The 57,671-nt window shown below is 64.6% G+C and carries 46 protein-coding genes (1 of these 46 running past the window's edge); 30 read left to right on the forward strand and 16 right to left on the reverse strand.

Going from position 1 to position 57,671, the window contains the following annotated elements:
• Nucleotides 1-215: 215 nt before the first annotated feature.
• A complete protein-coding gene (locus tag A3M7_RS0127880; RefSeq protein ID WP_027546873.1) occupies nt 216-473 on the reverse strand; it encodes a hypothetical protein in 258 nt (85 codons plus the stop codon).
• Nucleotides 474-737: 264 nt separating this feature from the next.
• Between A3M7_RS0127880 and pqqA the strand changes: the two genes are divergently transcribed.
• The 10 genes from pqqA (at nt 738) to A3M7_RS0127930 (ending at nt 10,779) form a co-directional block, all read left to right on the forward strand.
• Entirely contained in the window at nt 738-818 is an 81-nt protein-coding gene (gene pqqA, locus A3M7_RS45040; RefSeq protein ID WP_007595659.1) for a pyrroloquinoline quinone precursor peptide PqqA, read from the forward strand.
• Between the two features lie 162 nt (nt 819-980).
• On the forward strand, nt 981-1,910 hold the full coding sequence (pqqB, locus tag A3M7_RS0127890) for a pyrroloquinoline quinone biosynthesis protein PqqB (RefSeq protein ID WP_027546874.1): 930 nt from the start codon (nt 981-983) through the stop codon (nt 1,908-1,910).
• A 20-nt stretch (nt 1,911-1,930) separates the two neighbouring features.
• Nucleotides 1,931-2,686 (forward strand): pyrroloquinoline-quinone synthase PqqC, encoded by a 756-nt coding sequence (gene pqqC / locus A3M7_RS0127895; protein ID WP_371090218.1) that lies wholly within the window; start codon nt 1,931-1,933, stop codon nt 2,684-2,686.
• A gap of 12 nt (nt 2,687-2,698) precedes the next feature.
• Nucleotides 2,699-3,010, forward strand: coding sequence for a pyrroloquinoline quinone biosynthesis peptide chaperone PqqD (gene pqqD / locus A3M7_RS0127900; RefSeq protein WP_027546876.1), 312 nt, complete (start codon nt 2,699-2,701; stop codon nt 3,008-3,010).
• Nucleotides 3,007-4,206, forward strand: a complete 1,200-nt coding sequence (pqqE, locus tag A3M7_RS0127905; RefSeq protein WP_027546877.1) for a pyrroloquinoline quinone biosynthesis protein PqqE — start codon at nt 3,007-3,009, stop codon at nt 4,204-4,206. The genes pqqD and pqqE overlap by 4 nt, the downstream gene beginning before the upstream one ends.
• Nucleotides 4,196-5,182, forward strand: coding sequence for a prolyl aminopeptidase (gene pip / locus A3M7_RS0127910; protein WP_027546878.1), 987 nt, complete (start codon nt 4,196-4,198; stop codon nt 5,180-5,182). Before pqqE ends, pip begins: the two co-directional genes overlap by 11 nt.
• Before the next feature lie 13 nt (nt 5,183-5,195).
• Entirely contained in the window at nt 5,196-5,873 is a 678-nt protein-coding gene (locus tag A3M7_RS0127915; protein WP_027546879.1) for a DUF4286 family protein, read from the forward strand.
• Between the two features lie 237 nt (nt 5,874-6,110).
• Complete coding sequence (locus tag A3M7_RS0127920) at nt 6,111-7,910, forward strand: FAD-dependent oxidoreductase (protein WP_027546880.1); 1,800 nt, start codon at nt 6,111-6,113, stop codon at nt 7,908-7,910.
• The gene (locus A3M7_RS0127925; RefSeq protein ID WP_027546881.1) at nt 7,880-9,727 is read left to right on the forward strand and encodes a 2-oxoacid:acceptor oxidoreductase subunit alpha; all 1,848 of its coding nucleotides are present in this window, start codon (nt 7,880-7,882) and stop codon (nt 9,725-9,727) included. The genes A3M7_RS0127920 and A3M7_RS0127925 overlap by 31 nt, the downstream gene beginning before the upstream one ends.
• Nucleotides 9,724-10,779: a 2-oxoacid:ferredoxin oxidoreductase subunit beta gene (locus tag A3M7_RS0127930; RefSeq protein WP_027546882.1), complete on the forward strand. Its 1,056-nt coding sequence runs from the start codon at nt 9,724-9,726 to the stop codon at nt 10,777-10,779. Before A3M7_RS0127925 ends, A3M7_RS0127930 begins: the two co-directional genes overlap by 4 nt.
• On the opposite strand, the gene A3M7_RS0127935 is transcribed toward A3M7_RS0127930, so the two are convergent.
• From A3M7_RS0127935 to A3M7_RS0127945, 3 genes are all read right to left on the reverse strand, one after another.
• Complete coding sequence (locus A3M7_RS0127935) at nt 10,780-11,226, reverse strand: DUF4399 domain-containing protein (RefSeq protein ID WP_027546883.1); 447 nt, start codon at nt 11,224-11,226, stop codon at nt 10,780-10,782. It abuts the gene before it with no gap.
• 17 nt (nt 11,227-11,243) lie between these two features.
• Nucleotides 11,244-12,788, reverse strand: a complete 1,545-nt coding sequence (locus tag A3M7_RS0127940) for an SUMF1/EgtB/PvdO family nonheme iron enzyme (RefSeq protein ID WP_027546884.1) — start codon at nt 12,786-12,788, stop codon at nt 11,244-11,246.
• 225 nt (nt 12,789-13,013) lie between these two features.
• A complete protein-coding gene (locus tag A3M7_RS0127945) occupies nt 13,014-13,583 on the reverse strand; it encodes an STM3941 family protein (protein ID WP_027546885.1) in 570 nt (189 codons plus the stop codon).
• Between the two features lie 207 nt (nt 13,584-13,790).
• Between A3M7_RS0127945 and A3M7_RS0127950 the strand changes: the two genes are divergently transcribed.
• The 6 genes from A3M7_RS0127950 (at nt 13,791) to A3M7_RS0127975 (ending at nt 16,491) form a co-directional block, all read left to right on the forward strand.
• Nucleotides 13,791-14,414, forward strand: coding sequence for a hypothetical protein (locus A3M7_RS0127950; protein ID WP_027546886.1), 624 nt, complete (start codon nt 13,791-13,793; stop codon nt 14,412-14,414).
• 41 nt (nt 14,415-14,455) lie between these two features.
• Nucleotides 14,456-14,905 (forward strand): DsrE family protein, encoded by a 450-nt coding sequence (locus tag A3M7_RS0127955; RefSeq protein ID WP_027546887.1) that lies wholly within the window; start codon nt 14,456-14,458, stop codon nt 14,903-14,905.
• 131 nt (nt 14,906-15,036) lie between these two features.
• Nucleotides 15,037-15,360, forward strand: a complete 324-nt coding sequence (locus A3M7_RS0127960) for a helix-turn-helix transcriptional regulator (protein ID WP_027546888.1) — start codon at nt 15,037-15,039, stop codon at nt 15,358-15,360.
• Complete coding sequence (locus tag A3M7_RS0127965; RefSeq protein ID WP_027546889.1) at nt 15,357-15,788, forward strand: SRPBCC domain-containing protein; 432 nt, start codon at nt 15,357-15,359, stop codon at nt 15,786-15,788. The genes A3M7_RS0127960 and A3M7_RS0127965 overlap by 4 nt, the downstream gene beginning before the upstream one ends.
• A 50-nt stretch (nt 15,789-15,838) precedes the next feature.
• On the forward strand, nt 15,839-16,051 hold the full coding sequence (locus tag A3M7_RS0127970; RefSeq protein ID WP_049823728.1) for a hypothetical protein: 213 nt from the start codon (nt 15,839-15,841) through the stop codon (nt 16,049-16,051).
• Complete coding sequence (locus tag A3M7_RS0127975; RefSeq protein WP_027546891.1) at nt 16,048-16,491, forward strand: DUF1801 domain-containing protein; 444 nt, start codon at nt 16,048-16,050, stop codon at nt 16,489-16,491. The genes A3M7_RS0127970 and A3M7_RS0127975 overlap by 4 nt, the downstream gene beginning before the upstream one ends.
• 216 nt (nt 16,492-16,707) lie before the next feature.
• Here the strand turns inward: A3M7_RS0127975 and A3M7_RS0127980 are convergent, their stop codons facing one another.
• From A3M7_RS0127980 to A3M7_RS0127995, 4 genes are all read right to left on the reverse strand, one after another.
• A complete protein-coding gene (locus A3M7_RS0127980; protein ID WP_027546892.1) occupies nt 16,708-18,243 on the reverse strand; it encodes a SpoVR family protein in 1,536 nt (511 codons plus the stop codon).
• Nucleotides 18,240-19,517, reverse strand: a complete 1,278-nt coding sequence (locus tag A3M7_RS0127985; protein ID WP_027546893.1) for a YeaH/YhbH family protein — start codon at nt 19,515-19,517, stop codon at nt 18,240-18,242. Before A3M7_RS0127985 ends, A3M7_RS0127980 begins: the two co-directional genes overlap by 4 nt.
• A 19-nt stretch (nt 19,518-19,536) precedes the next feature.
• A complete protein-coding gene (locus A3M7_RS0127990) occupies nt 19,537-21,480 on the reverse strand; it encodes a PrkA family serine protein kinase (RefSeq protein ID WP_027546894.1) in 1,944 nt (647 codons plus the stop codon).
• Between the two features lie 298 nt (nt 21,481-21,778).
• Entirely contained in the window at nt 21,779-22,480 is a 702-nt protein-coding gene (locus A3M7_RS0127995) for an STM3941 family protein (RefSeq protein ID WP_084302577.1), read from the reverse strand.
• 268 nt (nt 22,481-22,748) lie between these two features.
• Here A3M7_RS0127995 and A3M7_RS0128000 point away from each other — a divergent pair, with 268 nt between their 5' ends.
• From A3M7_RS0128000 to A3M7_RS0128025, 6 genes are read left to right on the forward strand one after another with little or no spacing between them, the layout of a single operon-like run.
• Nucleotides 22,749-25,598, forward strand: a complete 2,850-nt coding sequence (locus tag A3M7_RS0128000) for a bifunctional transaldolase/phosoglucose isomerase (RefSeq protein ID WP_027546896.1) — start codon at nt 22,749-22,751, stop codon at nt 25,596-25,598.
• A 13-nt stretch (nt 25,599-25,611) separates the two neighbouring features.
• Complete coding sequence (gene gnd, locus A3M7_RS0128005; RefSeq protein WP_027546897.1) at nt 25,612-26,610, forward strand: phosphogluconate dehydrogenase (NAD(+)-dependent, decarboxylating); 999 nt, start codon at nt 25,612-25,614, stop codon at nt 26,608-26,610.
• Between the two features lie 40 nt (nt 26,611-26,650).
• The gene (gene zwf / locus A3M7_RS0128010; protein WP_027546898.1) at nt 26,651-28,162 is read left to right on the forward strand and encodes a glucose-6-phosphate dehydrogenase; all 1,512 of its coding nucleotides are present in this window, start codon (nt 26,651-26,653) and stop codon (nt 28,160-28,162) included.
• Complete coding sequence (pgl, locus tag A3M7_RS0128015; protein WP_027546899.1) at nt 28,162-28,911, forward strand: 6-phosphogluconolactonase; 750 nt, start codon at nt 28,162-28,164, stop codon at nt 28,909-28,911. The genes zwf and pgl overlap by 1 nt, the downstream gene beginning before the upstream one ends.
• A complete protein-coding gene (locus A3M7_RS0128020) occupies nt 28,898-29,440 on the forward strand; it encodes a gluconokinase (protein ID WP_027546900.1) in 543 nt (180 codons plus the stop codon). Before pgl ends, A3M7_RS0128020 begins: the two co-directional genes overlap by 14 nt.
• Nucleotides 29,437-30,249 (forward strand): HAD family hydrolase, encoded by an 813-nt coding sequence (locus A3M7_RS0128025; RefSeq protein ID WP_027546901.1) that lies wholly within the window; start codon nt 29,437-29,439, stop codon nt 30,247-30,249. Before A3M7_RS0128020 ends, A3M7_RS0128025 begins: the two co-directional genes overlap by 4 nt.
• 4 nt (nt 30,250-30,253) lie before the next feature.
• Here A3M7_RS0128025 and A3M7_RS0128030 read toward each other — a convergent pair whose 3' ends face one another.
• The gene (locus A3M7_RS0128030; RefSeq protein ID WP_027546902.1) at nt 30,254-32,056 is read right to left on the reverse strand and encodes a glycoside hydrolase family 15 protein; all 1,803 of its coding nucleotides are present in this window, start codon (nt 32,054-32,056) and stop codon (nt 30,254-30,256) included.
• A 30-nt stretch (nt 32,057-32,086) separates the two neighbouring features.
• Complete coding sequence (gene malQ, locus A3M7_RS0128035) at nt 32,087-34,048, reverse strand: 4-alpha-glucanotransferase (RefSeq protein ID WP_027546903.1); 1,962 nt, start codon at nt 34,046-34,048, stop codon at nt 32,087-32,089.
• 204 nt (nt 34,049-34,252) lie between these two features.
• Between malQ and A3M7_RS0128040 the strand changes: the two genes are divergently transcribed.
• From A3M7_RS0128040 to treY, 6 genes are read left to right on the forward strand one after another with little or no spacing between them, the layout of a single operon-like run.
• Nucleotides 34,253-36,241: a maltotransferase domain-containing protein gene (locus A3M7_RS0128040; protein WP_027546904.1), complete on the forward strand. Its 1,989-nt coding sequence runs from the start codon at nt 34,253-34,255 to the stop codon at nt 36,239-36,241.
• 12 nt (nt 36,242-36,253) lie between these two features.
• Nucleotides 36,254-39,547, forward strand: a complete 3,294-nt coding sequence (treS, locus tag A3M7_RS0128045) for a maltose alpha-D-glucosyltransferase (protein WP_027546905.1) — start codon at nt 36,254-36,256, stop codon at nt 39,545-39,547.
• Nucleotides 39,540-41,687 (forward strand): 1,4-alpha-glucan branching protein GlgB, encoded by a 2,148-nt coding sequence (gene glgB / locus A3M7_RS0128050; RefSeq protein ID WP_027546906.1) that lies wholly within the window; start codon nt 39,540-39,542, stop codon nt 41,685-41,687. Before treS ends, glgB begins: the two co-directional genes overlap by 8 nt.
• Before the next feature lie 3 nt (nt 41,688-41,690).
• A complete protein-coding gene (gene glgX / locus A3M7_RS0128055; RefSeq protein ID WP_027546907.1) occupies nt 41,691-43,769 on the forward strand; it encodes a glycogen debranching protein GlgX in 2,079 nt (692 codons plus the stop codon).
• Entirely contained in the window at nt 43,766-45,517 is a 1,752-nt protein-coding gene (gene treZ, locus A3M7_RS0128060) for a malto-oligosyltrehalose trehalohydrolase (RefSeq protein ID WP_027546908.1), read from the forward strand. The genes glgX and treZ overlap by 4 nt, the downstream gene beginning before the upstream one ends.
• A 1-nt stretch (nt 45,518) precedes the next feature.
• Nucleotides 45,519-48,305 carry a malto-oligosyltrehalose synthase gene (gene treY, locus A3M7_RS0128065; RefSeq protein ID WP_027546909.1) on the forward strand — a complete coding sequence of 929 codons (2,787 nt, stop codon included), beginning with the start codon at nt 45,519-45,521 and terminating at the stop codon, nt 48,303-48,305.
• 3 nt (nt 48,306-48,308) lie between these two features.
• Here treY and A3M7_RS0128070 read toward each other — a convergent pair whose 3' ends face one another.
• On the reverse strand, nt 48,309-48,626 hold the full coding sequence (locus A3M7_RS0128070; protein WP_027546910.1) for a polyhydroxyalkanoic acid system family protein: 318 nt from the start codon (nt 48,624-48,626) through the stop codon (nt 48,309-48,311).
• 179 nt (nt 48,627-48,805) lie between these two features.
• On the opposite strand from A3M7_RS0128070, the gene A3M7_RS47260 reads away from it, so the two are divergent.
• Nucleotides 48,806-48,970 carry a DUF3309 family protein gene (locus A3M7_RS47260; RefSeq protein WP_007595743.1) on the forward strand — a complete coding sequence of 55 codons (165 nt, stop codon included), beginning with the start codon at nt 48,806-48,808 and terminating at the stop codon, nt 48,968-48,970.
• A gap of 107 nt (nt 48,971-49,077) precedes the next feature.
• On the opposite strand, the gene ligD is transcribed toward A3M7_RS47260, so the two are convergent.
• A complete protein-coding gene (ligD, locus tag A3M7_RS0128080) occupies nt 49,078-51,753 on the reverse strand; it encodes a DNA ligase D (protein ID WP_027546911.1) in 2,676 nt (891 codons plus the stop codon).
• 116 nt (nt 51,754-51,869) lie between these two features.
• On the opposite strand from ligD, the gene A3M7_RS0128085 reads away from it, so the two are divergent.
• Nucleotides 51,870-52,754, forward strand: a complete 885-nt coding sequence (locus A3M7_RS0128085) for a Ku protein (protein ID WP_027546912.1) — start codon at nt 51,870-51,872, stop codon at nt 52,752-52,754.
• Between the two features lie 119 nt (nt 52,755-52,873).
• On the opposite strand, the gene A3M7_RS0128090 is transcribed toward A3M7_RS0128085, so the two are convergent.
• From A3M7_RS0128090 to kdpB, 4 genes are all read right to left on the reverse strand, one after another.
• Complete coding sequence (locus tag A3M7_RS0128090; RefSeq protein ID WP_027546913.1) at nt 52,874-53,563, reverse strand: response regulator; 690 nt, start codon at nt 53,561-53,563, stop codon at nt 52,874-52,876.
• Nucleotides 53,560-56,283, reverse strand: a complete 2,724-nt coding sequence (locus A3M7_RS0128095; protein WP_027546914.1) for a sensor histidine kinase KdpD — start codon at nt 56,281-56,283, stop codon at nt 53,560-53,562. The genes A3M7_RS0128090 and A3M7_RS0128095 overlap by 4 nt, the downstream gene beginning before the upstream one ends.
• Nucleotides 56,284-56,323: 40 nt before the next feature.
• Nucleotides 56,324-56,929 (reverse strand): K(+)-transporting ATPase subunit C, encoded by a 606-nt coding sequence (locus tag A3M7_RS0128100; RefSeq protein ID WP_027546915.1) that lies wholly within the window; start codon nt 56,927-56,929, stop codon nt 56,324-56,326.
• A gap of 201 nt (nt 56,930-57,130) precedes the next feature.
• A protein-coding gene (gene kdpB / locus A3M7_RS0128105; protein WP_027546916.1) for a potassium-transporting ATPase subunit KdpB crosses the window boundary here: on the reverse strand, nt 57,131-57,671 show its 3' end. 1,574 nt of this gene lie beyond the right edge of the window; the window shows 541 of its 2,115 coding nt (coding positions 1,575-2,115); the start codon falls outside the window, past its right edge — the gene reads right to left on this strand; it ends in the stop codon at nt 57,131-57,133.

The following is a 57,671-nucleotide window of genomic DNA, read 5'->3' on the forward strand; positions in this document are numbered from 1 at the left end:
AATCAGAAAACGCCACTTCTGCAGATAGTTGCGCTCAATCGTCCGGTCGTAGCTATTGTCGCGCATCGGATCCGTCCTCCAGCGGAGCGATCCAATCAGCGAATTAGTGAACATGCACAATTGCGAGCGTAGCGAAGCAATCCAGACTGTCTCCGCGGAGGGATTCTGGATTGCTTCGCTGCGCTCGCAATGACGGCGGAGGGAGCTGGGGAGCCTCAATGCCTGGTCGCGGACTGAACCGGCATGTCCAGCAGCGCCTCGGTGAAGGGGAACTCCAGCACGACCTCGCCGTCGACGTCGGTGACCTCGATGACCGCCTCCATCAACGCCGGCTGGGTCCCCTCCGATTTCAGGACCTCCAGGATCATCTGGCGGGCGACCTCCCAGGCGCGATCGGGGTTGCGCAGGTCCTCGCCGTCGGGATCCACGATCAGTTCGTCGCCAATACGGGTGTTGAAGAAATATCTGGGCATGCCTCGATCCAATGGGGTCGCCTGTGGCCGATTGGAAGCCGTTCTATCCTCACAACTGGTTTATCCGGGACAGGGATCACGACCTATCGGCTATTTTTCTTATGTCATTGGCTCATCTTTAAGGCCGCAATACGCTCTCTTTGCAATGCAACAATTCCGGCGGCCTACTACTTAGGTCGGGAAAATTTCACTGGCGAACTTTTCCCCCCGCAGTAGTTTAGCCCGTGGGCGGATACGTCCGAATTCATAAAAATGGAGAGCCAAATGGCCTGGAAAGCCCCGAAGATCGTCGAAGTGCCCTGCGGCATGGAAATCAACATGTATGTGAGCGCCACCCGCAAGTAAGCGGTTGGTGAGTTTGCGTTCTGCGCAGGTGGTTCTTTCGGTCGAGCACTCTCGGTTGCAATGTCTTCGTTGCAATGTCTTCCGGTCACGATGCGTTTCCGGAAGATAGATTTTGTGTCGACCTGAGATCCACCTCGCGACGTTGCCTCCAGGAGACGGATCATGCTTCGCGTCGTCGTCCTGGGCGCCGGGGCCGGCGGCGGAGTGCCGCAATGGAACTGCGGCTGCGAAGGTTGCCGCGCGGCCCGTGCCATCGGCGATGAGCTCTTGCGAACCCAGGCCTCGGTCGCCTTCAGCGGCGACGGCGAGCATTGGTTCCTGATCAACGCCTCTCCCGATCTTCGCCAGCAATTGAATGCCACGCCGCAACTGCACCCCAAGGCGGGCGCGCTGCGTCATACGCCGGTCGCGGGCGTGATCCTGACCAATGGCGAGGTGGATGCCGTGGCGGGGCTGCTGTCGATGCGCGAGGGCTCGCCCTTCACGGTCTATGCGCATGAGAAGGTGCTGGCGATCCTCAGCGCCAACAGCATCTTCAACGTGCTGAACGAGAAGAACGTGCGGCGGCAGCCGATCGCCATCGGCGAGCCGTTCGAGCCGCGGCTGCCTGACGGTGCGCGGTCCGGGATCGAGGTGCTGCCTTTCGCGGTGCCGGGCAAGTCGGCCTGGTATCTGGAAGGCAAGGCGCATCCGGGCGGCGAGACCGGCGACGGCGATACGCTGGGCCTGAAGATCACCGACAAGACGACCGGCAAGTGCTTCTACTTCATCGCCGCCTGCGCCGAAGTGACCGACGCGCTCAAGGCCGAGATCGACGGCGCCGCGCTGGTGTTCTTCGACGGCACGGTCTGGCAGGACGACGAGATGATCAGGGCCGGGCTCGGCCACAAGACCGGCAAGAGCATGGGACACGTCGCGATGTCCGGCGACGACGGCGCGATCGCGCGGCTGGCCGATCTCGATATCGACAGGAAGCTGTTTCTGCATATCAATAACTCGAATCCGGCGCTGCTGCCCGCTTCACCCGAGCGGAAAGCGGCCGAGCAGGCGGGCTGGCAGATACCCGCGGATGGAACGGAGATCGTGCTGTGAATGCCGCATCACTGACTGGAATGACCGCGCTCTCGATCGGCAAGGATATCAGGCTCAACTCGGCCGAGGAGCTGGAGGCGACGCTGCGCCATATCGGGGCGACGCGCTACCACAGCCTGCATCCGTTCCATAAGCTGCTGCACGGCGGCAAGCTGAACAAGGGCCAGGTGCAGGCCTGGGCGCTGAACCGCTACTATTACCAGAGCACGATCCCGATCAAGGACGCGGTGGTGATCTCGCGCTTCCGCGACCGCGCCACGCGGCTGGAATGGCGCCACCGCATCGAGGACCATGACGGCGATGTCGGCTCCGAAGGCGGCATCGAGCGCTGGCTGAAGCTGACCGAAGGCCTCGGGCTCGACACCGCCTATGTGGAATCGACGGAAGGCATTCTCCCCGCCACGCGCTTCGCGGTCGAGGCCTATGTGCACTACTGCCGCGAGAAGAGCCCGCTGGAGGCGATCGCCTCCTCGCTCACGGAACTGTTCGCGCCGAACCTGCACGAAGAGCGCATCGCCGGCATGCTGGAGCACTACGACTTCGTCAATCCCGACATCATGAGCTACTTCAAGCGTCGCCTGGCGCAGGCGCCGCGCGATGCCGGCTTCGCGCTCGACTATGTCAAGGCGCATGCCACGACGCCGGAACAGCGCGCGCAGGTGTGCAACGCACTGATCTTCAAGACCAACGTGCTGTGGGTGCAGCTGGATGCGCTCCAGCACGCCTATGTCGAGGGCCACATTCCGCCGGGCGCTTTCGTGCCCAAAGCGAGCTGAAGAGGAACCGTCATGGCCGGGCCGCGTCATATCAGTGTCAGCGAGGCCAGCCGCCCCGTGCTGCCGCGGCATGCCAAGCTGAAATACGACGAGACGCGCAAAGTCTGGGTGATCCTGGCGCCGGAACGCGTGCTGGCGCCGGACGAGATCGCGGTCGAGGTCTTGCAGCTCTGCAACGGCGAGCGTAGCGTCGGCGACGTCTCCGACCAGCTGGCGGCGAAATACGCCGCGCCGCGCGAGGCGATCCTGACCGACGTCATCGCCATGCTCCAGGATCTCGCCGACAAGGGCTTCCTCACCGAAGCCCGGGAGAAGACGTCATGAGCGATGTGCTCGGCAGTCCCACCGTTCCGCCCGACGCCAGCGACAGCCTCGCGGTGCTGGAGAAGCAGCGTTCGACGGCGGAGACCTTTGGCATTCCGCTCGCCGTGCTGCTCGAGATCACGCATCGCTGCCCACTGCAATGTCCCTATTGCTCCAACCCGGTCGAGCTCGACCGCTCCGGCAAGGAGCTGACCACCGAGGAATGGAAGAAGGTGCTGAGCGAGCTCGCCGAGATCGGCGTGCTCCAGGTGCATTTCTCCGGCGGCGAGCCGACGGCGCGGAAGGACCTCGTCGAGCTGGTCAAGCATGCCAGCGACGTCGGCCTCTACACCAACCTCATCACCTCGGCCGTGCTGCTGACGCGCGAGAGGCTGAGCGAGCTGGCGGATGCCGGCCTCTGTCACGTGCAGATCAGCTTCCAGGGCGTCGAAGAGGGCCCCGCCGATCGCGTCGCCGGGTACCGAGGCGGCCACCGCAAGAAGCTCGAAGTGGCAAAATGGACGCGCGAGCTCGATCTGCCGCTCACCGTGAATGCGGTGATGCACCGGCAGAACCTGCACCAGCTCCCCGACATCATCCAGATGTCGATCGATCTCGACGCCGACCGGCTCGAGGTCGCCAACGTGCAATATTACGGCTGGGCGCTGAAGAACCGCGCCGCCTTGATGCCGACGGTGGCGCAGCTCGACGAATGCACCCGCCTCGTCGAGGAAGCGCGGGAACAGCTCAAGGGCCGGCTTTCGATCGACTACGTGGTGCCGGATTATTACGCGCTGCGGCCGAAGAAGTGCATGGGTGGCTGGGGCCGGCAGTTCTTCAACATCTCGCCCGCCGGCAAGGTGCTGCCCTGCCACGCCGCCGAGAGCATCACCGGGCTCGACTTCGAATCCGTGCGCTCCAACCATTCGATCGCCTGGATCTGGCAGAACTCCGACGCCTTCAACCGCTATCGCGGCACCGGCTGGATGAAGGAGCCCTGCAAGTCCTGCGAATTCCGTGAGATCGATTTCGGCGGCTGCCGCTGCCAGGCCTTCGCGCTGACCGGCGATGCCGCCAACACCGATCCCGCCTGCGCGCTGTCGCCGCTGCACGAGACCATCTTCAAGCAGGCCGAGCGCGAGGCCGAGGGCGAGACCAACCGCTTCCTCTACCGCAATTTTGCCGGTGGCACCCTGGAATCCGAGAATGGCGCCTGACGCCGACGCGGCCAGTTCGGTCAAACGCGCCGATCCCTTTGCGCCGCTGACCTCCGAGATGCTCGACGTCGGCGATGGCCACGAGCTCTATGTCGAGAGCGTCGGCCGGACCGATGGAATCCCTGCGATCTATCTGCATGGCGGGCCCGGCAGCGGCTGCCAGCCCGATCATCGCCGCCTGTTCGATCCCGACCGCTTCTGCGCCGTGCTGTTCGACCAGCGCGGCTGCGGCCGCAGCCGTCCGAAGGGCTCGCGCGCGCACAACACCACGGCGCATCTGATCGCGGACATGGAGAAGATCCGCGAGAAGTTCGGCTTCGAACGCTGGATCGTGGTCGGCGGCTCCTGGGGCGCGACGCTGGCGCTGGCGTATGCAGAGGCGCATCCCGAGCGCGTCCGCGGCATCGCGCTGCGCGCGACGTTCCTTGGCACGCGGACGGAAGTCGAAGCCGGCTTCACCGTGCGCCTGCCGCATTTCTATCCCGGGCTTCACGAGGATTTTCTCAGCGTGCTGCCGCCCGAGGAGCGGGACCGGCCGGTGGTCGCCTATTGGCGCCGCATCCTCGATGCCGATCCGGCCGTGCACGGACCGGCGGCACGGGCCTGGCACGATACCGAGCGCGCCCTGTCCGAGCACAAGCCCGCAAGGACGCGGCTCGACCTCGCCTCGCTGAACGTCTGGCGCACATTGCCGGCGACGCCGTTCATGGAAGCGCATTACTTCGTCAACGACAGCTTCATGACCGCAAACCAGCTGCTGCAGAATGCGGGGAGGCTCGCCGGCATTCCCGGCATCATCGTGCAGGGCCGCTACGATCTGTTGTGTCCTCCTGAGACATCCGAGCGGCTAGCGAAAGTCTGGCCGGGTTCCGAGATTCGCATCGTGGAAGAAGCCGGGCATTCGCTCTATGATGCCGGCGTGAGGGACGCGGTCATGAAATCGATCGCCGACCTCGCTTCGAAGACCGCGCGATGAGAGGACAAGAAAAATGCCGCTCGCCGGGAAAGGCATGCTGCTGACGTCGATGAATATCGACGCAGCCGACGAGGCCGATTTCAACCGCTGGTACGACCGCGAGCATCTGGAAGAGCGTGTCGCGATCGAGGGATTCCTGGAAGCACGGCGCTATGTCGCGCACGCCGCCAATCCCAGATATCTCTGCCTCTATTCGACCGCGACGCTCGACGTGCTCGACAGCCCCCCTTACAAGGCGCGGCTCGCGAGCCCGACCGACTGGTCGCGGCAGACCATGGCGCGTTTCAAGGACATGCTCCGTGTCGTCGCGCGCGTCACCATCAGCAACGGCACCGGACGCGGGGCTGCGCTCGGCGTGGTGCGGCTGCGGCCGGCGCCCAACAATGCCGCGCCATGGCGTGATGCACTGCAAGAAAAGCTGGCGCCGGACAAGCGCGACGGCATCACCTCGATGCATCTGCTCGAGAGCGAGCCGGAATTGTCGGGTGCAATGCCCGAGATTCCGGCAGTGCGCAACGAAGGTGCACGCGACTGGTTCGTGCTGATCGACGGCACGCATGTCGGCGCGGTCTCGGCTGTCATTGCCGAACGCTTCACCGGCCCCGCCGCATCGCCCTTCCCGCTTCCCGTCTCCGTCGGCACCTACGCGCTGATGTGGGACCTTGCGAAGAGCGACATCGCGCACCGCTAACGCGCCTACATGCACCGCAACATATTGCACCGCCGCATTGCCGCGCGCAGCCGTTAATGCTGTGCGCGCGCAGCTCCTATGAAAGCGGATGATCCCCCAATTTTGCCGTTGTACTTCGGACCGGTTCTAATAAGCTAACTCAATGACGTCATTCAGAAACCAGATCGAAGCGCATTAGCGTTCGCCAAGCTCAAGAAAAGGCCGCGGGGTCTTTGGGCCTGCGCGGACAGGGTAGGAATGAAACCGACCGATATCGCGGCCCCCGACTACTTTCACAAAGTGGTCGATTGCCAGTGGGCCTGTCCTGCGCACACCCCGGTTCCCGAATATATCCGACTGATTGCACAAGGCCGCTACAGCGACGCCTACATGATCAATTGGCAATCGAACGTGTTTCCCGGAATTCTGGGACGCACCTGCGACCGCCCATGCGAGCCGGCGTGCCGCCGCGGCCGCGTCGAGGAAACACCGGTCGCGATCTGCCGCCTCAAGCGCGTCGCAGCCGACTTCAAGGACGACATCACGCAGCGCCTGCCGAAGCCGTCGCCGAAGAACGGCAAGCGCGTCGCGCTGGTCGGCGGCGGTCCGGCCTCGCTGACGGTTGCGCGCGATCTGGCGCCGCTCGGCTATCACTGCACGGTGTTCGACGGCGATCCGGAAGCCGGCGGCATGATGCGCTCGCAGATCCCGAAGTTCCGCCTGCCCAATTCGGTGATCGACGAGGAGACCGGCTACATCCTCAATCTCGGCGTCGACTTCAAGGGCGGTCACCGCATCGAGAGCATGAAGGCGCTGCTCGCGGAGAAATACGACGCGATCTTCGTCGGCTCCGGCGCGCCGCGCGGCCGCGAGCTCGACATTCCCGGCCGGAAGGAGGCCGCCGCCAACATCCATATCGGCATCGACTGGCTGTCCTCGGTCTCGTTCGGCCACATCGACAAGATCGGCAAACGCGTGATCGTGCTCGGCGGCGGCAACACCGCGATGGATTGCTGCCGAACCGCGCGCCGCCTCGGCGGCGAGAAAGTCACCGTGATCGTGCGCTCCGGCTTCGAGGAGATGAAGGCCTCGCCCTGGGAGAAGGAGGACGCGATCCACGAGGACATTCCGATCCTCAACTACATGGTGCCGGTGGCATTCAAGCATGTCGCCGGCAAGCTCATCGGCGTCACCTTCCAGCACGTCAAAGCCGAATACGACGCCAAAGGCCGCCGCAACCTGGTGCCTTCGGGCGACCCCGATCAGACCATTCCCTGCGACGACGTGCTGGTCGCGGTCGGCCAGGAGAACGCCTTCCCCTGGATCGAGCGCGACTGCGGCATCGAGTTCGACAAGTGGAATATGCCGCAGGTCGACCCCAAGACCTTCGTCTCGACCAACCCGAAGGTCTTCTTCGGCGGCGACGCCGCCTTCGGCCCGAAGAACATCATCTGGGCAGTCGCGCACGGCCATGACGCCGCGCTGTCGATCCACAAGCTGCTGTCGGGCGAGGACATCACCGAGCGGCCGCTGCCGGAGGTGTATGTCTCCTCGCAGAAGATGGGCATCCACGAATGGAGCTATGACAACGACATCTCCAACGACAAGCGCTTCAAGGTGCCGCATCGCGACAAGGTGATCGCGCTGAAGGACATCCGCACCGAGGTCGAGCTCGGCTACGACGTCAAGCTCGCGCTCGGCGAAGCCCATCGCTGCCTGAACTGCGACGTGCAAACCGTGTTCTCGACCTCGCTTTGCATCGAGTGCGACGCCTGCGTCGACATCTGCCCGATGGACTGCATCACCTTCACGGAGAATGGCGAGGAAGCCGATCTGCGCCAGCGCCTGAAGGCGCCGTCGCCGCATCCCGACCAGGACCTCTATGTGTCCAGCGATCTCAAGACCGGGCGCGTGATGGTGAAGGACGAGGATGTCTGCCTGCATTGCGGGCTGTGCGCAGAGCGCTGTCCCACCGGAGCCTGGGACATGCAGAAGTATTTGATCGAAATGACTCACGCAGGTTCAGCATGTCCGACAAAAAGCCGATCAGCAGCGTAAACGACTTCGTCGTCCGCTTCGCCAACGTCAACGGATCGGGCTCGGCCAGCGCCAACGAAATGTTCGCGCGCGCGATCCTGCGCCATGGCGTGCCGGTGTCCCCGCGCAACATCTTCCCCTCCAACATCCAGGGCCTGCCGACCTGGTACGAGGTGCGGGTGACCGAAGAAGGCCATCTCGGCGCCCGCGGCGGCGTCGACATGATGGTGGCGATGAACCCGCAGACCTGGGACAAGGACGTCGCCGGGATCGAGCCGGGCGGCTACCTGTTCTACGATTCCACCAAGCCGATGCCGTCGACGAAATTCCGCGACGACATCACTGTGATCGGCGTGCCGCTCACCGCGATCACCAACTCGACCTACACCGATCCGCGCCAGCGCCAGCTGTTCAAGAACATCATCTATCTCGGCGCGCTGTCTGCCCTGCTCGACATGGACCCGAAGCTGATCGAGCAGCTGATCGGCGAGCAGTACAAGGGCAAGGAGAAGCTGCTCTCCTCCAACGTCCACGCGCTGCATCTCGGCCGCGACTGGGCGCTCCAGAACCTGAAATGCCCGATCGGGCTGCGGGTGAAGAAGTGCGACAAGGTCGGCGACAGCATCTTCATCGAGGGCAACAGCGCTGCCGCGCTCGGCGCCGTCTATGGCGGCGCCACCGTGTGCGCCTGGTATCCGATCACGCCATCCTCGTCGGTGGCGGAAGCCTTCACCGCCCATTGCAAGAAGTACCGGCACGATCCTGAGACCGGCAAGGCGAAATACGCCATCGTGCAGGGCGAGGACGAGCTGGCCTCGATCGGCATCGTCATCGGGGCGTCCTGGAACGGCGCCCGCGCCTTCACCGCGACCTCCGGCCCCGGCATTTCCTTGATGACCGAGTTCATCGGCCTGTCATATTTTGCCGAGATCCCCGCGGTGATCATGAACATCCAGCGCGCCGGGCCCTCCACGGGCATGCCGACCCGCACCCAGCAATGCGACATCATCGCCTGCGCCTATGCCTCGCATGGCGACACCAAGCATGTGCTGCTGTTCCCGGAGGATCCGGCGGAGGCCTTCGAGTTCGCGGCGGCCGCCTTCGATCTCGCCGAGCGGCTCCAGACCACGATCTTCCTGATGCTCGACCTCGACATCGGCATGAACCACCGTCTCTGCCGTCCGCTGAAGTGGGACGATGCCCGGCAATATGACCGCGGCAAGATCATGACCGCGGAGATGCTGGAGGAAGGCCGCGACTTCGGCCGCTATCTCGACGTCGACGGCGACGGCATCCCCTACCGCACCTATCCCGGCACGCATCCGACCAAGGGCTCCTACTTTACCCGCGGTACTTCCCGGGATCGCTATGCGCGATATTCCGAGGAAGGCCCGGTCTATGCCGACAATATGCAGCGCCTGGTGCGCAAGTTCGAGACCGCGCAGGACCTCGTGCCGCGACCGCTCCAGGCCAATGCGGAACGGCCGACCAAATATGGCGTGATCTATTTCGGCTCGACCTCGCCGGCGATGGACGAGGCGATCGGCCTGCTCGAAGCGCGCGGCCACCAGCTCGATCGCCTGCGCATCCGTGCCTTCCCGTTCCATTCGAGCGTGGCGAGCTTCCTCGCCGAGCACGACTTCGTCTACGTGGTCGAGCAGAACCGCGATGCCCAGTTGCGGCAGCTCATCGTCAACGAGAACGGCATCGACCCCGTCCGCCTCGTGCCGATCGTGCATTACGACGGCTCGCCGATCACCGCCCGTTTCATCGCAAAAGCCATTGGCGACCACCAGGATCACCTCAAGGTGACCCCGCTCCGCAAGGCCGTGTCATGACCTATATTGCCAAGCCGAAATTCCATCATCCCGGGCTCAAGAAGAACGAGCTCGGCTACACGCATCGCGACTACGAGGGCAAGATCTCGACGCTGTGCGCCGGCTGCGGCCACGATTCGATCACGGCCTCGATCATCGAGGCCTGCTATGAGCTCTCGATCGAGCCGCACCGGGTGGCGAAGATCTCCGGGATCGGCTGCTCGTCGAAGACGCCGGACTATTTCCTCGGCAATTCGCACGGCTTCAACTCCGTGCACGGCCGCATGCCCTCGGTGCTGACCGGCGCCAATCTCGCCAACCGCGACCTGATCTATCTCGGCGTCTCCGGCGACGGCGATTCCGCCTCGATCGGCTTCGGCCAGTTCGCGCATTCGATCCGGCGCGCCGTCAACATGACCTATATCGTCGAGAACAACGGCGTTTACGGCCTGACCAAGGGCCAGTTCTCGGCGACCGCCGACCGCGGCTCGAAGTCCAAGAAGGGCGTGACCAACACCGACAACGCCATCGACCTCGTCGCGATCGCGCTGCAACTGGGCGCAACCTTCGTGGCGCGCTCGTTCTCCGGCGACAAGACCCAGCTCGTGCCGCTGATCGCGGCCGCGATCCGCCACAAGGGCGCATCCTTCATCGACGTCATCAGCCCCTGCATCGCCTTCAACAACCATGCCGGCTCGACCAAGAGCTTCGACTATGTCCGCGAGCACAACGACGCGGTGAACCGGCTCGACGTGCTGGTCGGCCGCGACCCGATCGCGGTCGACTACGCGCCGGGCACGGTGCAATTGGTCGAGCAGCACGACGGCAGCAAGATCGCGCTGCGCAAGATCGACGCCGACTACGATCCGCATGACCGGCTCGGCGCCCAGACCTTCCTCCAGAAGCACGCCGCCAAGGGGCAGATCGTCACCGGCCTGCTCTATGTCGACCCCGATGCCGACGACCTGCACGCGCATCTCAACACGGTCGAGACGCCGCTCAACACCCTGGAAGCGGACACGCTGTGTCCGGGCTCGGCGGCGCTGGACAAGTTCAACGCCAGCATGCGGTGATCATTTGCCGCGCTGAGGCTGAGGCCTGACGCGCACGGTGATCTTCTCCGACACGACCGGCGGCTCGAACGGATAGTGCTTGGCGTCGCCCAGCACCAGCTGAAGGGTATGGGTCCCGGGCGGAAGCTCGAGAAATGTTTCGGTCTGCCCTGCCCCGAAATGCAGATGCGACTTGTCCTGCGGGATCGGCTCCTTCGGATCGATGGGGTCGCTGACGTCGACCAGCAGATGATGATGGCCGGCGTTCTGGTAGTCGTCGCCGGCATGCGTCACGCCCATGTTGCGCAAGCCGAACCGGACCAGGAAACCGGCGCGCACCCTTTGCCCGTCATACGGGGTGATGAAATAAACCTTTGCGTCCTTTGGCGCAGCCTTACCCTGCGAGAAGGCTACGCCCGGGAGCAATGCGAGCACCGCCGACAACGCAACGCAGCGAAGGATTTGCATCAGATCTACTCCTGCACTCAAGGACTGAGCGCGACCCGGAACCCATGCGTCGGGTAACGAACATTGGTATCGTAGCCGTCGCGGTTGGATGGCCGCACGTATCTCGAATCGTTCTTCCAGGAGCCCGAGCGCAGGACGTGCGAACTGCAGTCCCCACCGCTCCACGCCGAACCGTCATTGGGCGCGCCTTGATAAGTCCTGTGCCAGCAATCGGCGACCCACTGATCGACGCCGCCGCCCATATCGTAGAGTCCGAATGGATTGGGTTTGGAGCTACCGACTTTCGCCGGCTGCTCGGCGGCTGCGTCACCGCAATCCTTGCACCCGGCCATGCCCGGCTGGAGCTTGTCGCCCCACCAATATTTGGTCTGCGTTCCGCCGCGCGCCGCATATTCCCATTCCGCTTCGCTCGGAAGCCGGTACGACTTCTTCGTCGCCTGCGCGAGCCAGCCCGCATATTGCTGGGCATCGGTCCAGCTTACATTCGTGACGGGGGCGTCGTCCTTCCCGATCGCTGTAAAGCCACACGCCTTTGCAGCGGCGCATTCGTTCCACTCCCGCACCGTCACAGGGTATTTGCCGATCGAGAATGGCTTGATCGCGACCTGGTGAACAGGGCGTTCGGTCGGATCATCGTTGCTTCCCATCGTGAAGTTACCGCCGCGAACGACGATCATTTCGGGCTCGCTGGCGGGCGTCGGCGATTGGCTGGGCGTCGGCGTCGGTACCGGCGGCGCAGGTGAAGCCAACGAGGGCGAGGGTTGCGGCGTTGGCACGGCCGTTTCGCGTGCCGGCGGCTGCTGGACAGGAGATGCGGCCGGAGATGCGACCGGAGCGGCAGGCGGCGTGGCGGCCTGCTCACTTCCCTTGCCGGGCGGCTGCGCCAGAAGATACCAGAGCACGCCGGCGGCGCTGACCAGCAAGGTCAAGGCGAGGAGAAAGATCAAGGTATTCTCGCGCCGGCCTCGCGTCCCGCCGACGGCATCTGCGTCGGGCAGGACGCGATAGATGCGTACGGGGTCGGTGATGTTCTTCACCTTGCGGTCGCCAAGGGCCTCGTAGCCGCACACGACCTTGTGCTTGATCTGCTCGTAGATCGCGCCCGAGATGTAGACCTGACCGGGCTCGGCAATGCCCTCGATACGCGTGGCGATGTTGACGCCATCGCCGTAAACGTCGTCCGGCTCGATGATGACATCACCGAGATTGACGCCAATTCGGTACTCGATCCGGGAAGCCTTCGGAAGCGAGGCATTGCGGCCGATGAGATTCTGCTGGATGACGATGCTGCAACGAACGGCCTCAACAGGACTATCGAAAATAGCGATGAAGCCATCGCCCGTCGTCTTCACCAGGTTTCCATGGTGCTCGACGATGCTGGGTTCGATGAGGTCCCGCTCGATCCGCTTGACGCGGACATGCGTGCCTTCCTCGTCGGCCTGCATCAAGCGGCTGTAGGACGCGATGTCACCGACAATGATTGCTGCGAGACGACGAGGCATTGCGCCGTGCGAAGGCGGCTCGTTCTGATTCCCGGATCTGAAGTTGCGAATTTCGCCCATTGCGCGGGGACTCCACAAACTTGCACAGGCGGCCCCAGCCTACGACTTCGAGAAGCAATCGTCTGTGAAGGCTATCACATTGACAAACTGGGACAATGTCGAAGGACTCGGGACATCGAGTTCCAGGGAGCGAGGGCCTTGAACCCTTCTGGTCCAACCAGCGACTAAAGCGCCGCTCTCAGGGCGAGGAAGTCCGCCACTGGTTCAGCCAACACACATCGGGCTTTAATGGACAGGCTCGGGCTCAGTTGCGGCGCGACCCGAATATGCCAACCGGCCGGCCGCCCAGTATTGCTTGCAGGTCTCGAACAGCGTTTCGCCGTCCATGGTCAGGCCGCCCGTGACGAGCACGCCGTCCGCGCCAATGGGCTTGTTCAGCAGCGACAAGACGCGCTTCAGAAAGCCGCCTTCGAACCGCTCGGCAAGAAGAGGATCGACCTGAAGAACGACGATCCTCTGGCTGCGATACCGAAAGATCGATATGTCCCTCACCGATCTCCACGAGATGGTGTCATCGGCGATCCTGGTGTCGCGAATGCCGACACGGGTGATGAAGAGGACCGGCTCCCTGGCGGAGATCAACGTCGAGAGCGTCTTGCAGGTGGACAGGCCGAAAAACACGATGCCGAAATAGCTGAGCGCGATCTGGATCGTGGCGATGTCCTTGCCATAGTGCCAGCTGAATGCGAGCGCGCCGCACAGCAGCGTCGCCAGCAGGCCGGCTCCCAGCAACTTGAACAGCCGCGGAAGGGAATAGCCGATCGCAAGGTTGGGCAAGTTCTGACTTAGGGACATTTTGACCGCCACCAGTCATCTGCAACAACCAGGGGTGTACCGACACCCCTCCTTCCAAATTGTTAAAGCGGGAACCTTGCGCGAGGCTGCCCTCGAGGCGTGCGGCCAGGAACGCTTGAACGCGACGCTTTCCGCCCGCGACTAACGGCCAATCGGCCCTGATCGTCCTGCCGCGGGCCGTCAACGGCTCACGCGTTCGGTGCGACCATGAAGCTTGCCCTCGTCCTGCCGCTTGTCCTTACCGCGTTCACCGGCGTCGCCCACGCCGATGAGGCCGATAAAGTCCGGGAAACCACAAAGGCCGAAGCCGACGCCTTCATGGGCCGCATCTATGCGGGAACGCCGGGGGACAAGGCCTATGCCTGCTTCGTTCGCCGCTATGATGCCGAGCATCTGGCGCGGCATCCCAAGCAGAAGGTCGCGTCGATGAAGCTGCTGATCTCCGCGGAGACCGACAAGGAGGACAAGCAGCTGCACAATTCGTTCCGCCTGGGCTTCCGGTATCGCCATCGCAGCGGCGACTTCGACTCCAGCGGGTCGTGCGGCAGCCACGCGGTGCTTCTCAGTCAGGGCGACGAAGTCCGTCTCGGCTGCGGGGTGGACTGCGAAGGCGGCGGGATCGAGGTGGCGCTGTCCACGGACAACAAGTCCGCCATCATTCGGCTCGAGCAGGTCAGGGTCTGGCAGAACAACAAGCCGGATGACGAGGCCGAGCAATCGCTGGTCGCCGGCGCCGACGACAAGATCTTCCGCCTCGACCGCACCGACAACAGCGAGTGCGCCTCGCTGGTGACCGACCGCAAGGAACTCGCCGCGCTGCGCCACAAGTGATATGGGTCCGGCAAATTCGGGCGCAGCCGAGGGAGATCGCCATGAACCGCCGGAACATCCTGTGGAGTGCCGTTTCAGCGCTAGGTGCGGCGCTCGGCGCCTCCCGCGCGCAGGCCGCGACCGAGGCTCCGCCGTCGAACAAGCTCAAGGTCGTCTACCATCTCAGCGATGCCGAGAAGGTCAATTTCGTGCTCGGCAACATCCAGAACCATATCGACGGCGTCGGCGGCCCCGAGCACGTCACGATCGCGCTGGTGATTCACGGACCGGCGCTGAAGGCGTTTCACTGGGCGCAGGCCAACCCCGATATCAGCAAGCGCGTTGGCGACTTCTCCAAGGACGGCGTCGAGCTTGCCGCCTGCGGCAACACGATGAAGGCGCAGAACGTCACGCTGACGGATCTGCTGCCGGGCTTCGTCAGCGCGGAGAAAGGCGGCGTGGTCCGCCTGGCTGAACTCCAGTCGCAGGGATATCTGTATCTGCGGCCTTGAGGCGCTACGGTTACCGCGACATCGGTGCGCCCCCTCTCCTGCAAGCGGGAGAGCTTAAGCCCCAAGCCGCTTGACTTATCCATAACCCTGCGGTTATGAGTTATTCATAACTGAATGGTTATGGAAATCGCATGTCCGCCGCCCACGATCTCCTGTTCAGGACGCTCGCCGATCCGACCCGGCGGGCGATCTTCGAACGGTTGTGCCGCGAGGGCGAGCAGACGGTCGGGGCACTGACGGCACGGTCCGGCGTTTCCCAGCCGGCGGTCTCGAAACATCTCGGCGCGCTGAAGCAGGCCGGCCTCGTCCGCGACCGCCATGAGGGACGCCAGACCCATTACAGCGCGCAGCCCGGTGCGCTCAATCCGCTTGTCGACTGGACCAGCCAGATGGCCGGCTTCTGGCAGAACCGGCTCGACGCGCTCGACGATCTCCTAAAGAGGATGGACCAATGACCGAAACCTCAAGCGAGACCCGCTCCGTCGTCATCGAGCGCGAATTTGCCTTTCCGGCCGAGCGGATCTGGCGCGCGCTGACACAGCCGCATCTGATCGAGGAATGGCTGATGAAGAACGACTTCAAGCCGTCAGTCGGCCATCGCTTCAACCTTCGCGGCGAATGGGGCGGCGTGCTGGACTGCGAGGTGCTCACCATCGAGCCGCAGAAGACGCTCGCCTACACCTGGAATTTCGCGCATGAGGACGCGGCGTTCGACCTGAAAAGCGTCGTCACCTTCACGCTGACACCGACAAGCGCAGGCACGCATCTGCGCGTCGAGCAGGCGGGCTTCAGCCCGACGCAGAAACAGGCCTATGGCGGCGCGCATGCCGGCTGGAAGCAGTTTCTCACCAAGCTGGACGAGCTGCTGGCGCAACCGGATTGAGCCGGCGGCGCGCACCCATTCCGATCATTTCAGAGGAGGTCTCGTTGAACATGTGGATTCGACAAATCCATCGCTGGCTGTCCATCGCCTTCACGCTCGCCGTCATCGCGAACATCGTCGCGATGACCATGCAGGTCCAGGCCGTGTGGATCGGCTTCCTGGCGCTCGTCCCGCTGATCCCGCTGCTTGCGACCGGGCTGTATCTGTTTGCGCTGCCCTATCTTGACCGGCGCGGCGGCATGCAGCGTGAGGCGAGGTCATGAAGAAGGCGGTCGCGGTGAAGAAGACCGGCGCGAAGGACGCGGACGGAGCGTCGGCGTCCAAGTTGATCGACGGCAGGATCAGGGAGCTCGGCGACTGGCGCGGCGAGATGCTCGGGCGGATTCGCGCCCTGATCAAGGACGCCGACCCCGACGTGGTCGAGGAATGGAAGTGGCGCGGCGTTCCCGTGTGGGAGCACGACGGCATCATCTGCACCGGCGAGACCTACAAGGCCGTCGTGAAGCTGACCTTTGCCAGGGGAGCGGCGCTCGATGACCCGGCCGGCCTGTTCAATTCCAGCCTCGACGGCAATGTGCGGCGCGCGATCGATATTCGCGAAGGCGAGAAGATCAACGAGAAAGCGCTGAAGGCGCTCATCCGCGCGGCGGTGGAGCTGAATGTGTCGAAGACCAAGAAGAAGCCGGCCAAGCGTTCTGCATAGAACAGCAGTTGTGCAGGCACGGACCTCTTCCTTCTCCCCTTGTGGGAGAAGGTGGCGCGTAGCGCCGGATGAGGGGTATCTATCGACACGGGAAAGTGCGGAGAGATACCCCTCACCCCAGTGAGCTTGTGTCTGCCGGCGTCGCTGCCCTCTCCCACAAGGGGCGAGGGCACACCAACGCGCATCTCGCCGCATTGCTACACTTAGCCGGCGGCCTCAGGCCGCCGCCGGGATCGGGCGCGGGCTCACGACATATTCGCGCAGGACCTTGTCGTTGGCATCGACCTCGATCAGCGAGACGTCGTAGGTCCAGAGGTCCGCCAGATGCTGGAGCACGCGCTTGGCGTCGGTCTCGTTGAGCTGTGCGCCCTTGATGACGTGGTGATGCAGGATCAGCCGGCGGTCGCCGGAGAGATCGACGTCGACCACCTCGATATTGGCGTCGATGTAGCCGACATCGTGCTGCCGCGCCAGCTCGCGCCGGACGCGGCGGAAGCCGCGCTCGTCGTGGATGGCATCGACGCGGATGCCGGCACGCTCCTCGGGGTCGTCGTGCAGGTGGAACATGCGCAGCTGCCGCATCAGCTTCGGGCTCAGGAACTGGCCGACGAAGCTCTCGTCGCGGTAATTGGCCCAGACGTCGCGCAGCACGCCCATCACGTCGTTCTTGCCGGCGATGTCAGGGAACCACTCGCGGTCCTCGTCCGACGGGCTGGTGACGATGCGCTCGATGTCCTGCATCATGGCGAAGCCGAGCGCATAGGGATTGAAGCCGGAGAAGCGCGGATCGTCGAATTCGGGCTGGAACACCACGTTGGTGTGCGATCCCAGGAATTCGAGGAAGTTGCCGTCGGTGATGCGGCCCTGCTGGTGCAGCTTGGTCATGATGCGATAGTGGACGTAGGTCGCCGTCCCCTCGTTCATCACCTTGGTCTGGCTCTGCGGATAGAAATATTGCGCGATGTGGCGGACGATGCGCAGCAATTCACGCTGCCAGGGCGCCAGCCGCGGCGCGCTCTTCTCCAGGAAGTAGAGCAGGTTTTCCTGCGGCAGGCCGAGCAGCTTGCGGCGCCGCTCGACGCTGAGCGCGGAGCGGCTCTTGCTCTTTCCTGCCGGCACGGTGCGCCAGAGGTCGTTGAAGACCTCCTCCTCGTGCTGGCGGCGGCGCCCTGCCCGCTTCTCCTCGGCGCGCAGGTCGAGCTTCTTCTTGCCGGGATAGCGGTCGATGCCGTGCGACATCAGCGCGTGCGCGGCATCGAGCGTACGCTCGACCTCGGCGCGGCCGAAGCGCTCCTCGCATTGCATGACGTAGTTCTTGGCGAAATCGAGATAGTCCAGGATGCCGTCGGCGTCGGTCCACTGCTTGAACAGATAGTTGTTCTTGAAGAAGTGATTGTGGCCGAAGGCGGCGTGCGCGATCACCAGCGTCTGCATCGTCGCCGTGTTCTCCTCCATCAGGTAGGAGATGCAGGGCGAGGAGTTGATCACGATCTCATAGGCGAGGCCCATCAGGCCCTTGCGGTAGGAGGCCTCGTGATAGGCGAAGTGCTTGCCGAAGGACCAGTGCTTGTAGAACAGGGGCATGCCGACCGACGAGTAGGCATCCAGCATCTGCTCGGCGGTGATGACCTCGATCTGGTTCGGATAGACGTCGAGCCCGAGATCGTTCTTCGCCACCTCCTCACAGGCATCGGTGATGCGCTGCAAGGTGTGGAAGTCCCAATCCGCGCCCTCGAACAATCTTTCCGTCATGGAGCGGCTTTCTCCTGAGAGGTTTCGCGGCGCTGGAACAGGTCGTGGAACACCGGGAAGATCTCGCTGCGCTCGCTGACCTTGCGCATCGAGAGCGGTGCGCCGCTGTTGCGCAGGCGCTCGTAGAGGGTCCAGAGCGAGGAGTCGGAGAGATCGAAGGCGCTGCCGCCGGACTCGCCGACCTCGAGATAGGCAAAGAACTGGCAGACCGGCAGGATCTTGTCGGTCAGCAGGAGCCCAGTGAGCTCGCCGTCGGAATAGGAATTGTCGCCGTCGGAGGCTTGCGCCGCATAGATATTCCAGTCCGACGGATTGAAGCGCTCGCGCACGATCTCGTGCATCGCCTGGAGCGCGCTGGAGACCAGCGTGCCGCCGGAGGCCGGGCCGTAGAAGAAGGTCTGCTCGTCCACCTCCTCGGCGCGGTCGGTGTGGCGGATGAAGACGATCTCGACATGCTTGTAGCGACGCTTCAGGAACACGTAGAGCAGCATGTAGAAGCGCTTGGCGAGATCCTTCATGTGCTCGGACATCGAGCCGGAGACGTCCATCAGGCAGAACATCACCGCCTGCGCGACCGGCTTCGGCACCGTCTCGAAGCGGCGGTAGCGGATATCGAGCGGGTCGATGAACGGAATCCGCTTCGACCTCGCCTTCAGCTTTTCCAGCTCGGCGAGAAGCACCACGCGCTCGTCCTCGTCCGTGCACGCGGCGATTGCGGCTTCGAGCTCTTCGATCTCCTCCTTGCGGGGACGCTTGAGCGCAATGCGGCGGGCGAGCGCGAGCTTCACCGTCCGGCTCACCGAGATGTTGGCGGGCGAGCCCGACGTGGTGTAGCCGGCGCGCTGGATGCCCTCGCTCTCGGTCTGCGCGATCTTGCGCTTGGCAAGATCCGGCAGCTCGAGGTCGTCGAGGAAGAGATCGACGAATTCGTCGCGGCTCAGCACGAAGCGGAAGGCGTCCTCGCTGTCGCCTTCGCCGGGACCGGAATCCTTGGCGCTGCCCTGGCCGGAACGCTGGAGATAGTCGCCTTCGACGAACTTCTTGTTCCCGGGCAACACCATGTCGCGCGTTCCGCCTTCGCGGCGGAAACGCGGCTCATGCATCCCGTCGAGCGGAATCGTGACCTCACCACCCTCCAGGACGTCCTTGATGTCGCGTTCCTGCGAGGTCTTCTTGACGGCGCCCTGCACCAGGGATTTGGCCCGACGCAAGAACCGCTGGCGGTTCTCAAGACTCTTGCCGCCTGGATTCAGGCGCCTGTCAATAATGTGAATGGGCACTTTTCCATCCGCCTCAACCGGCCTGCTTCACACGCATGTACCATTCGACGAGCCGGCGAACCTGACGCTCGGTGTAGCCGCGCTCCACCATGCGTGCGACGAACTCGCCGTGCTTCTTCTCCGTCTCGCCGTCCTTCTTCGACCCGAAGGAGATGACCGGAAGCAGGTCCTCGACCTGAGAGAATATCCGCTTTTCGATCACATCGCGAATCTTCTCGTAGGAGGTCCAGGTCGGATTCTTGCCCCCATTCTGGGCCCGCGACCGTAACGAGAATTTGACCACCTCGTTGCGGAAGTCCTTGGGATTGGCGATGCCCGCCGGCTTCTCGATCTTGGTCAGTTCCTGGTTCAACAATTCGCGATCCAGGAGCTGTCCCGTATCGGGATCCTTGAAGTCCTGATCCTCGATCCAGGCATCGGCATAATCGACGTAGCGATCGAACAGGTTCTGGCCGTAATCCGAGTAGGATTCGAGATAGGCCTTCTGGATCTCGTTTCCGATGAACTCGGCATAGCGCGGCGCAAGGTCCGCCTTGATGAACTCGAGGTACCGCTTCTCGACCTCCTCCGGCAGCTGCTCGCGCTTGATCGACTGCTCCAGCGCGTACATCAGATGCACGGCGTCGGCGGCGACTTCCTGCGGATCGTGGTTGAACGTTGCGGCCAGGATCTTGAAGGCAAAGCGCGTGGAGACGCCGTCCATGCCCTCGTCGACGCCGGCGGCATCGCGATATTCCTGCACGCTGCGCGCCTTCGGATCGGATTCCTTCAGGCTCTCGCCGTCGTAGACCCGCATCTTGCCAAACACGGTGGAATTCTCGTGCTTGCGCAGGCGCGACATCACCGAGAACCGTGCCATCGTCTCCAGCGTCGACGGCGCACACGGCGCCGAGGCCAGCTCGGAGCCCTGGATCAGCTTCTCGTAGATCTTCTGCTCTTCCGTGACCCGCAGGACATAGGGCACCTTGATCACGCAGATGCGGTCGATGAAGGCTTCGTTGTTCTTGTTGGCCTTGAAGCTCGACCACTCGGCCTCGTTGGAGTGCGCGAGGATGATGCCGGTGAAGGGAATGGCGCCGATATTCTCGGTGCCGATGTAGTTTCCTTCCTGCGTCGCCGTCAGCAGCGGGTGCAGCATCTTGATCGGAGCCTTGAACATCTCGACGAACTCGAGGATGCCCTGGTTGGCGCGGTTGAGACCGCCCGAATAGCTGTAGGCGTCGGGATCGTTCTGCGCGTAGGTCTCGAGCTTGCGGATATCGACCTTGCCGACCAGCGAGGAGATGTCCTGGTTGTTCTCGTCACCGGGCTCGGTCTTGGCAATCGCGATCTGGCGCAGCCGCGACGGCTGGATTTTTGCGACCCGGAACTGGGAAATGTCGCCGCCGAAGGCTTCGAGCCGCTTGTAGCACCACGGGCTCATCAACCCGGTGAGGCGCCGGCGCGGAATGCCGTATTTCTCCTCCAGCATCGGCCCGAGCTGATCGGGATCGAACAGGCTGAGCGGGCTTTCGAACACCGGACTCAATTCGTCGCCGGCCTTGAGCACGTAGATCGGCTGCACTTCCATCAGCGACTTCAGCCGCTCGGCGAGCGATGATTTGCCGCCACCGACCGGGCCAAGCAGATAGAGGATCTGCTTGCGCTCTTCGAGGCCTTGCGCGGCGTGACGGAAGAAACCGACGATGCGCTCGATGGTTTCTTCCATGCCGTAGAAGCCGGCGAAGGCCGGATAGGTGCGGATGGTGCGGTTCAAAAAAATACGGCCAAGGCGGGAATCCTTGGCCGTGTCAATCGTCTGGGGTTCGCCGATCGCCGCTAGTAGTCGTTCGGCCGCGTTCGCGTATTTCATGGGATCGCTTCGACACGATTCCAGGTATTCCGCCATCGACATGTCGTGCTGGCTTCTCGCCTCGAACGACCGAGCGAAAGCGTTGAATAGAGAATCGTTGTACATGATCCCTCTCCGCGTGAGTTCCGCTACAAGCTGAAACGAAAGCAGTTACCGGACCGTTCCTCAGGCCGTCTCGAATCAGCGTGAGCACATGACGATCATTGGACACCCGGGGGCCGACTTCACGCAACGCACAACGTAGGCAACCGGGTGAGTTACGAACAGGCACCTGCCTGTTCTTTATGCGAATCTATGTATATCTTCGCTCATTTCCAGCAAATGTCACTCGGCCGCAACATCCGGGCATTACCGGGGATCGGCCTATCCGGCGGTGCAGCATAGCCGTCAGCCGGCGGCAGCTTTATGACGCTTGTACGGCCAAGCCTTGTGAGAGCGGACCTGAGTCTGGCGCACCTTGATCGCGGTCCCGCCGCAATGCGGTGCGTGAGTAGCTGGCAGCATGACAGTCACGGCAGGCGCGCAGCAATGTGTCAAAACCGATCGCCAGTCCGTCGCGGCGGATGACGATGCGACCGTCCTGCGCGCCGCGCGACATCGATCGGATCCTGGCGCGGATGCCGGCGAGCTGCCGCGGCAAGGCCAGCGTCGGCGTCGGCACGATCATCCTGTGGCTGCGCCGCTGCTCGGTCGAAACCTCCGCAATCGACTCCCACAGCAGAAATTCATTGCCGATGCTGAGATCGCGGATGCCAGAGGGGGTGACGATCACCACCGGCCCGCGTTCGGCGGGGAGCATCCAGATCAGCCGGCTGGCGACCAGGCCGAACAGCGCGACGCCGGCATAGCCGACCGTCGTGTCGTAGTCGCCCACGCCGGGCCATTCGAAGGCACGGCTGGCTCTGAGCAGGGTCATCGCAAAGCCCGCCGCGACCAGCAGCCGCAGATACGTCGCGCACGGATTGATTTCGAGATCGTGGGCCGCGTCGATGCTTACGGCCGGCGCGACCGATTGCGGACCGTCGGCCACGGCGAGCGGTGGGCCGTCAGGATGTGCGTGCATGCTTTCCCCCGCATGGCCATTCGCGACCGGGCGACGAAGCATCGGGCGGATCGCAATCCGCTGATGGCACGTTGTGCAGCGGCCGGCGGACGTTGCGCAACGAGGCCTCGGCCGAACCTCCCCGGCCAACGACTTTTCACGCAACAAAGCCACAACCGCCTGGATCGCCATGATCGCGACGGAGTTACACTGAGGGTATGACGCCTACACCCTTGATTGGTTCCCTCCCGGGAGCATGTTAGCTAGAGGATAGCGCGTCAGGACCGGCGCGGAAACCCCTCGCCCGCAGGCTTGGAGATAAATAAGCATCATGAATCCCGTCAAAGAACTGGAAAAGCACGGACAAGCCGTCTGGCTGGACTTCCTGGCCCGTGGCTTCATCGCCAAGGGCGACCTCAAGCGGCTGATCGACACCGACGGCGTCAAGGGCGTCACCTCCAATCCGTCGATTTTCGAGAAGGCGATCGGCAGTTCGGACGAGTACGACGCTCCGATCGGCAAGGCGCTGAAGCGCGGCGACCGGAGCGTGGCTGACCTGTTCGAGGCCGTCGCGGTCGAGGACATCCAGAACGCCGCCGACGTGCTCCGCCCGGTCTATGACCGCCTCAAGGGAGGCGACGGCTATGTCAGCCTGGAGGTCTCGCCTTATCTCGCGATGGACACCGCCGGCACGGTCGCCGAGGCGCGGCGGCTCTGGAAGGACGTCAACCGCAAGAACCTGATGGTGAAGGTGCCGGCGACGCCGGAAGGCCTGCCGGCGATCGAGACGCTCATCGGCGAGGGCATCAGCATCAACATCACGCTGCTGTTCTCGAAGGCGGTCTACCTCCAGGTCGCGGAGGCCTATCTCGCCGGCCTCGAGAAGTACGTCGCAGGCGGCGGCGATCCCTCGCATGTCGCGAGCGTCGCGAGCTTCTTCGTCAGCCGCATCGATTCGGTGGTCGACAAGCAGCTCGACGAGAAGATCGCGCGCGCCAACGACCCCAGCGAGAAGGAACGGCTCGCCGCGCTGAAGGGCAAGGTCGCCATCGCCAACGCCAAAGTCGCCTACCAGGATTACAAGCGCCTGTTCTCCGGTCCCCGCTGGGACAAGCTCGCCGCCAGGGGCGCCAAGCCGCAGCGCATGCTGTGGGCCTCGACCGGCACCAAGAACAAGGACTACAGCGACGTCCTCTATGTCGAGGAGCTGATCGGCCCCGACACCATCAACACCGTGCCGCCGGCGACGCTGGATGCGTTCCGCGACCACGGCAAGCCGCGCGACAGCCTGGAAGAGAATGTCGACGACGCAAGGCGCGTGCTGGAAGAGCTGGAGCGTTCCGGCGTCTCGCTCGACGCGATCACCGAGGAGCTGGTCAAGGACGGCGTCAAGCTGTTCGCCGACGCCGCCGACAAGCTCTACGGCGCCGTCGCCCACAAGCGCGCCACAGTGCTCGGGCCTGCGATCGACCACCAGCAGCTCTCGCTCGGCGACGGGCTCGGCAAGGCGGTGGCCAAGAGCACCGAGGAATGGCGCGCGTCAGCCAAGATCCGCAGGCTGTGGCAGCGCGACAAGTCGGTCTGGACCGGTGCCGACGAGGACAAATGGCTCGGCTGGCTCGACAGCGCCGCCAAGGCTGACGTCGCCGACTACGAGGACTATGCCAGCCGCGTGAAGGGCCAGAAATTCTCCGATGCCGTCGTGCTCGGCATGGGCGGATCGAGCCTCGGGCCCGAGGTGCTGGCCGAGACCTTTGCGCGAAAATCAGGCTTCCCGAAGCTGCATGTGCTCGATTCCACCGATCCGGCGCAGGTGCGGGCGATGGAAGCGAAGATCGACATCGCCAACACGGTGTTCATCGTATCCAGCAAGTCCGGCGGCACCACCGAGCCGAATGCGATGAAGGACTATTTCCACGAACGCGTCGCGCAGGCGGTCGGCCCCAAGGTGAAGACCGGCCACCGCTTCATCGCGGTGACCGATCCCGGCTCGTCGCTGGAGAAGTCGGCCAAGAAGCTGAACTACGCCCGCGTCTTCCATGGCGAGCCCTCGATCGGCGGCCGCTATTCGGTGCTCTCGCCGTTCGGCCTGGTGCCGGCGGCGACCGCAGGCATCGACGTCAAGACCTTCGTCAAGCATGCGCTCGCCATGGCCCGCTCCTGCGGGCCGGACGTGCCGCCAAGTGAGAATCCCGGCGTGCAGCTCGGCCTTGCCATGGGCCTCGCCGGCCTCGAAGGCCGCGACAAGGTGACGATCCTGTCGTCGAAGAAGATCGCCGATTTCGGCGCCTGGGCCGAGCAGTTGATCGCGGAATCGACCGGCAAGGAAGGCAAGGGCCTGATCCCGATCGACGGCGAGCCGCTGGGCGAACCCGCGGCTTACGGCAACGACCGCTTCTTCATCGATATCCGCACCGAGGGCGAAGCGGACGCCGCCCATGACGAGAAGCTTGCCGCGATCGAAGCGGCCGGCCATCCCGTGGTACGCATCGTCATGAAGTCGATCGACCATCTCGGCCAGGAGTTCTTCCGCTTCGAGATGGCAACGGCAGTGGCAGGCAGCATCCTCGGCATCAACCCGTTCGACCAGCCGGACGTGGAAGCGGCCAAGATCAAGACCCGCGAGCTCACCGCGTCGTTCGAGAAGACCGGCGCGCTGCCGGCGGAGCAGCCGGTGGTCAGCACGGACGAGGCCGATCTCTACACCGACGAGGCCAACGCCACGGCGCTGCGCGCCGCCGGCGCCAACGGCGACCTCACCTCATGGCTGAAGGCGCATCTCTCCCGCTCCGGCCATGGCGATTATGTCGCCCTGCTCGGCTACATCGCGCGCGACAAGGCCACCATCGACGCGCTGCAGGCGATGCGGCTCGAAGTGCGCGAGAAACGCCATGTCGCGACCTGCGCCGAGTTCGGGCCGCGCTTCCTGCACTCGACCGGCCAAGCCTACAAAGGCGGGCCGGACAGCGGCGTGTTCCTCCAGATCACCGCAGATGATGCCAAGGACCTGGCCGTGCCGGGCCAGAAGGCCAGCTTCGGCGTGATCAAGGCGGCGCAGGCGCGCGGCGATTTCGACGTGCTGACCGAGCGCGGGCGGCGCGCCTTGCGCGTCCACCTGAAGGGCGGGCTCAAGAAAGGTCTCGCGGCGCTCAATGCGGCGCTTAGCGACGCGCTGAATTAAGGGAATCTCTCAGATGCAACTCGGCATGATCGGCCTCGGCCGGATGGGCGGCAACATCGTTCGCCGGCTGATGCGCCACGGCCATTCGACCGTGGTCTATGACAAGGACGCCAAGGCCGTTGCCGGCCTTGCCGCGGACGGCGCGGTAGGCTCGGCGACGCTGGAGGAGTTCATCGCGAAGCTCGAACGGCCGCGCACGGCCTGGGTGATGCTGCCGGCGGGGCGCATCACCGAGACGACGATCGACACGATCGCGGGCGTGATGCAGGAAGGCGACGTCATCATCGACGGCGGCAATACGTTCTGGCAGGACGACGTCCGCCGCGGCAAGACGCTGAAGGCACGCGGCATCCACTATGTCGACGTCGGCACCTCCGGCGGCGTCTGGGGTCTCGACCGCGGCTATTGCATGATGATCGGCGGCGAGAAGCAGGTGGTCGACCGGCTCGATCCGATCTTCGCCGCGCTCGCCCCCGGTGCCGGCGACATTCCGCGCACGGACGGGCGTGAGGGGCGCGATCCCCGCATCGAGCAGGGCTACATCCACGCCGGTCCCGTCGGCGCCGGCCACTTCGTCAAGATGATCCACAACGGCATCGAATACGGCCTGATGCAGGCTTATGCCGAAGGGTTCGACATCCTCAAGAACGCCAACATCGAGGCCTTGCCGGCGGATCATCGCTACGATTTCGATCTCGCCGACATCGCAGAAGTCTGGCGGCGCGGCAGCGTGATCCCGTCCTGGCTGCTCGATCTCACCTCGACCGCGCTCGCCGACAGCCCGCAGCTTTCGGAATATTCCGGCTTCGTCGAGGATTCCGGCGAGGGCCGCTGGACCGTGAATGCGGCGATCGACGAGGCGGTGCCGGCCGAAGTCTTGACCGCAGCGCTCTACACACGTTTCCGTTCCCGCAAGGAACACACCTTTGCCGAAAAAATTCTCTCCGCGATGCGCGCGGGTTTCGGCGGCCACAAGGAGCCGAAGCAGCCGGGCGCTTCGAAGCCCAAATAAGACGCCGAAGCATGCGTAACCAAGCGAAGGCCGATCATTCGTGACAAAAGACCCGCAAACAAAGCGCAAGCCGGAAAATTGCGCCTTCGTCATCTTTGGTGTCACCGGCGACCTCACTCATCGCCTGGTGATGCCCTCGCTCTACAATCTCGCCGCCGAGCACCTATTACCCGAAAAATTTTGTGTCGTCGGCGTGGCCCGTAAGGGCCAGTCCGATGACGAGCTGCGCGACAGCCTGTTGAAGGGCCTGCGCCAGTTCGCGACGCGGCCCGTGGACGACGATATCGCCCAGAAGCTGCTGCAATGCCTGACCTTCGTCGAAGCCGACCCGAAGGACCCGCCGTCCTTCGACCGCTTGCGCGAGCATCTGGATTCGCTGGAATGCGCGCAGGACACCGGCGGCAACCGGCTGTTCTACCTGGCAACGCCGCCCGCCGCGTTCGCGCCGACCGCGCGCGAGCTCGGCCGCACCGGCATGATGAAGGAGAACGGCGCCTGGCGACGCCTCGTGATCGAAAAGCCGTTCGGCACCGATCTCACCTCGGCACGCGCGCTGAACGCCGAGCTGCTGAAGATCATGGACGAGCACCAGATCTACCGGATCGATCATTATCTCGGCAAGGAGACGGTGCAGAACATCCTGGTGCTGCGCTTTGCCAACGGCATGTTCGAGCCGATCTGGAATCGCAACCATATCGACCACATCCAGATCACCGTGGAGGAGAAGCTCGGCGTCGGCCATCGCGGCGGCTTCTACGATGCCACCGGCGCGCTGCGCGACATGGTGCCGAACCATCTGTTCCAGCTGATGTCGCTGGTCGCGATGGAGCCCCCCGCCCGCTTCGACGCGCATTCCGTGCGCTCCGAGAAGGCCGACGTGCTCACCTCGATCCAGCAGCCAAGCCGTGAAGAAGCGCTGAAAAATTCGGTGCGCGCGCAATATCTCGCCGGCCGCATCGGCGACGACGCGATCACGGACTATCGCAAGACCGAGGACGTCAAGCCCGGCAGCACCACCGAGACCTTTGTCGCACTCAAGCTGATGATCGACAATTGGCGCTGGGCCGGCGTGCCGTTTTACTTGCGCACCGGCAAGGCACTGGGCCACAAGCGGACCGAAGTCGCAATCAAGTTCAAGCAGGCGCCGCTGTCGATGTTTTCGGGCACGGACGTCGACCGCCTGTCGCAGAATTTCCTTACCATCGGCATCGCGCCGACCGAGACCATCGAGCTGCAGTTCAACGCCAAGATTCCGGGCCCGAGCATCACCATCGACGGCGTCGAGATGAAGTTCCGCTATGGCGACTATTTCCGCGTCGATCCCTCGACCGGCTACGAGACACTGATCTACGACTGCATGATCGGCGACAACATCCTGTTCCAGCGCGCCGACGGCATCGAGGCCGGATGGCAGGCGGTGCAGCCGTTCCTGGACGCCTGGAAGGGCGAGGGCACCAACGGCATCGAGACTTATGAAGCCGGCAGCGACGGCCCGGCCTGCGCCGACGAATTGCTCCGGCGCGACGGACGAAGCTGGCGGAAGTTTTCGTGATGGCGGCGGCCGGCCAGCCGGAGCTGATCGTCGCAGCCGACGCCGAGGCCCTTGCGCGAGCCGCGGCCGAACGGGTGATGGCGCGGATTGCGGCCAACGCGGGGCGAATCGCGATCTGCCTCACCGGCGGCTCCAGCCCGAAGAAGCTCTATCAATTACTCGGCAGCGATGCCTGGCGTGGAAAAATCCCGTGGGATCGCGTGCACTGGTTCATCGGCGACGAGCGCTTCGTGCCTGAGAGCGATCCCCTCAACAACATGGCGGTGGCGCGCGCGACCTTTCTCGATCGCAACGCGCCCTCTGGCCACATCCACCCGATCCCGACCGCGGCTGAGAGCCCGGACCAAAGTGCCGAGACCTATGCGCGCGAGCTGCAGGCCTTCTACGGTTCGGAAAGCCTCGATCCGGCCCGGCCGCTGTTCGACCTGGTCTTGATGGGCGCCGGCCCGGACGGCCACACCGCCTCGCTGTTTCCCGGCTACCCCGAAATCGAGGAAATGCAGCGTTGGGTCGTCGGGGTGCCCAAGGCCAATGTGGCCCCCTTCGTGCCGCGGGTCTCCCTCACCCTGCCCGTCCTTGCATCCTGCCGCGAAATGCTGTTCGAGATTGCGGGACATGACAAGCAGCCGATCTTGACGCGCCTCCTCAATGGCGAGACTCTGCCGGCTGTACGCGCGCGCTCGAATGGTGAGACCGTCTGGCTGGTCGACCAGGCCGCGCTTCCGGAGGAAATTCGTGGCGGGCGTTGAAGCACCTTGTGCGTTGATCGTGATGGGCGTGTCGGGCTCGGGCAAGAGCACGGTTGCGGAGGCGCTCGGCGAGCGGCTCGGCTGGCGCTTCGAGGACGGCGACAGCTTTCATCCCGCCAGCAATGTCGAGAAGATGAAGGCCGGCCATCCGCTCACCGACGAGGACCGCTGGCCCTGGCTCAATGCCATCGCCGACGAGATCGAACGGGTCTGCAGGAGCGGCAAGCACGTCATCATCGCCTGCTCGGCGCTGAAGCACACCTATCGTGACGTGCTGCTGCGGGGGCGCGACGACGTCCGCTTCGTCTTCCTGAAGGGCACGAAGGAGCTGATCGCCGAACGCCTCGCGCACCGCAAGGGCCATTTCATGCCGCCAGGGCTGCTGACGAGCCAATTCAACACGCTGGAAGCCCCGGAGGCGAGCGAGCACGTCATCACCGTCTCGATCGACGAAACCGTCGAGGCGATCGTGGACGGCGTCGTGCGGCAATTGAAACTGGGCGGCGCAATACCCAAGGTCCTGCCATGACGCAAATCTCTCTCGTGGTGTCCGACGTCGACGGCACGCTGCTGACCAAGGACAAGACGCTGACGGAACCTGCGAGGTCCGCGGTGCAGCGGCTGCACCAGGCCGGCATCGGCTTCACCATCACCTCCAGCCGTCCCGCCATCGGCATGCGCTTCCTGATCGAGCCGCTGGGGCTGTGGCTGCCGGTCGGCCCGTTCAACGGCTCCTCGATCGTCGATCCCGAGATGAAGCCGGTCGAGCAGCACCTGATCCCCGCAGCCGCCGCCGAACGGTCCTTGCAGATCCTCCGGGAGTTCCGCGCCGACATCTGGCTGTTCACCACCGACAAATGGCTGATCGACAACCCCAGCGGCAAATACGTCGCCCATGAGCAGCACACGATCCGCTCCGATCCGACCATCGTGACGGATTTCTCGCCGTACCTTGCGAGCGCCTGCAAGATCGTCGGCGCCAGCGCCGACGCCGCCGGGCTCGCCGCTTGCGAGAAGGCGATGCAGGAGGCGCTCGGCAGCGAGGCGACCGCGGTGCGCTCGCAGACCTATTATCTCGACATCACCCCGCCAGGCTTCAACAAGGGCACCTTCGTCGAGGCGATGGCCAAGCGGTTGGGGATCTCGACCGACGCGGTCGCCACCATCGGCGACATGCAGAACGACCTTGCGATGTTCCGCGTCAGCGGCGTCTCGATCGCCATGGGCAATGCCACCGACGACGTCAAGGACCAGGCCACCCACGTCACCGCCACCAACGAGCAGGACGGTTTTGCCGAGGCGATGGAGATGATTTTGAAGCTGAATGGGGTGGGCTGAGTCACTACTTCGACCGCTGCACCGCCGGCTTCTCGCTCTCCTGCCTTGCCGCCGAGAGATTATGCGCGGTGTTGATCAGCGCGATGTGGGTCAGCGCCTGCGGGAAATTTCCGGTCTGGCGGCCCGCCAGGGAATCGTATTCCTCGGCCAATAGGCCGACGTCGTTGGCAAGGGCGGCCACGCGGTCGAACAGTGCCTGCGCCTTGTCGAGATTGCCCGACAGCACATGCGCATCGGCCAGCCACAGGCTGCAGGCGAGGAACGCGCCCTCGATCGGCTGCTTTTCCTCGGACATTTCGCGCGGATCGTGGCGCAGCACGAAGCCGTCGCGCATCAGGTGCTTTTCGACGGCTGCGATGGTGCCGCGGATGCGCGGGTCTTCCGCCGGCAGGAAGCCGACCGCCGGCAGCAGCAGCACGCTGGCGTCGAGCAGCTTTGAGCCGTAGGACTCGACGAAGGCATTTTCCTCCGCGCCGAAGCCCTTGTTGCAGACGTCGCGATGAATGGCGTCGCGCAGCGCGCGCCAATGCAGCAGCGGCGCCCTGAAACCAAAGGTCTCGGCGCTCTTGATGCCGCGGTCGAAGGCGACCCAGGTCATCACCTTGGAGAAGACGTAGTGCCTCGGCTCGCCGCGCCGTTCCCAGATGCCGTTGTCGGGATGGTCCCAGACCTCGGCGAGATGGTTGAGCACGGCGCATTCCAGCGCCCAGCTCTCGTCATCGAGCTTCAGCTTCGCCATGCGCGACTGGTGGAAGGCGTCGATCAGCTCGCCGTAGACGTCGAGCTGGAGTTGCGCATGCGCGGCATTGCCGACGCGCACCGGCTTGGCGCCCTCATAGCCGTCGAGCCAGCCCGCCTCCCATTCCAGGAGCCGGCGCTGGCCCCAGATGCCGTACATGATCTGCATGTTCGCCGGCGAGCCGGCGGCGGCGCGCAAGAGCCAATTGTGCCAGGCCAGGGCTTCCTCGGTGTAGCCCGAGTTCATCAGCGCCAGCAGCGTGAAGGTGGCATCGCGCAGCCAGCAGAAGCGATAGTCCCAGTTCCTGCTGCCGCCGAGCTTCTCGGGCAGCGAGGTCGTGGGCGCCGCGACGATGCCGCCGGTCGGGTCGAAGGTCAGCGCCTTCAGCGTGATCAGCGAGCGCATGATGAGATCGTGATACTCGCCGTCCCGCGTGCAGCGGCTGCACCAGTCCTGCCAGAATTTTTCGGTCTCCTGGAGCGCGATCTCCGGGTCGATCGGCGCGGGCGGATCGAGGTGCGAAGGGCCGTAGGTCAGCACGAACGGCACGGTCTCGCCGGCCTTCACCTCGAATTCGGCAACCGTCGTCAGGTCCTCACCGCGGGTCTCGACCGGCGTGCGCAGCACCGTCATGTCCTGGCCGGCAACCGCCAGCAGCGAGCCGTCCTTGCAGCGGCGCACCCAGGGAATGTCGACGCCGAAGCCGAAGCGGATCACGAGCTCCATCCGCAGCTTCACCGTGCCGCTGACGCCGCGCACCAGCCGCACGACGTCGGACGCCTTGCCGCGCGGCGGCATGAAGTCGATCAATTCGACAATGCCGCTCCTGGTCTCAAACCGCGTTTCGAGGATGAGAGTCTGGCCGAGATAGCGGCGTGACGTCGTGGTGACGTCTCCGGCTGGCGCGATCTGCCAGCGGCCGTTCTTGCGCGTGCCGAGGATCGCGGCAAAGCAGGCGTCGGAATCGAAGGCGGGCCAGCACAGCCAGTCGATCGAGCCGTTGCGCCCCACCAGCGCAGCGGTCTCGCAATCGCCGATCAGCGCATAGTCCTCGATCCTCTGAGACAATGTTTCCGAGCCCGAGAAATTTCCGGCGCGTCAACTCCCGCCGGACAGTGAACGTTCCCGCGTCGCAGCCTTCAAAGCCGCAAGATTAACCTTGGCGGCGATCTTGTCGAGCGTAACCGGGAGGCGCTGGCGCCAATTCGGGTGTTCGTCGATCGTGCCGGGGATGTTTGGCTGGTCGATCACACCCAAGAGATCCTCCATGGACACCGCGAGCAGCCGCGAGGGCGTCCGCGACAGGAAGGCGAGCACCGAATAGAGATCGTTGGCGTTGATGCCGTTCTGGCGCAGGATCTCATCGAGCATGCCGAGCGCATCCCAGCGCGCCTGGTCGTTTTCGCCGGGATCGAGCCCGAGCGACAGCTTCATCTTGAGATCGCTGAAGGAGCGCCAGCCCGCATAGGTGCAGAGGTCGTGCGTGTTCAGTGTCACCAGTGCGTTCGGCCGGTAATAGTCGATGTTGCGGAAGTGGCCGGCATCGTCGCGCTCGAACATCATGACGAGGTAGGACCAGATGCCGAAATCCTGCATCGTTTCGCGGAAACCTTCCGGCACCGTGCCGAGGTCCTCGCCGATCACGATGCATTTATGGGCCGCACTCTCGCGCGCGACCGCGCCCAGCAGCGCCTCGAACGGCATCTGCACATAGGCGCCGTTGTCGGGCTTGAAGCCGCGCGGCACGAGATAAAGCCGCTTCAGCCCGAGCACGTGATCGATCCGGATGGCGCCGGCATGGCGCATCGAGGCGGCCAGCATGTCGGCGAACGGCACGAAGGATTGCGCCTCTAGGCCGCCGGAATTGAAGCCGGCAAGGCCCCAGTCCTGGCCGACCGTGTTGAGCACGTCCGGCGGCGCGCCGACGGCGAGATGGCGCGAAATCGCCGTCTGCTCGTTCCAGGCATCGAAGCCGTTGGACTGCACGCCGACGGCAACGTCGAGATAAAGCCCGACCCGCATGCCGAGCTGGCCGGCCAGCTCCTTGGCCGCATGCAACTGGCTATCGGCGGTCCATTGCACGAATTCGACGAACTCGACCTCGCGCTTGTCAGGCCCGTTGCGCAGCTCGGCGCATTTTGTCGCGTCCGGCTGCCGCCACTCGGGCGGCCATTCCCACCACGGCCCGGTGAAGCGATGCCGCAGCACCTCGAAGCAGGCAAAACGGGACAGCAGCGGCGCGCGATCCGCGCGGAAGGCGTCGAACTGGTTGCGGCGGACACCGCTCGCGCTCGTCACGAAGCTGTTGAAGGCAGCGCGCAAGGCCAGCCATTTCAGCGCCGCCATATCCGCATATGGCACCCGGTCGCCTTCGCGCAGCCGCGCGGCGGTCGCTGCCGCGTCGGGGACGAGGTCCGGGGAATATTCCGGGATCGCCTCGACGTCGATGTAGAGCGGATTGAGAAACAGCCGGCTGTTCGGCGAATAGGGGCTGCAATCGGCCGGGTGGTCGTCGAACAACACGTGCAGCGGATTGAGGCCGACACCGTCGGCCCCCAGCTGCTTTGCGAGCCGGACGAGGTCGGCGAGGTCGGTGAAATCGCCGATGCCCCAGTTGCGGTCCGACCGGACGCTGTAGAGCTGCACGGCGAGCACCCAGCCGCGGTCGAACTCGCCGCCGAAGGCGCGCTCGGGCGCCACGATCATCGGCACTTCTTCGGTCACGCCTTCGGCATCGGTCAGCGTCAAGCGGTGATAGCCGAGCGGCAGGCCGGCGGGCCAGGCGATGACGGGCTCGCGCGTCGCGCCTTGCGCGATCACATTGCCGTTGCCGGCGATCTTCCATTGCAGCGGCGGCGCGCCGGTGGCCGCCAACTCCGTCCGCGGATGTCCCAGGGCGCGAACCACAACGGGCCCGCTGACGAAGCGATAGACCCGCTTCTCCGGCAGGGCGTCGAGGATGGATTTGAGGGCCACGGGATCGGTGACCCGCAGCTTTCCGAGGGCGTCGACGAATTCGGACTGAACACCCTTGATCTGGGCTTGAGCTAAAAGATCCATTCGGCACGCAGCTTGCAGGCCATTGTTTGGCCGGGGGCGGGGATTTTAACGAGGTGGCGGAAGACGTTAGTCAGGGGTAACTCACGAACCGGGCCTGCCGTTCCCAGGGGGAACTAATGACACACAAGCGGCTTTCTATATAGGTATCAAGCGTAGGTTCCCGGCAAGGGAAACGGGCCCTGCTTTCTTGTCAATGGCATCACCGTGAACAAGACAATTCAAACTGTCGAAAGTGCCGCAGCCGGCAGCGCTTTCCTCATCGAAGACGTCTATCCCTTGATCGACGGCGGTCGCTTCGCCGTGAAGCGGATCGCGGGCGAGCGCGTCGGCGGTCGCTTCGCCGTGAAGCGGATCGCGGGCGAGCGCGTCGAGGTGTGGGCCGACATCTACCGCGATGGCGAGGCCGTGATCGGCGCCGCGCTGATCTGGCGTCGCGAGCAGGACCGGGAATGGCGGAGCGAGCCGATGATCCATCACGGCAATGACCGTTGGTCCGGCGCGTTCACGCCCGTCGAGCCCGGCCAATATGTCTACGCAATCGAAGCCTGGACCGACGAGTTCGCGACCTGGTCTCACGCGGTCGCGCGCAAGCAACTGTCCGGCGCCGATGTCAGCCTCGACGCCATCGAGGGCGCCGGGCTCCTGACCAAGGCGCATGGCGCGCGGCAAGACGCCGCGGCGGTGATCGTCAGACAATGCGAGGACTATCTTCAGACCGGCGATGTCACCCCGCTGCTTTCAACCGAGCTCGGCAACGCCATGGCCGAGAGCCAGTTGCGGCCCGACCTCACCCGCTCGCCGCCGTTCCCGCTGATCGCCGACCGCGACAAGGCGCGCTGTGGCGCCTGGTATCAGATGATGCCGCGCAGCCAGAGCCGGATCCCCGGCCGGCACGGCACGCTGCGCGACTGCATCGCGCGCGTGCCCGATATCGCCGCGATGGGCTTTGACGTGCTCTACTTCACGCCGGTCCACCCGATCGGGCATAACAGGCGCAAGGGCCGCAACAATTCACCGGTCGCCACAGAGGGCGAACCCGGCTCGCCCTATGCGATCGGCGCCGCCGAGGGCGGACACGACGCGCTGCATCCCGAGCTCGGCACCATCGAGGATTTCCGCGCGCTGGTCGCGACCTGCCTCGAATACGGCCTCGAGCTCGCGCTCGATTTCGCCGTGCAATGCTCGCCGGACCATCCCTGGCTGAGGCAGCATCCGGAATGGTTCAAGTGGCGGCCCGACCGTTCGGTACGGACGGCGGATGGCCCCTATTCGGACATCGTCATCCCCGATTTCGCCTCGGTCGACCGGGCCGGGCTGTGGAACGCGTTCCGCGACGCCATGCTGTTCTGGATCGACCATGGTGTCACCATGTTCGCCATCGACAATCACGATACCGCGCCGCTTCCGTTCTGGGAGTGGCTGATCCGCGACATCCGCCGCCGACATCCCGAGGTGATCCTGTTCTCCAAGACGTTTGCACGGCCGAAACTGATGAAAGGCCTCGCCAAGCTCGGCTTCGCGCAGTCCTTCACCTATTTCCCCTGGCGCACCTCGAAGTGGGAGCTGGAGCAATATCTCGGCGAGCTGACGCGTTATCCCGAACGCGACTTCTATCGCCCGAACCTGTTCGTGAATACGCCCGACCTGCTGCCCTATCATCTGCAGAGCGGCGAAGCCTGGGCCTTCAAGTCACGGCTCGCGCTGGCCGCGACGCTGTCGGGCAATTACGGAATCTATAGCGGCTTCGAATTGCTCGAGCACGAAGCCGTCCCCGGCCATGAGGAATATCTCGATTCCGAGAAGTACCAGATCAAGCAGCGCGACTGGGACAAGCCCGGCAACATCAAGCCTTACATCACCGGGCTCAACCGCATCCGCAACGACAATGCGGCGCTCCAGCAGACGGCGAACTTGCGATTTCTCGGCGTGGAGGACGGCGAGACAATCGCCTTCGTCAAGGAAGCGACCGACCCGGCCAACACCGTCGTCGCCGCCATCGCACTCTCGCGCCATGCGCGCGAATTCTGGTTGCCGCTCGGCGACCTCACCATCGACGTCGGCGGCGAGCGCCGCCACGTCACCGCCCTCGAAAATCTCCTCACCGGCGAACAGTCCCGCATCGAATGGGGCGGGATCAGGTTGCGTATCGATCCCGACCGCGATCCGGCATTGCTGTTCCGCTGCCTGGCGTAAAGGCTGAGCGCCATGAATGTTCTGTCTTCCGTCGACACCAAGAAGATTGAGGCTGCCGAGGTCGTGGATGAGCTCTGGTACAAGGACGCCATCATCTACCAGCTCCACGTCAAGGCGTTTGCCGACAGCAACCATGACGGCATCGGCGACTTCGCCGGCCTGACCGAGAAGCTGCCCTATCTCCAGGAGCTCGGCGTCACCGCGCTGTGGCTGCTGCCGTTCTATCCTTCGCCCGGGCGCGACGACGGCTACGACATCGCGGACTACGGCTCGGTCAATCCCGATTTCGGGACGATGAAGGACTTCAAGCGCTTCATCCAGGAAGCGCAGAAGCGCGGCTTGCGCGTCATCACCGAGCTCGTCGTCAACCACACCTCGGACCAGCACAAATGGTTCAAGCGCGCGCGCCGCAGCCATCCGGGCTCGAGCGCCCGCAACTGGTATGTCTGGAGCGACACCGACCAGAAATACCAGGGCACGCGCATCATCTTCACCGACACGGAAAAGTCGAACTGGACCTGGGATCACGAGGCCGGCGCCTTCTACTGGCACCGTTTCTTCTCGCACCAGCCGGACCTCAATTTCGACAATCCGCGCGTCGTCAGCGCCCTCATCCAGGTGATGAAGCGCTGGCTGGACGCCGGCGTCGACGGCTTCCGGCTGGATGCCATTCCCTATCTGTGCGAGCGCGAGGGCACCTCGAACGAGAACCTTCCCGAGACGCATGCGATCATCAAGCGTCTGCGCCAGGAGCTGGATTCCTACTCCAAGGGCAAGCTGCTGCTGGCCGAGGCCAATCAATGGCCGGAGGACGTGCAGGAATATTTCGGCCGTGGCGACGAATGCCACATGGCCTACCACTTCCCGCTGATGCCGCGCATCTACATGGCGATCGCGCAGGAGGACCGCTTCCCGATCACCGACATCCTGCGCCAGACACCGGACATTCCGGCAAGCTGCCAATGGGCGCTGTTCCTGCGCAACCACGACGAGCTGACGCTGGAAATGGTCACCGACGTCGAGCGCGACTATCTCTGGACCACCTACGCCAACGACCCCCGCGCCCGCATCAATGTCGGCATCCGCCGGCGCCTCGCGCCGCTGATGGACAACGACCGCCGCAAGATCGAGCTGATGAACTCGCTCCTGCTGTCGTTCCCCGGCACGCCGATCATCTATTACGGCGACGAGATCGGCATGGGCGACAACATCTATCTCGGCGACCGCAACGGCGTGCGCACGCCGATGCAGTGGAGCCCGGACCGCAACGGCGGCTTCTCGCGCTGCGACCCGGCCCGTCTCTACGCGCCGCTGATCATGGATCCGGTCTACGGCTATGAATCGGTGAACGTGGAGGCGCAGTCGCGCAGCCTGTCGTCGCTGCTCAGCGCCACCAAGCGGCTGATCTCGGTGCGCAAGTCGACGCTCGCCTTCGGCCGCGGCACCATGACCTTCATCCGCCCCGCCAACCGCGCCGTGCTGGCCTATGTCCGGCAATATGGCGACGAGGTGATCCTCTGCGTTGCCAACCTCTCGCGGGCGGCGCAGGCGACCGAGCTCGATCTGACGCCGTGGAAGGACCGCATCCCGCAGGAGATGCTCGGCCGCACCCGCTTCCCGGCAATCGGCGAGCTGCCCTACATGATCACGCTGGGGCCGTACGGCTTCTACTGGTTCCAGCTCATGGAGCGCGACAAGTCCGAGCCGGTGACGTCGCGCGCGGTGCCGGAGTTCGAGACGCTGGTCGTACCGGTGAATTCGAACTGGGTTTCTCTCGCCCGCGAGCGCGGTGTTTTCGAACGCGACGTGCTGCCGGGATTCTTGTCACGGACGAGATGGTATCCCGAGCATAATCCCAAGCAAATCGAGACCGCGCTGACCTCGGCGGTGCCGTTCTGCGACATCGGTGACAACCGGCCCTGGATCGCGTTCTTCGAGACCAAGCAGGAAGACGTGGCGACACGCTACGTGATGCCGTTACAGATCGAGTGGGTGCGCTTCGACCGCGAGCGCTTCAATCCGAGGGCGCTCGCCGCCGTGCGCCAGGGTGCGCGCGAGGGCACGCTGCTCGACGTCGCGACCGACCAGATCTTCATCGGCCTGTTCCTGCGCAACCTGTCGCAGAACCTGGTGGTGGAAGAGAACAATCTGCGGCTCGAGTTCAAGGCGACCAGCCGGTTCGCCGATTACACCATCAAGGAGCCAGAACGCATCCGCGCGATCGAGCAGTCGAACAGCACCGCGCTGGTCGACAACCAATACGTCGCCAAGATCTATCGCCAGCTCGAAGGAGGCACCAATCCCGAGATCGAGATCGGCCGCTACCTCACCGAGATCGCCCGCTTTGCCAATACGCCGGCGCTGCTCGGCAGCGTCGAGCTGGTCGAGGGCGATCAGCGCAGCGCACTCGGCGTGCTGCACGCCTATGTCGAGAACCAGGGCGACGGCTGGGCGGTGACCACCGGGTATCTCGACCGCTATATCGACGAGCAGCGCGTCTGGTCGGCGGGCGAAACGCCGCGCGAGACCCAGGAGCAGGCGCCCTACCTGCACTTCATCGCGCAGATCGGCCGGCGCCTCGCCGAGCTGCATGTCGCGCTGGGTGCGGCAACGCCCGATGAACTCGCTCCGGAGCCGATCGGCTCCGCCCACGTCAAACACTGGGTCTCCGACCTCAAGGCACGCGCCGAGCGGGTTTTCGAGCGACTGGCCGACAGCCGCGACGGCCTGCGGGAAGCGGACCGGCCGCTGATCGATCAGCTCACGGCAGCGCGCTCGAGCCTGCCCGACCGCCTGAATGCGCTCTTGCCATCCGACATCGACGGGTTGAACATCCGTCATCATGGCGACTTCCGGCTCGGGCAAATTCTGATCGTGAAGGACGATATTTTCATCATCGACTTCGACGGCGATCCGCGTCTGCCGCTGGCCGACAGGCGGCGCAAGGCGCCGGCCGCCCGCGACGTCGCCGGCCTGATCCGCTCGATCCATCTTTCGGTTAACGCGGCGCTTGGCCGAGCCCTTTCAGGAGGTACCGACGAGCAGAGCCGGCTTGTGGCCGCGCTCGCCGAATGGCGCGTGCGCGCCACCACGACCTTCCTGTCCGCCTATCGCGAGGCCGTGACCGATCGGCGATTGTGGCCGGAAGCTCCGCAGTCCGCGGAAGGCCTGTTAAGGTTTTTCCTGCTTGATCAAGCGTTCGACGAAGTAGAGTACGAGCTGTCCCACCGGCCTGAGGGGCTCCATGCGCCGCTGACCGGACTGCTTCGCATTCTGTCCAATGCCGAGAGCGAAGCCCATGCCTAAACTACCAGCCGAGGCCTACGCGATCATCGAGGGCCGCCACGCCGACCCCTTCCACTATCTCGGGCTGCATCCCGAGGGCGGCAAGAGCGTGGTGCGCGCCTTTCTGCCCGAGGCCTCCAATGTCGAGGCGGTCGGCGAGCACGGCGAGGTCGCCCGGCTCGACCGCGTCCACGACGCAGGCCTGTTCGTCGGCGCCTTGCCGAACGGCTCGAAGCATTACCAGCTGCGCGCCAAATTTGGCGACGACGTCGTCGAGTTCGAGGACGCCTACCGCTTTCCGCCGATCCTGACCGATTTCGACCTCTATCTGCTCGGCGAAGGCACCCATCAGCGCCTCTACGACAAGCTCGGCGCGCATCCGATGCGGCTCGAAGGCATCGACGGCATCGGCTTCGTCGTGCTGGCGCCGAATGCGCGTCGCGTGTCGGTGGTCGGCGACTTCAATTTCTGGGATGGTCGGCGCCATCCCATGCGGGTGCGCGGTGCCGGCTATTGGGAATTGTTCATTCCGCATGCGAAGAACGGCGATCACTACAAGTTCGAGGTCATCGGCCCGCATGGCCATCTGCTGCCGCTGAAATCCGATCCGCTGGCGTTTGCGAGCGAGGTACGGCCGAAGACGGCCTCCATCGTGTTCGACGAGGCGCACCTGCCGCGTCCGCGCCCGGCGCCTGACGGCATTAATGCGCTGTCGGCGCCGATGTCGATCTACGAGGTCCATCTCGGCTCGTGGCGGCGCAAGGGCGACAATGAATGGCTCACCTACCGTGAGCTGGCCGAGCAGCTGCCGGCCTATGCCCGCGACATGGGGTTCACCCATCTCGAATTCCTCCCCGTCAGCGAGCACCCGTTCGACGGCTCCTGGGGTTATCAGCCGACCGGCCTCTATGCGCCGACCAGCCGGTTCGGCACGCCGGAGGATTTTGCCGCGCTGGTCGACGCCTGCCACCGCGAAGGCGTCGCCGTGCTGCTCGACTGGGTGCCCGGTCACTTCCCGGACGATCCGCACGGGCTCGGCAGCTTCGACGGCACCTCGCTCTACGAGCACGCCAACCCGCTCCAGGGCCGGCACCTCGACTGGGGCACGCTGATCTACAATTACGGCCGCACCGAAGTGACGAACTTCCTGGTGTCGAACGCACTGTTCTGGCTGGAGCGCTACGCGATCGACGGCCTGCGCGTCGATGCCGTGGCGTCCATGCTCTATCTCGACTACAGCCGTCCGCCCGGCGCCTGGATTCCGAACCAGTATGGCGGACGGGAGAACATCGAGGCGATCGATTTCCTGCGCCGCTTCAACACCGAACTGTTCGCCCGCTTTCCGCAGGCGACCACGGCGGCAGAAGAATCCACGGCGTGGCCGCAGGTCTCGCGCCCGGTCGAATTCGGCGGGCTCGGCTTCGGATACAAGTGGAACATGGGCTGGATGCACGATACGCTGAACTACATCAGCAAGGATCCCATTCACCGCAAGCATCATCACGGCGAGATCCTGTTCGGCCTGCACTACGCCTTCTCGGAAAACTTCATCCTGCCGCTGTCGCATGACGAGGTCGTGCACGGGAAGCGCTCGATCCTCGGCCGCATGCCCGGCGACGAATGGCAGCGCTTTGCGAATCTGCGCGCCTATTACAGCTTCATGTTCGGCCATCCCGGCAAGAAGCTGCTGTTCATGGGCGCCGAGATCGCGCAAAGCGGCGAATGGAATCACGACCAGTCGCTCGACTGGCACCTGCTCGAATACAAATATCATTCCGGCATCCAGGCGCTGATCCGCGATCTCAACCGGCTCTATCGCGCGGTGCCGGCGCTGCACCAGATGGACTGCGACCAGGCCGGTTTCGAATGGCTGATCACCGATGACGCCAACCGCAACGTGTTCGCCTGGCTGCGCAAGGGGATCGATGCGCACGCGCGCTGTCTGGTGATCGTCAACTTCTCCCCCAACGTCTATCGCAACTATCGCGTTCGCGTGCCCTTTGCCGGCAAATGGAAAGAGGTATTCAACTCGGACTCCGCCCATTATGGCGGCAGCAATGTCGGGAACATCGGCGAGGTTCATGCCGTTGACGGCAAGACGCCCGAGCTCCGCCTCACCATCCCGCCGCTCGCCGCGATCTTCCTCGTTCCGGAAAGCTGACCGATGCGCCTGACTGCTGGATCGCCCGCACGCCTCGGCGCAAGCTGGGACGGACGCGGCACCAACTTCGCGCTGTTCTCGGCCAATGCACAGAAGGTCGAGCTCTGCCTGTTCGACACGCAGGGCCGACGCGAGCTCGAGCGCATCGAATTGCCGGAAAGGACCGAGGACGTCTGGCACGGTTATCTCAACGACGTCTCGCCCGGCCAGCTCTACGGCTATCGCGTGCACGGCCCCTACGAGCCCGAGCACGGCCACCGCTTCAACGCCAACAAGCTGCTGCTCGATCCCTATGCCAAGCGGCTCGCCGGACGGCTGGTCTGGAGCGATGCGCATTTCGCCTACCGCACCGGCAGCCCGCGCGAGGACCTGTCCTTCGACCGGCGCGACAATGCGCGCGGCATGCCCAAGGCCGTCGTGGTCGACGAGACCTTCAACTGGGGCCGGCGCGAGATCCGCCCCAACATCGCCTGGGAAGATACGATCGTCTATGAGGCCCACGTCAAGGGCCTGACGCAGAAGCGCGACGACGTTCCGCCGAATTTGCGCGGCACCTATGGCGGCCTGTCCTCGCCGGCGATGATCGAGCATCTGAGGAAGCTTGGCGTCACCACGGTCGAGCTGCTGCCGATCCACAGTTTCGTCGACGACCGCATATTGGTGGAGAAGAAGCTCGCCAATTACTGGGGCTACAACACGCTGTCCTTCTTCGCGCCCGAGCCGCGCTACGCCCAGGACAACGCACTCGATTCCTTCCGCACCACGGTCGCGCGCCTGCACGATGCCGGCATCGAGGTGATGCTCGACGTCGTCTACAACCACACCGCCGAAGGCAATCACCTCGGCCCGACGCTGTGCTATCGCGGCATCGACAACGCCTCCTATTACTGGCTGAACCGCGAGAACCCGCGCTATTACGACGATTTCACCGGCTGCGGCTCGTCGGTGAACCTCACCCATCCGCGCGTGCTGCAGATGGTGATGGATTCCCTGCGCTACTGGGTCGAGGTCTGTCATGTCGACGGCTTCCGCTTCGACCTCGCCACGACGCTCGCGCGCGGGCCGAACGGATTTGATCGCGGCAGCTCGCTCCTGACCGCGATCCGGCAGGATCCGGTGCTGGCCGCCGTCAAGCTCGTCGCCGAGCCGTGGGACCTCGGGCTCGGCGGCTACCAGGTCGGCGCGTTCCCCTCGCAATGGTCGGAGTGGAATGACCGCTATCGCAGCGCCATGCGCCGCTACTGGAGCGGCGAAGGCAGCCTGATAGGCGACATCTCCAGCCGCATGACGGCATCGTCCGACCTGTTCAACCACGACGGCCGGCGGCCGCGCGCCAGCATCAACCACATCACCGTGCATGACGGTTTCACGCTGGCCGACCTCTTCAGCTACAACGAGAAGCACAACGAGGCCAATGGCGAGGACAATCGCGACGGCTCCAACGACAACCACAGCAACAATTGCGGTGTCGAAGGGCCGACCGACGATCCCGCGATTCTCGGCTTGCGCCGCCAGCTTCGCAAGAACGTGCTGGCCTGCCTGATGCTGGCGCAGGGCGTTCCCCTGCTTCTCGCCGGCGACGAGGTCGGCAATTCGCAATCCGGCAACAACAACGCCTATTGCCAGGACAACGAGGTCGGCTGGGTCGGCTGGGGCAATCTCGGCAAGGACGGCGACGACATGATCGATTTCGTCGCCGATCTCGCCGACATCCGCCGCCGCTTCTCGCAGCTTCGCAGCCATCGCTGGCTCGACGGCCGGCCCAAGGACGGCCTCTCCTACGGCGCGCTGTGGCTGACGCCTGCCGGGGAAGAAATGACGGAGAACGACTGGAAATTCCCGGAAGGGCGGTTCCTCTCCTATGTGATGGGGCCGATGGAACCGGGCGGGGCCGCGATCTTTATCGTACTGAACGCCGCCCCCGAAGAAATCGCATTCAAATTGCCCAAGATGACCGAATACAAGAGCTGGCAGCAGATCCTCAACACGACCGATGCCAAGCTGAACACCATCGACTTTCCGCCAGGGAGCGACAGCAAGGCACCGCCGCGCTCCGTGCTCGCCTTCGCGGGGGCGCCATGAGGCCATCCTTCGGCGCGAGGCCGACGAAGGACGGCGTGTCGTTCCGCCTGTGGGCGCCCGGCGCACGACGCGTCGATCTCCTGCTCGACCGAAGGCACGCGATGCAGCGCCGGCAGGACGGCTGGTATGTGGCCGAGATCGCCGGCCTGACCGCCGGCAGTCCCTACAAGTTTAGGATCGACGACGAGATCGACGTGCCCGATCCGGCCTCCGCTTTCCAACCCGAGGACGTGTTCGGCCCGAGCGAGGTGATCGATCATGACGCCTTCGCCTGGCGCGCGCGCGACTGGCGTGGCCGTCCATGGGAAGAGACGGTTCTGATCGAGAGCCATGTCGGCACCTTCACGCGGGAGGGTACCTACCGCGCCATGATCGACAGGCTCGATCATCTCACAGCGACTGGCATCACGGCGCTTGAACTGATGCCGCTGGCCGATTTCGCCGGCCGCCGTGGCTGGGGCTATGACGGCGTGTTGTGGTATGCGCCCGACAGCGCCTATGGCCGTCCCGAAGACCTGAAGACGCTGATCGACGAGGCGCATCTGCGCGGGCTGATGGTGTTCCTCGACGTCGTCTACAATCATTTCGGCCCCGAAGGGAATTACCTCGGCCGCTATGCGCCGAGCTTCTTCACCGACGCGCACACGCCCTGGGGCAACGCCATTGACTATCGCGTGCCGCAGGCGCGAGCCTTTGCGGTCGAGAATGCGCTGTCCTGGCTCAGCGACTATCGTTTCGACGGCCTGCGGCTCGATGCCGCCAACCACATCATGGCAATGCCCGGCGAGCCGTCGATGCTGCAAGACCTCAGCGTCGCCGCCGGCGAACTTGCCAAGGCCACGGGACGGCACATCCATCTCGTGCTGGAGAACGGCGACAACCGCGCCAGCCTGCTCGACGCCGCGCAGGAGCCGCCGAACGGCAAATATCGCGCGCAGTGGAACGACGACTATCACCACGTCTGGCATGTGATGCTGACCGGCGAGCTCGCCGGTTATTACGCCGACTACCAGACGCCGCGCATGGATCTCGCACGCGCGCTCGCCTCGGGCTTCGTCTACCAGGGCGAGATCTCGGAGTTCTGGGGCAAGAAGCCCCGCGGCGAGCCGAGCCGCGAGCTGCCGCCGGCGACCTTCGTCAACTTCCTGCAAAACCACGACCAGATCGGCAACCGTCCGCTCGGCGACCGGCTCGAAAGCCTGGCATCGCCACGGCAGATCGAAGCCGCGCTCGCGGTCACGCTGCTGGCGCCGATGGTGCCGATGCTGTTTCAGGGCGAGGAATGGGGCTCGAAGGTCCCCTTCCCATTCTTCTGCGACTTCCAGGGCGGGCTGGCCGACGCCGTGCGCAAGGGACGCAGGCAGGAATATGCCTGGGCTTACGAGAAATACGGCGACGAGGTGCCCGACCCGCTCGATCCGGCAACGCCATTGTCGGCCGTGCTCGATTGGAGCGGCCGAACGCCGGAGCAGGATGCGCGGCTTGCGCTGGTGCGTGACCTGCTCGCGCTCCGCCGCAAGGAGATCATGCCGCGACTGAAAGGCGCGAGCTTCGGCGACGCCGAGGCGGCCGACAGCGGCCTGCTCCGTGCGCATTGGCGCATGGGTGACGGCACGACGTTGCGTCTCCTCGCCAATCTCTCGGATCACGAGATCATTTCCACTGACAGCGCGGGCACGCCGATCTGGGGCGGCGCGGCCGGCGATCGGCTTCCGCCCTGGTCGGTGGTCTGGCGCCTCGGAGGTTGACATGCCTCCGGCCATTCCTCTCGCGACCTACCGGCTTCAGCTCACCGCCGATTTCGACTTCGACAAGGCTGCCGCGGTGGTGCCTTATCTCAAATCGCTCGGAATCACGCACCTCTATGCCTCGCCGGTGATGAAGGCGCGCAAGGGCTCGACGCACGGCTACGACACGGTCGATCACAGCCAGTTCAATCCGGAGCTCGGCGGCGAGGCCGGCTTTGCGCGGCTGAGCGAGGCTCTCAGGCAGAACGACCTCGGCCTCATCATCGACTTCGTGCCGAACCATGTCGGCGTGCACTTTGCCGACAATCCCTGGTGGCTGGACGTGCTGGAATGGGGACCGACTTCGCCGCACGCGGTCGCCTTCGATATCGACTGGGACCTGCTGCCCCACCGCGCCCGCGGCGGCGTGCTGCTGCCGATCCTCGGCTCGTCCTATGGCGAGGCGCTGGAGCGCGGCGACATCGAGCTGCGCTACGATGCCGGGGAAGGCAGCCTTTCTGCCTGGTATTTCGAGCATCGCCTGCCGATCGCCCCGGAGCGCTATGGCGAAATGCTGCGGATGTTCGTGAAGGAAGCCGATGCCGCCGAGACGGAGGCCGGCAAGCGCCTGCTCGCGCTCGCGGCCCGCTACACCGGCCTGCGCCGGCCCAACCGCAAGGAAGCCCCCGGCTTCAAGGCGGAGCTGAAGGAGATCGCGGGCGGGGCCGACATCATCGCGCGCGGCCTCGCCGCCTATCGTGCGGCCAAGGATCGTCCGGCGCAGACGCTGGCGCTGCATCATCTGCTGGAACGCCAGCACTACAAGCTCGGCCACTGGCGGCTCGCCTCCAGCGACATCAATTACCGCCGCTTCTTCGACGTCAACGGGCTCGCCGGCCTGCGCGTCGAGGACCCCGGCACGTTCGCTGCCACGCATCGGCTGGTGAAGCAGCTCGTTGCCGACGGCAAGCTGCACGGCATCCGTCTCGATCACGTCGACGGCCTGCGCGATCCCGCACAGTACTGCCAGCGGCTGCGCCGGCTGGTGCGCGACGCGCAAGGCAACACCAAGCCGTTCTACACCGTGATCGAAAAGATCCTGTGCGAGCACGAGCGCCTGCCGCATTTCGCCGGCGTCCAGGGCACCACCGGCTATGAGTGGATGAACGTCATCACGCAAGTGCTGGTCGACGCCAAGGGGCTGGAAGCGCTGGACGAGACCTGGCGGCAAGTCAGCAATCGCCCACCGCGGCTTGCACCTTACGTCAAGGAGGCCAAGCGGCGCGTGCTGGAGACGCTGCTCACCAGCGAATTCATCGTGCTGACGCGCCTGCTCGCGCGCATCGCCAACGGGCATTACTCGACCCGCGACTTCTCGGCCGACAGCCTGCGGCAGGCGCTCGAGCTCTACGTGCTGCATTTCCCGGTCTATCGTACCTATCTCACGACTAGCGCGCCGGCCGCGCACGATCGCAAGCTGATCGAGGACACCATCGCGCATGCCCGTGCCGAGTGGTTCGCCGCCGACGAGGGCATTTTCGACTTTCTGCGCGATGCCCTGACCATGGACCTGCTCAAGCCCGGCCGGCCCCCGCACAGTTCTCCACGCGTGCGCCGCTTCGCGCTGAAGGTGCAGCAATTCACCGGGCCGGTGATGGCGAAATCGCTGGAGGACACCGCGTTCTACCAATTCCACCGGCTGCTTGCGCTGAACGAGGTCGGTGGCGATCCCGCCAGCACCGGCCTTACCATTCCCGCCTTCCACGAGGCCATGCGAGCGCGCGCCAGGGAGTGGCCGCAGGGGATGACGGCAACCGCCACCCACGATACCAAGCGCGGCGAGGACGCCCGCGCCAGGATCGCAGCACTCAGCGAAATCCCCGGAGAATGGACCAGCGCAGTTTCACGCTGGAAGGTGCTGAACGCGCCGCACCTCGCACTCCACGGCAATCTGCGCGCGCCATCGGCAACGTTCGAATACATGCTCTACCAGACCCTGCTTGGCGCCTGGCCGCTTCAGAGCCCGGCGGATGCGGGTTTCGTCGAGCGCATCCAGGCCTACGCGCTGAAAGCCGCGCGCGAGGGCAAGGAAGAGACGAGCTGGCTCAATCCCCACGAGACCTACGAGACCGGACTACGAGACTTCGTCGCGAAGATCCTCGATCCTGCGCAGTCGCGCGAATTCCTGGAGGCGCTGCAAACCCTGGCGCGCCGCCTCGCGCTGCTCGGCGCGTTGAACTCGCTGAGCCAGCTCACCCTCAAGGCAACGCTGCCGGGCGTCCCGGACTTCTACCAGGGCACCGAATTCTGGGATCTGTCGCTGGTCGATCCCGACAACCGCCGTCCGGTGGATTTTTCCGCGCGGGATACGGCGCTGGGTTCGCTGTCCGGTCCGGATTGGAGCAGCCTGATCAAGGCCTGGCCGGACGGCCGCATCAAGCTGGCCTGGACGCGGCACCTTCTCAAGCTGCGCAACGAGCTCGCCGGCGTTTTTGCGCAAGGCGACTACCAGTCGCTGGAGGTGCGTGGCGCGCATGCCGATCATGTCATCGCTTTCACCCGTCGCCACGACCGCGCTGCGGCGATCGTGGTGGTTGGGCGGCTGTTCGCGCCATTCACGCAAGGCGGCCGGGAATGGCCCGCACTCGAAGGTTTTGACGCCACCATCGACATCACCGGCTACACCGCGCCGGGACTTGCGGGCAACGAACTGCCGGTCGCGCAGGCTTTCCGCGATTTTCCTGCGGCCGTCATCGAGGCCCGCACAGCGGGCGCCATCAAGCCTGCGCGGCAGCGCGTGCGCGCCTGAAACTCACTTTCCCTCGTCCTTGGTCAGCAGCAACTGCCCGCGCTTGCGGATGGTCGCCTGCGCCATCTCGGCAAAGCGCTGCAACAGCCAGGGCAGCACGACCTGGACCTTGACCTGGTCGTCGGCGACGTCGATCTGGCCGGTGGCAACCTGCCCGAGCGCACGGATGCGAAAACTCATGCTGTCGCCGCTCCAGCGCTCCTCCTCGACCTGCATCACGGGAATGCTCGCCGCCGCGCGGCCAAGCCCGGTCTTGAGCCGGCGCACCGCTTCCTCGCGGCCGAGACGATGCGGAATGGAAACGACAAGCGGTGCTGACATGGCCTTGCCCTGCGCTGATTGAATCTCACTTCACATGCCGGCCCGAGCGGCAAAGGTTCCATGCAACTTGCACCTGTCGCCCCGTTTCACAACCGGAACTTTAAAACCTGCGGCAAGTTGCCCCCGCACGAGGGACAGGTGCAAACGACCCTTTCAACAAAGGGCTGGAGGAGACTAGCATGTCTATCGGTACGATCATTCTGATCATTTTGGTCATCGCCCTGCTCGGCGGCTTCAGCGGCATCGGCGGCGGACCGTTCTACGGTACCGGCTATTACGGCGGCGGCGGCCTCGGGCTCGTCATCGTCATTCTGCTGATCCTGCTGTTGCTGGGACGGATCTAGCCACTAACGTCGTAGGGTGGGCAAAGGCGCGATGCGCCGTGCCCACCCCTTCGTCGCGATGGAAAAAGATGGTGGGCACGCTTCGCTTTGCCCACCCTACTTCACTACTACTTCATCTTCCCCGCCAGCTTCTTCATCGCGGCCTTGATCGACGCGGCCGCATCGTCATAGCCCTCCCACGCTTTCGAACGCGCCAGCAGCCCCGGCACCGTCCGCACGGTATATCGCTTCGGATCGAGATCGCCCTTCACCTGCGCCCATGTCACCGGCATCGACACGGTTGCGCCTTCGCGGGCGCGGGGCGATAGCGGCGCCACCGCCGTCGACAGGCGATCGTTGCGCAGATAGTCCAGAAAGATCTTTCCGTTGCGCAGCTTCTTGGACATGTTGAGCAGATAGCGCTCGGGATCGTCATCCGCCATCCACTGGCAGACACCTTGCGCGAACGCCTTGGCCTCCTTCCAGCTGACCTTGTCGCGCGCGCCGTGGAGCAACGGCACCACCACGTGAATGCCCTTGCCGCCGGTGGTCTTGCAGAAGCTGTCCATGCCGACGTCGGTGAGCCGCTGCCGCATCTCCTTCGCGGCCTCGACGACATCGGCGAATTCGACGTCCGGCGCGGGATCGAGATCGAACACCAGCCGTCCCGGCGTATCATAGGCGTCAGGGGCACAGTTCCAGGGATGCAGCTCGAGGCCGCCGATCTGCGCGACCGCGGCAAGTCCCTCGACGCGATCGATCTGCAAATACGGCTTGCGATCGCCGGAAACCTTGGCGAGCTCGAGCAGGTTCGAGGTGCCCTGCATGGCATGGCGCTGGAAGAATGTCTCGCCGCCGATGCCGTCGGGCGCGCGCAGGATCGAGCAGGGGCGCCCCTTCAGGTGCGCGATCATCCAGCCGCCGACCGCCTCGAAATAGCGCGCAAGATCAAGCTTCGTAACGCCCTCGCCGTCGCCGCCATCCGGCCACAGCTCCTTGTCCGGCTTCGAGATCACGACGCCCATGACCTCGGCGGCTGCATCTTTCTTCTTTCCGGGCTTCACCGGGGCGCGCTTTCCGGCAGAAGGCCTGGCGAGCTCAGTATCGGCGGGCGTTTCCGCCTCGACCTCCTCGGCCGGCTTGTCCTGCCGCAGCCCCTTGAAAGCGGCCTGACGAATGTTGCCGTCGGCGGTGAAGCCGGCGAACTCGATTTCGGCGACGAGTTCAGGCTTCAGCCAGTGCACGTCCCGCGTCTTCTTCGGCGCGTTCTTGCCGCCGAACGGGCTGTCGTTCGACGCCGCCTCCTTCAGGAGCGGCATGATGCGCTTGACCTTATCGGCGCCAAAGCCTGTACCGACCATGCCGACGAAGGCGAGGTGATCGCCACGATGCACACCGGCCATCAGCGAGCGGAATTTCCCCGCCGTCGTCTTCCAGCCGCCGATCACGACCTCATGGCCGGCCCGGCATTTGGCTTTGGTCCAGCTCTCCGTCCGCCCCGACCGGTACGGCGCGTCCAGCTTCTTCGATACGATGCCTTCGAGTTCGAGCTTGCAGGCCGATTGCAGAACGGCGTCGCCGCCGCTCTCGAAATGCTCGACATAGCGGATCTGGTTCGATTTCTGCCTGCGCGCCTCCAGCAGCTCCTTGAGCCACGCCTTGCGCTCCCCGAGCGGAAGGCGACGATAGTCGTGGCCTTCGGCGAACAGGAGATCGAAGGCAAAGAAGGTGAGGTCCTCGGTCTTGCCATCCGACAGCGCGGCCTGGAGCGAAGAGAAGTTCGGCGCGCCGTTGTGGTCGAGCGCGACGATCTCGCCGTCGATCATGGCCTCCGGCAGCGCGGTCGCCTCCTTCGCAATGGAGGCGAACTTGTCGGTCCAGTCGAGACCCTTGCGAGTCTTCAGCGTCGCCTTGCCGTCCTCGATGCGGAGCTGCACGCGGTAGCCGTCGAACTTGATCTCGTGGCACCAGCCGTCGCCGGCCGGCGGATGCTCGACCGGCGTGCAGAGCTGCGGCGCAACGAAATCCGGCATCTCCGAGACCGTTTTGGCATTCGTAGCGGTCGTGGCTCTCTTCCTTGGGGCCTTGTTTACGACCTTGCCGCCCTTCAACGCCGCGCGTGGCGCCGGCGCGACGGTCCGCCCCTTCGTCTCCTCGACGCGGTTGGACTGCCACACCGCATCGGCCTTGCTCTTGGTACCCTTCGCCAGCATGAACGGCCTTGGCGCGCGGCCCTTGCCTTCGGCGATCTGCGCCATTGCGCGGCCGGAGGCGACCGACTTGTCCTCGGCAAGGATGTCCTCGCCCTCGCGGGCATATTCGTCGCGATGCTTCATCAGCAGCCAGTTGGTACGCTTGCCGCCATCGCGATCATTGCGCATGCGGACCAGCACCCAGCTTCCGTGCAGCTTCTCGCCGTGCAGCGTGAACTTCAGGTCGCCTTTCTTGAAGCCGCGCTCGGGGTCCTCGGCCTCCCAGGTGCCGCGGTCCCACAACATGACCGTGCCGCCGCCATATTGGCCTTCCGGAATCGTTCCTTCGAAATCGCCATAGTCGAGCGGATGGTCCTCGACCTCGACCGCCAGCCGCTTGTCGTGCGGATCGAGCGAGGGCCCCTTCGTCACCGCCCAGGACTTGAAGACGCCGTCGAACTCGAGCCGGAAATCATAATGCAGCCGGGTGGCGTCATGCTTCTGGATCACGAAGCGCCGCTGTTTCGAGGAGGCTACCGCGGCCTCGCCGGAGGGCTCGGGCGTCTTCTCGAAGTCCCGCTTCTGTCGATAGGTGGAGAGTTTTCGCAGCACGACCGGTCCCGCATCACTTTCGGCTTCAAGCCTATCACGGCAAAAGTCCCAGCCGGAACCAAAACCCGACGGGCCGGTTGGAGTTCCAAAATGCCTTGAAAACGCTGGAGAATGGAATGGCCCCCCGCGCCTATTGGAAGGGAACGTTGAAGCTGTCGCTGGTCAGTTGCCCGGTCGTGCTCTATCCCGCAACGACCGCCGCCGAGAAGACCCGGTTTCACATGATCAACCGCGAGACCGGCAATCGCCTCAAGCAGCAAATGATCGATTCGGAAACCGGCGACGTCGTCGAGGATGGCGAGAAGGCCCGCGGCTACGAGCTGCGCAAGGGCAAATATGTCGAGATCGAGAAGGAGGAGCTCGAGGCGGTCCAGATCGAGAGCAGCCACGCCATCGATATCGAGAGCTTCGTCCCCCGGGACGAGATCGACAGGCGCTATCTCAATCACCCCTATTACGTCGCCCCTGACGGCAAGGCCGCGCTCGACGCCTTCACCGTGATCCGCGACGCCATGAAGGACGCCGAACGCGTGGCGCTCGCAAAAATCGTGCTTACCAACCGCGAGCACATCATCGCGATCGAGCCGCTCGGCAAGGGCCTGCTCGGCACCACGCTGCGCTTCCCTTACGAGCTCCGCGACGAGGACCAGTTCTTCGACGACATCAAGAGCCCGAAGATCACCAAGGACATGGTCGAGCTCGCCGGTCACATCCTGCACACCAAGGCTGCGCATTTCGATCCGAGCAAGTTCAAGGACGAATACGAGACCGCGCTGAAGGCGCTGGTGAAGCGGAAGGCGAGCGGCAAGACAATCGAGCCGCCGGAGCCGGAGGAGCGGCCGAGCAATGTCGTCAGCCTGATGGATGCACTGAAGCAGAGCCTGAAGGGGCGCGGCGGAGGACGGACGTCGGCCAAACCGCATGGGCGGCGGACGACAGGACGAGGACGAGCCGCGAAGAAGGTGCACCGGTCGACGGCGCGACAGAGGAAGGCGGGTTAGCATGTCATTCCGGGGCGATGCGAAGCATCGAGCCCGGAATCCAGCGTGACGAGCGTGACTGGCGCAGAAATGGATTCCGGGCCCGCGCCAAGAGGCGCGTCCCGGAATGACAACCGGACCTAATCCCCCGCCTTCAGGCGGTACCCGATCCCCGTCTCCGTCAGCACATATTGCGGACGTTCCGGATCGGCTTCGATCTTCTGGCGGAGCTGGCGGACATAGACGCGCAGATATTGCGCATCGGTCAGTTCGTCCCATAGCTCCTTGAGCAGGAAGCGGTGGGTCAGCACTTTGCCGGCGTGCTGGACCAGCACGCGCAGGAGATCGTACTCCTTCGGCGACAATTTCACCTCGCGCTCGCCGACCTTGACGATGCGACGGACGAGATCAACAGAGAGGTCGCCGGTGCGAAACACCGGGCGCTCGCCCTGAACCTGGAGCTGGTGCCGCAGCGCGGCGCGAAGACGCGCCAACAGCTCGTCCATGCCGAACGGCTTGGTCAAATAGTCGTCGGCGCCGAGATCGAGCGCCTGCACCTTGCCGGCCTCGTCGCCCCGGCTCGACAGCACCACGATCGGCACGGCCTCGTTGCGGGCGCGGATCGTGCGGAGCAGCTCGTGCCCCTGGATGTCGGGCAGGCCGAGGTCGAGGATGATCAGTGCCGGCTCCTCGGCGAGCTTTTCCAGCGCAATCTTGCCGTTTGACGCTTCCAGGATCTCATAGCCCTGCGTCGTCAGTCCCATCCGCAGCAATTTGCGGATCGGGGGTTCGTCGTCGATGACCAGAACCTTGATCGGGGCGGCACTCATGCGGCGGTGTCCAATGCGTGGGTCTGTGCCGGAACGGGCAGACGGATGGTGAGGACCGCGCCGCTCCGGTCGCTGCGGTTGGCGGCCGAGATCGTGCCGTGCATTGCCTCGACGAAGCCACGGGAAATGGCGAGGCCGAGCCCGGTGCCGGGACGGACGTGATCGCCCTTCTGCACGCGATAGAACTTGTCGAATACGCTCTCGACCTCGTCCGGCGGAATACCGCTCCCCTCGTCGGCGATCTGGAGCACCACTTGATCTCGCTCGCGCTGGCTCTTGATGGAGATCGTCGTCTCTGCCGGCGAATACTTCGCGGCGTTGTCGAGCAGGTTGAACAGCACCTGCTCGAACAGCACGGCGTCGAGCTGGAGCATCGGCAGATCGGCGGCCAGCGCCAGCTCCACCTTGTGTGCGGTCAGGATCTTGGCTGCCCGCCGGAGCGCGCTGCCGACGATCTCGCCGAGATCGTGCAACGCTGTGTTGGGCACGATGGCGCCGGATTCGAGTTTCGTCATGTCGAGCAGATTGGCGATGAAACGGTTGAGCCGCTCGGATTCGTCGATCACGGTCGCCAGCAGGTCGCGCTTCTCGGTGTCGGACAGCGCGCCGGCCAGATCGCGCATGGTGGAGGCCGCCCCCAACACGGAGGCGAGCGGCGTCTTGAGGTCATGCGAGATCGAGGTCAGCAGCGCCGAGCGCAGCCGCTCGGATTCGACGGTGCGCTTGACGCGGTCCATGTCCTCGACCAGCAGCACGCGCTCGATCGCGAGCGCGCCCTGGTCGACCAGCGCATCGAACAGCCGGCGCTGGTCCGGCGTCAGCAGCGGGCCGGTGCGATCGTTGTCGATGCCGATCACCCCGATCGGGCCGCGTCCCGTGCGCATCGGCAGGAACAGGCGTTTTGCACCCGGCAGCGTATCCGAGCCGCGGCCGGCGGGTCGATCGTTGCTCCAGGCCCAGTTGGCGGCGGCTAGGTCGGCCTGGTCGATCTGGTCCTCGGGCGGATAGCCGGACTTCACCGTGAGGAGCCCTTCCTCCGGCAGCAGCAGGACCACGCGAACCTTCAGCATCAGGGCGGTCTGATAGGCGGTTGCCCAGAGCACGTCGTCCAGCGTGCCGGTGCCCGTGAGCTTGCGGCTGAACGCATATAGCTGTTCGGTGGTCCTGATGCGGCCGATCGCGGTGTCGGCCTGGCTCCGCACCCGCCCCGCAACGTTCGACACCACAAACGCAATCAGCATGAAGAAGAAGAACGCCGCAACGTTGGTTGGATCGGTGATGGTGAAGGTGTAGACCGGCGGCAGGAAGAAAAAGTTATACGCCAGCGACGCCGCGACGCTCGCGAGCAGCGACGGCCACAACCCATAGCGGACGGCCACGGCAACCACCGCGGTCAGAAACATCAGGTCGACGTTCTCTATGCCGAAATACGGCTTGATGGCCACCGCTGCGGCCAGGCCGAGCGCGGTGATCCCGAGCGCCTTCAGATAAGGAAGCACATCGAACGGCTCGGACCGTGCCGCGGTCTGCACCGCAGTCTTCGGCGCCGGCTCGTTCGCGAGCTCGTCACCGGGAATGACGTGAACGCTGATATTGCCGGCACTCCGCACGAGATCATGCACGACGGAGCCGCGCGTCAATTCGAACCACCGCGAGCGCGTCGATTTCCCGATCACGATCTGTGTGACGTTGTTGCCTTGTGCGAAATTGACGACGTCGTCGGCGATGCGGCGGCCGACGGCGGGAATGGTCAGCGCCTCGCCGCCGAGGGATTCCGCCAGCCGCAGCGTGTCCGCGAGCCGGTCGCGCTCGTCGTCGGAAAGCTGGAGCGAGCGCCGGGTCTCGATCGAGATCGCGGTGAACGGCGCGTGCAGACGGTCGGCCAGCCGCTTGGTGTACCGCACGAGGCCAGCGGCGCGCGGATCCTCGCTGACGCAGACGAGAATTCGCTCGCCCGCGGCCCAGGGACCGGCGATGGCGTTCGCCTGCATGTGGGTGAGAAGCTGTTCGTCGACCCGCTCGGCCGTCCGGCGCAGCGCGAGCTCGCGCAGCGCGGTGAGATTGCCCGGCGAGAAGTAGTGCTCCAGCGCCCGCTCGGCCTGCTTCGGGACGTAGACCTTGCCCTCCCTCAGCCGCTGGATCAGATCGTCGGGCGTGAGGTCGATCAGCTCGATCGCATCGGCGCGGTCGAAGATCGAATCCGGCACCGTCTCGCGCACCCGGACATGGGTGATCTGGGCGACGACGTCGTTCAGGCTCTCGATGTGCTGGATGTTGACCGCAGTATAGACGTCGATGCCGTGGGAGAGCAGCTCTTCGACGTCGAGATAGCGCTTGGGATGGCGGCTGCCGGCGGCGTTGGTGTGGGCGAGCTCGTCGACGAGCGCGATTTGCGGCCGGCGCGCGATCACGGCATCGAGGTCCATCTCCTCGATCGTCTGGCCGCGGTAGTCGAGCCTCTTGCGCGGGACCACTTCGAGCCCCCGCACCAGTGCCTCGGTCTCGGCGCGGCCATGGGTCTCGACGAATCCGACCACGACGTCGATGCCGGCCTTGCGCTTGGCATGGGCGCTTTGCAGCATCTCGTAGGTCTTGCCGACGCCCGGCGCGGCGCCAACGAAAATCTTCAGCTTACCGCTCGCGCTTTCCTCCCGGCGCGCGGCTTCGAGCAGCGCCTCGGGGGACGGACGTTGTTCGGGATCGCGGCGCTGCTGAACCATCAGGCCAATATAATCATCCTGATATTCCCGGCCTAGAGCGCTACTTCGCGGACGCACGATCCAGAGCGAGGTTCAGGGCAAGAACGTTAACCCGGGGTTCGCCGAGCAGGCCGAGCAGACGGCCCTGGGTGTTGGAGGCAACAAGCTGCCTGAGCTGATCCTCCGATATTTTCCGCGCCTTGGCCACGCGGGGCACCTGGAACTGCGCCGCTTCCGGGGAAATGTCGGGGTCGAGCCCGCTCGCCGAGGTGGTGACGAGGTCGACCGGCACAGCGGCGTTCGGGTTCTCGGCCTTCAGCTTGTCCACATCCTCCTTGAGCCGGTCGGCCAGCGCCTTGCTGGTCGGGCCGAGATTGGAGCCGCCCGAGTTGGCGGCGTTGTAGGGAGCCGGCACGGTCTTGGTTGAATCATTCGGGTCCGGCGCCAGTGTCGCCGAGGGGCGGCCGTGGAAGTACTTGTCGTCCTTGAACTCCTGCCCGATCAGGGCGGAGCCGACCACCTTGCCATCCTTCTCGATCAGGCTGCCTTGCGCCTGCGCGGGGAAGATTGCACCGGCAATGGCGGTCATGGCGAGCGGATAGGCCAGGCCCGTGATGGCGGTGAGCACCAGCAGGAGGACGATGGCGGGGCGGATTTCTCTGAGCATGTGTTTTCTCCTATTTCTCCGTCATTGCGAGCGAAGCGAAGCAATCCAGACGCTAGACCCTCACCCTGAGGAGCCGCGCTTGCGCGGCGTCTCGAAGGGCGAGGCCACCAGCCGGGGCCTTCATCCTTCGAGACGCCCGTTCCGCGCTCCTCAGGATGAGGGACTGGCAGTCCCGATCGCCTCGTCACTTGCGTTGACATTTCAAGCCAGGTGCAAGGCAACAACGACGAGGTCGATCGCCTTGATGCCGATGAAGGGAATGACGATGCCGCCAAGCCCATAGATCAGCAGGTTGCGGCGGAGCAACGCGCCGGCTCCGACCGCGCGGTAGGCGACGCCCTTCAGCGCGAGCGGGATCAGCGCGATGATGACAAGCGCGTTGAAGATGATCGCCGACAGGATGGCGCTCTGCGGGCTCGACAGGTTCATGACGTTGAGCACGTTGAGCTGCGGGTAGAACGCCAAGAACATCGCCGGGATGATCGCAAAGTATTTTGCGACGTCGTTGGCGATCGAGAAGGTCGTCAGCGCGCCGCGCGTCATCAGGAGCTGCTTCCCGATCTCGACCACCTCGATCAGCTTGGTCGGGTTGGAGTCGAGGTCGACCATGTTGCCGGCCTCGCGGGCGGCCTGGGTGCCGGTGTTCATGGCGACGCCGACATCGGCCTGCGCGAGCGCCGGCGCGTCATTGGTGCCGTCGCCGCACATCGCAACCAGCTTGCCCTTGGCCTGCTCGTCACGG

The organism is Bradyrhizobium sp. WSM2254 (genome assembly GCF_000472645.1).
Classification (GTDB): Bacteria; Pseudomonadota; Alphaproteobacteria; order Rhizobiales; family Xanthobacteraceae; genus Bradyrhizobium; species Bradyrhizobium niftali.

Excerpts from the sequence above, each read along its gene's own strand:
- A3M7_RS0127880 (WP_027546873.1), bottom strand. The coding sequence starts at position 473 with ATGCCCAGATATTTCTTCAACACCCGTATTGGCGACGAACTGATCGTG.
- pqqA (WP_007595659.1), top strand. The coding sequence starts at position 738 with ATGGCCTGGAAAGCCCCGAAGATCGTCGAAGTGCCCTGCGGCATGGAA.
- pqqB (WP_027546874.1), top strand. The coding sequence starts at position 981 with ATGCTTCGCGTCGTCGTCCTGGGCGCCGGGGCCGGCGGCGGAGTGCCG.
- pqqC (WP_371090218.1), top strand. The coding sequence starts at position 1,931 with ATGACCGCGCTCTCGATCGGCAAGGATATCAGGCTCAACTCGGCCGAG.
- pqqD (WP_027546876.1), top strand. The coding sequence starts at position 2,699 with ATGGCCGGGCCGCGTCATATCAGTGTCAGCGAGGCCAGCCGCCCCGTG.
- pqqE (WP_027546877.1), top strand. The coding sequence starts at position 3,007 with ATGAGCGATGTGCTCGGCAGTCCCACCGTTCCGCCCGACGCCAGCGAC.
- pip (WP_027546878.1), top strand. The coding sequence starts at position 4,196 with ATGGCGCCTGACGCCGACGCGGCCAGTTCGGTCAAACGCGCCGATCCC.
- A3M7_RS0127915 (WP_027546879.1), top strand. The coding sequence starts at position 5,196 with ATGCCGCTCGCCGGGAAAGGCATGCTGCTGACGTCGATGAATATCGAC.
- A3M7_RS0127920 (WP_027546880.1), top strand. The coding sequence starts at position 6,111 with ATGAAACCGACCGATATCGCGGCCCCCGACTACTTTCACAAAGTGGTC.
- A3M7_RS0127925 (WP_027546881.1), top strand. The coding sequence starts at position 7,880 with ATGTCCGACAAAAAGCCGATCAGCAGCGTAAACGACTTCGTCGTCCGC.
- A3M7_RS0127930 (WP_027546882.1), top strand. The coding sequence starts at position 9,724 with ATGACCTATATTGCCAAGCCGAAATTCCATCATCCCGGGCTCAAGAAG.
- A3M7_RS0127935 (WP_027546883.1), bottom strand. The coding sequence starts at position 11,226 with ATGCAAATCCTTCGCTGCGTTGCGTTGTCGGCGGTGCTCGCATTGCTC.
- A3M7_RS0127940 (WP_027546884.1), bottom strand. The coding sequence starts at position 12,788 with ATGGGCGAAATTCGCAACTTCAGATCCGGGAATCAGAACGAGCCGCCT.
- A3M7_RS0127945 (WP_027546885.1), bottom strand. The coding sequence starts at position 13,583 with ATGTCCCTAAGTCAGAACTTGCCCAACCTTGCGATCGGCTATTCCCTT.
- A3M7_RS0127950 (WP_027546886.1), top strand. The coding sequence starts at position 13,791 with ATGAAGCTTGCCCTCGTCCTGCCGCTTGTCCTTACCGCGTTCACCGGC.
- A3M7_RS0127955 (WP_027546887.1), top strand. The coding sequence starts at position 14,456 with ATGAACCGCCGGAACATCCTGTGGAGTGCCGTTTCAGCGCTAGGTGCG.
- A3M7_RS0127960 (WP_027546888.1), top strand. The coding sequence starts at position 15,037 with ATGTCCGCCGCCCACGATCTCCTGTTCAGGACGCTCGCCGATCCGACC.
- A3M7_RS0127965 (WP_027546889.1), top strand. The coding sequence starts at position 15,357 with ATGACCGAAACCTCAAGCGAGACCCGCTCCGTCGTCATCGAGCGCGAA.
- A3M7_RS0127970 (WP_049823728.1), top strand. The coding sequence starts at position 15,839 with ATGTGGATTCGACAAATCCATCGCTGGCTGTCCATCGCCTTCACGCTC.
- A3M7_RS0127975 (WP_027546891.1), top strand. The coding sequence starts at position 16,048 with ATGAAGAAGGCGGTCGCGGTGAAGAAGACCGGCGCGAAGGACGCGGAC.
- A3M7_RS0127980 (WP_027546892.1), bottom strand. The coding sequence starts at position 18,243 with ATGACGGAAAGATTGTTCGAGGGCGCGGATTGGGACTTCCACACCTTG.
- A3M7_RS0127990 (WP_027546894.1), bottom strand. The coding sequence starts at position 21,480 with ATGTACAACGATTCTCTATTCAACGCTTTCGCTCGGTCGTTCGAGGCG.
- A3M7_RS0127995 (WP_084302577.1), bottom strand. The coding sequence starts at position 22,480 with ATGCTTCGTCGCCCGGTCGCGAATGGCCATGCGGGGGAAAGCATGCAC.
- A3M7_RS0128000 (WP_027546896.1), top strand. The coding sequence starts at position 22,749 with ATGAATCCCGTCAAAGAACTGGAAAAGCACGGACAAGCCGTCTGGCTG.
- gnd (WP_027546897.1), top strand. The coding sequence starts at position 25,612 with ATGCAACTCGGCATGATCGGCCTCGGCCGGATGGGCGGCAACATCGTT.
- pgl (WP_027546899.1), top strand. The coding sequence starts at position 28,162 with ATGGCGGCGGCCGGCCAGCCGGAGCTGATCGTCGCAGCCGACGCCGAG.
- A3M7_RS0128025 (WP_027546901.1), top strand. The coding sequence starts at position 29,437 with ATGACGCAAATCTCTCTCGTGGTGTCCGACGTCGACGGCACGCTGCTG.
- malQ (WP_027546903.1), bottom strand. The coding sequence starts at position 34,048 with ATGGATCTTTTAGCTCAAGCCCAGATCAAGGGTGTTCAGTCCGAATTC.
- treS (WP_027546905.1), top strand. The coding sequence starts at position 36,254 with ATGAATGTTCTGTCTTCCGTCGACACCAAGAAGATTGAGGCTGCCGAG.
- glgB (WP_027546906.1), top strand. The coding sequence starts at position 39,540 with ATGCCTAAACTACCAGCCGAGGCCTACGCGATCATCGAGGGCCGCCAC.
- glgX (WP_027546907.1), top strand. The coding sequence starts at position 41,691 with ATGCGCCTGACTGCTGGATCGCCCGCACGCCTCGGCGCAAGCTGGGAC.
- treZ (WP_027546908.1), top strand. The coding sequence starts at position 43,766 with ATGAGGCCATCCTTCGGCGCGAGGCCGACGAAGGACGGCGTGTCGTTC.
- treY (WP_027546909.1), top strand. The coding sequence starts at position 45,519 with ATGCCTCCGGCCATTCCTCTCGCGACCTACCGGCTTCAGCTCACCGCC.
- A3M7_RS0128070 (WP_027546910.1), bottom strand. The coding sequence starts at position 48,626 with ATGTCAGCACCGCTTGTCGTTTCCATTCCGCATCGTCTCGGCCGCGAG.
- A3M7_RS47260 (WP_007595743.1), top strand. The coding sequence starts at position 48,806 with ATGTCTATCGGTACGATCATTCTGATCATTTTGGTCATCGCCCTGCTC.
- A3M7_RS0128085 (WP_027546912.1), top strand. The coding sequence starts at position 51,870 with ATGGCCCCCCGCGCCTATTGGAAGGGAACGTTGAAGCTGTCGCTGGTC.
- A3M7_RS0128090 (WP_027546913.1), bottom strand. The coding sequence starts at position 53,563 with ATGAGTGCCGCCCCGATCAAGGTTCTGGTCATCGACGACGAACCCCCG.
- A3M7_RS0128095 (WP_027546914.1), bottom strand. The coding sequence starts at position 56,283 with ATGGTTCAGCAGCGCCGCGATCCCGAACAACGTCCGTCCCCCGAGGCG.
- A3M7_RS0128100 (WP_027546915.1), bottom strand. The coding sequence starts at position 56,929 with ATGCTCAGAGAAATCCGCCCCGCCATCGTCCTCCTGCTGGTGCTCACC.